The sequence below is a fragment of the Herbaspirillum sp. Sphag64 genome (genome assembly GCF_014192645.1).
Classification (GTDB): domain Bacteria; phylum Pseudomonadota; class Gammaproteobacteria; order Burkholderiales; family Burkholderiaceae_D; genus Herbaspirillum.
The window spans coordinates 1-57,671 of record NZ_JACHYE010000012.1 but is presented as its reverse complement, the minus strand read 5'-3'; the positions used below and the strand labels follow the sequence as shown (position 1 = coordinate 57,671).

At 54.1% G+C, this 57,671-nt stretch carries 49 protein-coding genes (1 of these 49 running past the window's edge); 14 read left to right on the top strand and 35 right to left on the bottom strand.

The window, feature by feature from the left end; translation table 11 throughout:
- The 6 genes from FHW66_RS16795 to FHW66_RS16770 form a co-directional block, all read right to left on the bottom strand.
- Positions 1-818, bottom strand: the 5' portion of a protein-coding gene (locus FHW66_RS16795) for a heavy metal sensor histidine kinase (protein ID WP_183380973.1). 565 nt of this gene lie to the left of the window's left edge; 818 of the gene's 1,383 nt are visible here — the first part of the coding sequence; it begins with the start codon at positions 816-818; the stop codon falls past the left edge of the window.
- 2 nt (positions 819-820) lie between these two features.
- Positions 821-1,525 carry a heavy metal response regulator transcription factor gene (locus tag FHW66_RS16790; protein WP_183380972.1) on the bottom strand — a complete coding sequence of 235 codons (705 nt, stop codon included), beginning with the start codon at positions 1,523-1,525 and terminating at the stop codon, positions 821-823.
- Between the two features lie 58 nt (positions 1,526-1,583).
- Positions 1,584-4,751, bottom strand: coding sequence for an efflux RND transporter permease subunit (locus tag FHW66_RS16785; protein WP_183380971.1), 3,168 nt, complete (start codon positions 4,749-4,751; stop codon positions 1,584-1,586).
- Positions 4,748-5,917 (bottom strand): efflux RND transporter periplasmic adaptor subunit, encoded by a 1,170-nt coding sequence (locus FHW66_RS16780; RefSeq protein WP_183380970.1) that lies wholly within the window; start codon positions 5,915-5,917, stop codon positions 4,748-4,750. The genes FHW66_RS16785 and FHW66_RS16780 overlap by 4 nt, the downstream gene beginning before the upstream one ends.
- A gap of 41 nt (positions 5,918-5,958) precedes the next feature.
- Positions 5,959-7,476: an efflux transporter outer membrane subunit gene (locus tag FHW66_RS16775; RefSeq protein ID WP_304607818.1), complete on the bottom strand. Its 1,518-nt coding sequence runs from the start codon at positions 7,474-7,476 to the stop codon at positions 5,959-5,961.
- A gap of 179 nt (positions 7,477-7,655) precedes the next feature.
- A complete protein-coding gene (locus tag FHW66_RS16770; RefSeq protein ID WP_183380969.1) occupies positions 7,656-9,323 on the bottom strand; it encodes an isovaleryl-CoA dehydrogenase in 1,668 nt (555 codons plus the stop codon).
- Positions 9,324-9,456: 133 nt separating this feature from the next.
- Here FHW66_RS16770 and cysM point away from each other — a divergent pair, with 133 nt between their 5' ends.
- Positions 9,457-10,359 (top strand): cysteine synthase CysM, encoded by a 903-nt coding sequence (cysM, locus tag FHW66_RS16765; protein ID WP_183380968.1) that lies wholly within the window; start codon positions 9,457-9,459, stop codon positions 10,357-10,359.
- Positions 10,360-10,418: 59 nt separating this feature from the next.
- Here the strand turns inward: cysM and FHW66_RS16760 are convergent, their stop codons facing one another.
- The gene (locus tag FHW66_RS16760; RefSeq protein ID WP_183380967.1) at positions 10,419-10,754 is read right to left on the bottom strand and encodes a hypothetical protein; all 336 of its coding nucleotides are present in this window, start codon (positions 10,752-10,754) and stop codon (positions 10,419-10,421) included.
- Positions 10,755-11,069: 315 nt separating this feature from the next.
- Complete coding sequence (locus FHW66_RS16755; protein WP_183380966.1) at positions 11,070-11,666, bottom strand: DUF1415 domain-containing protein; 597 nt, start codon at positions 11,664-11,666, stop codon at positions 11,070-11,072.
- 165 nt (positions 11,667-11,831) lie between these two features.
- Between FHW66_RS16755 and FHW66_RS16750 the strand changes: the two genes are divergently transcribed.
- Positions 11,832-12,374 (top strand): YaeQ family protein, encoded by a 543-nt coding sequence (locus tag FHW66_RS16750; protein ID WP_183380965.1) that lies wholly within the window; start codon positions 11,832-11,834, stop codon positions 12,372-12,374.
- 25 nt (positions 12,375-12,399) lie between these two features.
- Here FHW66_RS16750 and FHW66_RS16745 read toward each other — a convergent pair whose 3' ends face one another.
- From FHW66_RS16745 to mltB, 3 genes are all read right to left on the bottom strand, one after another.
- Complete coding sequence (locus FHW66_RS16745) at positions 12,400-13,593, bottom strand: arginine deiminase (RefSeq protein WP_370543497.1); 1,194 nt, start codon at positions 13,591-13,593, stop codon at positions 12,400-12,402.
- 169 nt (positions 13,594-13,762) lie between these two features.
- Complete coding sequence (locus FHW66_RS16740) at positions 13,763-15,193, bottom strand: basic amino acid/polyamine antiporter (RefSeq protein ID WP_183380963.1); 1,431 nt, start codon at positions 15,191-15,193, stop codon at positions 13,763-13,765.
- A gap of 335 nt (positions 15,194-15,528) precedes the next feature.
- Positions 15,529-16,668: a lytic murein transglycosylase B gene (gene mltB / locus FHW66_RS16735; RefSeq protein WP_255459020.1), complete on the bottom strand. Its 1,140-nt coding sequence runs from the start codon at positions 16,666-16,668 to the stop codon at positions 15,529-15,531.
- A gap of 143 nt (positions 16,669-16,811) precedes the next feature.
- On the opposite strand from mltB, the gene FHW66_RS16730 reads away from it, so the two are divergent.
- On the top strand, positions 16,812-17,753 hold the full coding sequence (locus FHW66_RS16730; protein ID WP_183380962.1) for a histone deacetylase family protein: 942 nt from the start codon (positions 16,812-16,814) through the stop codon (positions 17,751-17,753).
- Positions 17,754-17,769: 16 nt separating this feature from the next.
- Here the strand turns inward: FHW66_RS16730 and FHW66_RS16725 are convergent, their stop codons facing one another.
- A complete protein-coding gene (locus FHW66_RS16725) occupies positions 17,770-18,651 on the bottom strand; it encodes a LysR family transcriptional regulator (RefSeq protein ID WP_183380961.1) in 882 nt (293 codons plus the stop codon).
- 178 nt (positions 18,652-18,829) lie between these two features.
- Between FHW66_RS16725 and FHW66_RS16720 the strand changes: the two genes are divergently transcribed.
- The 3 genes from FHW66_RS16720 (at position 18,830) to FHW66_RS16710 (ending at position 21,970) form a co-directional block, all read left to right on the top strand.
- Entirely contained in the window at positions 18,830-20,275 is a 1,446-nt protein-coding gene (locus tag FHW66_RS16720; protein WP_255459018.1) for an MFS transporter, read from the top strand.
- A 126-nt stretch (positions 20,276-20,401) separates the two neighbouring features.
- Positions 20,402-21,397: a ribosome biogenesis GTPase YlqF gene (gene ylqF, locus FHW66_RS16715; protein ID WP_183380960.1), complete on the top strand. Its 996-nt coding sequence runs from the start codon at positions 20,402-20,404 to the stop codon at positions 21,395-21,397.
- Between the two features lie 207 nt (positions 21,398-21,604).
- A complete protein-coding gene (locus FHW66_RS16710) occupies positions 21,605-21,970 on the top strand; it encodes a hypothetical protein (RefSeq protein ID WP_183380959.1) in 366 nt (121 codons plus the stop codon).
- A 95-nt stretch (positions 21,971-22,065) separates the two neighbouring features.
- On the opposite strand, the gene FHW66_RS16705 is transcribed toward FHW66_RS16710, so the two are convergent.
- The 7 genes from FHW66_RS16705 to FHW66_RS16675 all read right to left on the bottom strand — a co-directional run bounded on the left by FHW66_RS16705 (position 22,066) and on the right by FHW66_RS16675 (position 29,201).
- Entirely contained in the window at positions 22,066-22,866 is an 801-nt protein-coding gene (locus FHW66_RS16705) for a MetQ/NlpA family ABC transporter substrate-binding protein (RefSeq protein ID WP_183380958.1), read from the bottom strand.
- Between the two features lie 91 nt (positions 22,867-22,957).
- Positions 22,958-23,611 (bottom strand): methionine ABC transporter permease, encoded by a 654-nt coding sequence (locus FHW66_RS16700; RefSeq protein WP_183380957.1) that lies wholly within the window; start codon positions 23,609-23,611, stop codon positions 22,958-22,960.
- Positions 23,601-24,650 carry a methionine ABC transporter ATP-binding protein gene (locus tag FHW66_RS16695; protein WP_183380956.1) on the bottom strand — a complete coding sequence of 350 codons (1,050 nt, stop codon included), beginning with the start codon at positions 24,648-24,650 and terminating at the stop codon, positions 23,601-23,603. The genes FHW66_RS16700 and FHW66_RS16695 overlap by 11 nt, the downstream gene beginning before the upstream one ends.
- A gap of 278 nt (positions 24,651-24,928) precedes the next feature.
- Positions 24,929-26,572 carry a chaperonin GroEL gene (gene groL / locus FHW66_RS16690; RefSeq protein WP_183380955.1) on the bottom strand — a complete coding sequence of 548 codons (1,644 nt, stop codon included), beginning with the start codon at positions 26,570-26,572 and terminating at the stop codon, positions 24,929-24,931.
- A 94-nt stretch (positions 26,573-26,666) separates the two neighbouring features.
- Entirely contained in the window at positions 26,667-26,957 is a 291-nt protein-coding gene (gene groES, locus FHW66_RS16685) for a co-chaperone GroES (RefSeq protein WP_183380954.1), read from the bottom strand.
- An 890-nt stretch (positions 26,958-27,847) separates the two neighbouring features.
- Positions 27,848-28,648 carry an anti-sigma factor gene (locus FHW66_RS16680; protein ID WP_183380953.1) on the bottom strand — a complete coding sequence of 267 codons (801 nt, stop codon included), beginning with the start codon at positions 28,646-28,648 and terminating at the stop codon, positions 27,848-27,850.
- On the bottom strand, positions 28,638-29,201 hold the full coding sequence (locus tag FHW66_RS16675; protein WP_183380952.1) for a sigma-70 family RNA polymerase sigma factor: 564 nt from the start codon (positions 29,199-29,201) through the stop codon (positions 28,638-28,640). Before FHW66_RS16675 ends, FHW66_RS16680 begins: the two co-directional genes overlap by 11 nt.
- A gap of 174 nt (positions 29,202-29,375) precedes the next feature.
- On the opposite strand from FHW66_RS16675, the gene FHW66_RS16670 reads away from it, so the two are divergent.
- From FHW66_RS16670 to FHW66_RS16660, 3 genes are read left to right on the top strand one after another with little or no spacing between them, the layout of a single operon-like run.
- Positions 29,376-29,777, top strand: a complete 402-nt coding sequence (locus tag FHW66_RS16670) for a cytochrome c family protein (RefSeq protein ID WP_221197046.1) — start codon at positions 29,376-29,378, stop codon at positions 29,775-29,777.
- A 32-nt stretch (positions 29,778-29,809) separates the two neighbouring features.
- Positions 29,810-30,703, top strand: coding sequence for a metallophosphoesterase (locus FHW66_RS16665; RefSeq protein ID WP_183380951.1), 894 nt, complete (start codon positions 29,810-29,812; stop codon positions 30,701-30,703).
- Positions 30,700-31,092: a cupredoxin domain-containing protein gene (locus FHW66_RS16660; protein ID WP_183380950.1), complete on the top strand. Its 393-nt coding sequence runs from the start codon at positions 30,700-30,702 to the stop codon at positions 31,090-31,092. Before FHW66_RS16665 ends, FHW66_RS16660 begins: the two co-directional genes overlap by 4 nt.
- Before the next feature lie 151 nt (positions 31,093-31,243).
- Here the strand turns inward: FHW66_RS16660 and FHW66_RS16655 are convergent, their stop codons facing one another.
- The 6 genes from FHW66_RS16655 to pruA form a co-directional block, all read right to left on the bottom strand.
- Positions 31,244-31,963: an ABC transporter ATP-binding protein gene (locus tag FHW66_RS16655; protein ID WP_183380949.1), complete on the bottom strand. Its 720-nt coding sequence runs from the start codon at positions 31,961-31,963 to the stop codon at positions 31,244-31,246.
- Positions 31,960-32,760: an ABC transporter ATP-binding protein gene (locus tag FHW66_RS16650; protein WP_183380948.1), complete on the bottom strand. Its 801-nt coding sequence runs from the start codon at positions 32,758-32,760 to the stop codon at positions 31,960-31,962. The genes FHW66_RS16655 and FHW66_RS16650 overlap by 4 nt, the downstream gene beginning before the upstream one ends.
- Positions 32,757-33,644 carry a branched-chain amino acid ABC transporter permease gene (locus FHW66_RS16645; RefSeq protein ID WP_183380947.1) on the bottom strand — a complete coding sequence of 296 codons (888 nt, stop codon included), beginning with the start codon at positions 33,642-33,644 and terminating at the stop codon, positions 32,757-32,759. Before FHW66_RS16645 ends, FHW66_RS16650 begins: the two co-directional genes overlap by 4 nt.
- Positions 33,637-34,530: a branched-chain amino acid ABC transporter permease gene (locus tag FHW66_RS16640; protein WP_183380946.1), complete on the bottom strand. Its 894-nt coding sequence runs from the start codon at positions 34,528-34,530 to the stop codon at positions 33,637-33,639. The genes FHW66_RS16645 and FHW66_RS16640 overlap by 8 nt, the downstream gene beginning before the upstream one ends.
- 148 nt (positions 34,531-34,678) lie before the next feature.
- On the bottom strand, positions 34,679-35,785 hold the full coding sequence (locus FHW66_RS16635; RefSeq protein ID WP_255459016.1) for an ABC transporter substrate-binding protein: 1,107 nt from the start codon (positions 35,783-35,785) through the stop codon (positions 34,679-34,681).
- 153 nt (positions 35,786-35,938) lie between these two features.
- Positions 35,939-37,558: an L-glutamate gamma-semialdehyde dehydrogenase gene (gene pruA, locus FHW66_RS16630; protein WP_183380944.1), complete on the bottom strand. Its 1,620-nt coding sequence runs from the start codon at positions 37,556-37,558 to the stop codon at positions 35,939-35,941.
- Between the two features lie 121 nt (positions 37,559-37,679).
- On the opposite strand from pruA, the gene FHW66_RS16625 reads away from it, so the two are divergent.
- The gene (locus FHW66_RS16625; protein ID WP_183380943.1) at positions 37,680-38,405 is read left to right on the top strand and encodes a GntR family transcriptional regulator; all 726 of its coding nucleotides are present in this window, start codon (positions 37,680-37,682) and stop codon (positions 38,403-38,405) included.
- A gap of 131 nt (positions 38,406-38,536) precedes the next feature.
- Here the strand turns inward: FHW66_RS16625 and FHW66_RS16620 are convergent, their stop codons facing one another.
- From FHW66_RS16620 to FHW66_RS16575, 10 genes are all read right to left on the bottom strand, one after another.
- Entirely contained in the window at positions 38,537-39,667 is a 1,131-nt protein-coding gene (locus FHW66_RS16620; RefSeq protein WP_183380942.1) for a branched-chain amino acid ABC transporter substrate-binding protein, read from the bottom strand.
- Between the two features lie 315 nt (positions 39,668-39,982).
- Positions 39,983-41,656, bottom strand: coding sequence for a methyl-accepting chemotaxis protein (locus FHW66_RS16615; protein WP_183380941.1), 1,674 nt, complete (start codon positions 41,654-41,656; stop codon positions 39,983-39,985).
- Positions 41,657-41,957: 301 nt separating this feature from the next.
- The gene (locus FHW66_RS16610) at positions 41,958-42,152 is read right to left on the bottom strand and encodes a hypothetical protein (RefSeq protein ID WP_183380940.1); all 195 of its coding nucleotides are present in this window, start codon (positions 42,150-42,152) and stop codon (positions 41,958-41,960) included.
- 178 nt (positions 42,153-42,330) lie between these two features.
- Positions 42,331-43,479, bottom strand: coding sequence for a branched-chain amino acid ABC transporter substrate-binding protein (locus tag FHW66_RS16605; protein ID WP_183380939.1), 1,149 nt, complete (start codon positions 43,477-43,479; stop codon positions 42,331-42,333).
- Between the two features lie 449 nt (positions 43,480-43,928).
- Entirely contained in the window at positions 43,929-45,605 is a 1,677-nt protein-coding gene (locus tag FHW66_RS16600; protein ID WP_183380938.1) for a methyl-accepting chemotaxis protein, read from the bottom strand.
- A gap of 429 nt (positions 45,606-46,034) precedes the next feature.
- Entirely contained in the window at positions 46,035-47,744 is a 1,710-nt protein-coding gene (locus FHW66_RS16595; protein ID WP_183380937.1) for a methyl-accepting chemotaxis protein, read from the bottom strand.
- A 178-nt stretch (positions 47,745-47,922) separates the two neighbouring features.
- Positions 47,923-50,133: an ATP-binding protein gene (locus FHW66_RS16590; protein ID WP_183380936.1), complete on the bottom strand. Its 2,211-nt coding sequence runs from the start codon at positions 50,131-50,133 to the stop codon at positions 47,923-47,925.
- Positions 50,134-50,186: 53 nt separating this feature from the next.
- The gene (locus FHW66_RS16585; RefSeq protein WP_183380935.1) at positions 50,187-50,582 is read right to left on the bottom strand and encodes an Hpt domain-containing protein; all 396 of its coding nucleotides are present in this window, start codon (positions 50,580-50,582) and stop codon (positions 50,187-50,189) included.
- A 32-nt stretch (positions 50,583-50,614) separates the two neighbouring features.
- A complete protein-coding gene (locus tag FHW66_RS16580; protein ID WP_255459015.1) occupies positions 50,615-52,360 on the bottom strand; it encodes a hybrid sensor histidine kinase/response regulator in 1,746 nt (581 codons plus the stop codon).
- Positions 52,361-52,372: 12 nt separating this feature from the next.
- Positions 52,373-52,975, bottom strand: coding sequence for a response regulator (locus FHW66_RS16575; protein ID WP_183380934.1), 603 nt, complete (start codon positions 52,973-52,975; stop codon positions 52,373-52,375).
- Positions 52,976-53,157: 182 nt separating this feature from the next.
- Here FHW66_RS16575 and FHW66_RS16570 point away from each other — a divergent pair, with 182 nt between their 5' ends.
- Genes FHW66_RS16570 through FHW66_RS16555 form a run of 4 tightly spaced genes read left to right on the top strand, consistent with a single transcriptional unit; the run spans position 53,158 to position 57,515 of the window.
- A complete protein-coding gene (locus FHW66_RS16570) occupies positions 53,158-53,439 on the top strand; it encodes a hypothetical protein (protein WP_183380933.1) in 282 nt (93 codons plus the stop codon).
- Positions 53,436-55,586 (top strand): ATP-binding protein, encoded by a 2,151-nt coding sequence (locus FHW66_RS16565; RefSeq protein ID WP_183380932.1) that lies wholly within the window; start codon positions 53,436-53,438, stop codon positions 55,584-55,586. The genes FHW66_RS16570 and FHW66_RS16565 overlap by 4 nt, the downstream gene beginning before the upstream one ends.
- Positions 55,583-56,623 carry an HD domain-containing phosphohydrolase gene (locus tag FHW66_RS16560; RefSeq protein WP_183380931.1) on the top strand — a complete coding sequence of 347 codons (1,041 nt, stop codon included), beginning with the start codon at positions 55,583-55,585 and terminating at the stop codon, positions 56,621-56,623. Before FHW66_RS16565 ends, FHW66_RS16560 begins: the two co-directional genes overlap by 4 nt.
- Before the next feature lie 4 nt (positions 56,624-56,627).
- On the top strand, positions 56,628-57,515 hold the full coding sequence (locus tag FHW66_RS16555; RefSeq protein WP_183380930.1) for an HDOD domain-containing protein: 888 nt from the start codon (positions 56,628-56,630) through the stop codon (positions 57,513-57,515).
- Positions 57,516-57,671: the final 156 nt, after the last annotated feature.

The following is a 57,671-nucleotide window of genomic DNA, read 5'->3' as shown; positions in this document are numbered from 1 at the left end:
TTCTGAAACTCAGGTGCGCTGCGCTCGCGCGACAAGGCGACCTGGGTTTCGCCGATCAGGTTAGCCAGTGGCGTACGCAATTCATGGGCGACGTCGGCATTGAAGGCTTCTAGTTGAATATAGGCATTTTCCATACGCTCCAGTGCACCATTGAACGCTTGTGCCAGATCCGAAAGTTCGTCCGGTAACGCCGAAATGCTGAGTCTTTCCGAGAGATTTTTGGGGCTCAGCGTTTGTGCCTTGTCTGAAATCTTCTTCAGTGGCTCCAAACCGGCACGGGCGATCCAGTAGCCAAAAAGGATCACCAACAGTGTTCCTGCTAATGACAAGCCTGTCATTGCGGCGACGAACGTGCGTAAGGTTTCGAAATAAGGTTCAGTATCCACACCGACGGTGAGTTGAATCGGTGGCCGGTCAAGATAAGCGGGTAATTCCCTGGTGAGGGTATGGATCGGAAAGCGTTTGCCTTCGATGAACAGCGTGCCTACTGAATCTAGATCAATATCGAGATTGCTCTGCGGCAAGCGATCCTTGCCATAACGGAACTGCGGATCACTACTGTCAATCCAGAATTTGACCCTGCCATTGGTGGTGGCAAGCGTATCCAGTTTGGCTTGCACACGGACCCACTTCTCGGCGGTGCCGGCATGCTCCAGCATGTACTCCATGTCCTTGAAGGTGGTGACCAGACCATCGCGCTCATGGCGCATGAGCTCACTTTTGACCACCGAATATAGCACCACCCCGATCAGCGAAAAGACGACCAGTGCCGCGCTGGCAAACATGACCACCAGACGGGTGACAATGGAGTGTTTCATTTCTAGTCCTGATCGGTTTCGTCAGCGGTAGCGTCGATGTTGCGTGGTTCCAGCACATAGCCCATACCACGGATGGTATGGAGCAGCTTTTGTTCGAATGGTGCGTCAATCTTGGCACGCAGACGTTTGATGGCGACTTCCACTACATTGGTGTTGCTATCAAAGTTCATGTCCCAGACCAGTTCGGCAATGGCCGTTTTGGAAAGGATTTCTCCCTGCCGGCGCGCCATGACCGCTAACAGGGAAAATTCCTTGGCCGTCAGATCAATACGTACGTTATTACGATATGCCTTACGGCTCAACAAATCAATCTGCAGGTCGCCAATGCGCAACTGCGGCGGTTCCTGGGTCCGGCCACGACGCGTCAGCGCCTGCAGGCGGGCAAGCAGTTCAAGAAACGAAAATGGCTTGATCAGGTAATCGTCTGCGCCATCCTGCAAGCCCTTAATCCGGTCTTCAACCCGGTCGCGTGCAGTCAGCATGATTACCGGCGTCTGTTTGATCGTGCGCAATGAACGTAACAGCGAAAATCCATCCAGTCCTGGGAGCATTACGTCCAGCACAATGACATCGTAATCGTGCTGGAACGCCAGATGCTGACCATCAATGCCGTTGGCTGCCAGATCCACGGTGCATCCCTGCTCGGTCAATCCCTTGCAGAGATACTCCGCCATCTTGTGCTCGTCTTCGACAATGAGAATCTTCATGCCCACTCCGTTACTGCGGCGTTATGTATCATCAACTTATGTGTCGCCATCATGCTGTTCAATGCGAGTCAACGGCTGGTGCGCTGGTACCCTTGCGCGCAGCCTTGCGTGCTGCACGCGCTTCCTTGCGACGCATGTACCAGTAATGTGCGCGATCCAGATAGAGGTAGATCACCGGGGTTGTAAACAGGGTCAATGCCTGTGACAACACCAGACCACCAACCATGGCATAACCCAGCGGACGGCGCAGTTCTGAACCGGCGCCATGACCCAGCATCAGCGGAAGACCAGCTAGCAGTGCGCACATGGTAGTCATCATGATCGGGCGGAAGCGCAGCAGGCAAGCCTGATAGATCGCCTTTTCCGGCGACAATCCATGTTCACGTTCAGCGGTCAGGGCAAAGTCGATCATCATGATGCCGTTTTTCTTGACGATACCAATGAGCAAGATGATGCCGATCAGCGCAATCACGCTCAAATCGTAGCCACCGATCATCAGGATCAGCAACGCGCCAACACCGGCCGACGGCAAGGTCGACAGAATCGTCAGCGGATGGATATAGCTTTCGTACAGCAGACCTAGCACGATGTACACAGCAATCAGCGCTGCCGCAATCAGGTACGGTTGCGACGACAGCGAGTCACCGAAGGCCTTCGCCGTGCCCTGGAAGGCGCCGATCAGGCTATTGGGGATACCCATTTCAGCTTGTGCCTGGTTGATAGCATCGACCGCTTGGCCGAGCGCAACACCTGGTGCCAGGTTGAACGAGATAGTGACCGCCGGGAACTGACTTTGGTGACTGATGGACAGGTAGGCAGTCTTGTTGGTGTCGATCTTGACGAACGTCGACAACGGTACTTGCTGACCAGTCAGCGGAGAGGTCAGATACAGTTTGCTGAACAAGGCCGCATCCTTCTGCAGATCAGGTGTGACTTCCAGCACCACGTGGTAGCTGTTGAGCTGGGTGTAGTACTGCGCAACCTGACGCTGACCGATCGCATCATAAATAGTGGCATCAATAAGCGACGGTGAAATGCCGAAGCTTGATGCCCGTGCGCGGTCAATCGTGATGGTGGCCGTTGCAGCGTTACTTTGCTGGTCAGAGGCAACGTCAGTCAGTTCCTTCATGCTACGCAAACGTTCCAGTATCTTTGGTGCCCAGGTGTTGAGTTCATCCAGGTCGCCATCTGTCAATGTGTACTGATATTGCGTACGCGACAGACGACCGCCGACGTTGATGTCCTGACTGGCCTGCAGGAACAGATTCACACCTTGCAACTTGGCCAGTTGCGGTCGCAGGCGCGCAATTACCTGGCCCGCATCCAGGGTGCGACCTTCAGACTTTGGCTTGAGTGCGATATAGACCACGCCGGTATTGAAGGTGGTCGCACCGGTATTCATCCCGAAGCCGATGACATCCGGATCGCGGCGCACCACGTCGGCCACTTCCAGCAGGTGCTTGCGCATGGCATCAGTCGAAATATCCTGTGCACCTTCCACAAAACCGATCACCACACCGTTGTCTTGCTGCGGGAAAAAGCCTTTGGGGATGAAGATAAACAGTGCTACCGTCACCCCAACAGTGGCGATGAAGGTCAGCAGCGTGATGAACTGGTGACGCATCACGACATCCAGTCCGCGCTTGTACCCATTGAGCAAGGCATCAAAGAAACGCTCAAACAACTGGAACAGCTTGCCATGCGGCTCGCCACTGTGATGTTTCAGAAAGCGTGAACACAACATCGGTGTCAGCGTGAGCGAAATGATTACCGACACGGCAATGGTCAGTGTCACTGTTACCGCAAATTCGCGGAACAGACGGCCAACGATACCCGTCATCAGCAACAGTGGAATGAACACTGCCACCAGGGAGACCGAGATCGAGATGATAGTAAAGCCGATTTCCTTTGAACCCTTATAGGCAGCTTCCAGCGGTGACATGCCTTCTTCGACATAGCGATAGATGTTTTCCAGCATCACAATCGCATCGTCGACCACGAAGCCGACCGCAATCGTCAACGCCATCAGTGACAGATTGTCCAGGCTGTAGCCGATCAGGAACATCATGGCTGCCGTGCCCAGAATGGCCAGTGGCACCGTCACACTTGGGATCAGCGTGGCAGGGACATTGCGCAGGAACACGAAGATCACCATCACCACCAGAGCGATGGTCAATGCCAGCGTGAATTCAACGTCTTCCACCGAGGCCCGGATGGTCTGGGTACGGTCAATCAGGGTATTGATTTCGACGCTGGCAGGGATGGCAGCACGCAGTCGTGGCAAGGCTGCCTTGATACGTTCAACGGTATCGATAACGTTGGCACCAGGTTGCTTGGTAATGGCCAGAACGATGGAGCGGCCATTGTTGATCGGGCTGTCTGGTGCGGCGGCACCGGCATAGGCCCAGGCGGCGATGTTAGTGTTTTCAGGACCATCGACTGCGACACCGATATCGCGGACCCGGATCGGCGCGCCGTTACGGTAAGCCAGCACCATGTCGTTCCAGGGGGCGGCACTGAGCAACTGATCGTTGGTATAGACAGTGAAGCTTTGGCTGGCACCGTTGATGGTGCCTTTAGGCTGGTTTACCGTAGTACTGGCGATGACGCCGCGAATATCTTCCAGGCTCATGCCCATGGAGGATAGTTTGGCAGGATCTACCTGAATACGGACCGCCGGCTTTTGCGCACCATTGACACTGACCAGACCAACGCCGGAAATCTGGGAAATCTGTTGTGCCAGAATATTGTCCGAATAATCGCTAACCTGCGTCAAAGGCAGTGCCTTCGATTGCACCGACAGAATCAGAATCGGCGAATCTGCTGGATTGATCTTGCGAAACGTTGGCGGGTTCGGCAAATTGGCTGGCAATTGACCAGTAGATGCGTCAATGGCTGCCTGAACGTCCAGCGCAGCCGCGTCAATATTGCGACTCAGATCGAACTGCAACGTGATCTGGGTACTGCCCAGCGCACTTTGCGAAGTCATTTGCGACAAACCTGCAATCAGAGAAAATTGTCGCTCCAGCGGTTGGGCGACGTTTGATGCCATGGTTTCAGGACTGCCGCCCGGGAGGTTGGCCGAGACCTGAATGGTTGGGAAGTCGACTTGTGGCAGCGGCGCAACCGGCAGCAAAGGCCAGGCAGCAATGCCGATCAACATGATTGCCAGCGCCAGCAGCGTCGTGCCGATAGGGCGCTTGATGAAGGTGGCGGAAATACTCACTTGGCAGATCCTTTCGCAGCAGCGGCTTTGTTTTCAACCACATGGCTGCCTGGCTTGAGCTTGTACTGACCATCCAGAACCACGCGTTGGCCATCTTGCACGCCATCGCTGATGATGGCGATGCCATCTTGAATACGGGTTACCTTGACTGGTGTAATGGCGACGCTGGTGTCGGCATTGACAATGTAGACATAGGTGCCATCCGGGCCACGCTGAATAGCCGCCGACGGTACCGTTAGCGCCAATGCATGCTCGTCCATCTGTAAATTGACATTCACATACTGGCCGGGCCACAGCTTGTGCTTCTCGTTGGTAAATCGTCCCTTGAGCTGTACGCTGCCGGTGGTCGTGTCGATCTGATTGTTGACCAGAATCAGATCGCCGGTGGCCAATGCTTCGTTGGTGTCACGCTTGTAGGCGATCACTTTCAGTGGCTTGTGGCGATCCAGCAGCACCTTGTTGATGGTGTGGACGGCATCTTCAGGCAATGTGAACAATACTGTGATCGGATCGATCTGATTGATGACCACCAGACCTGTTGCATCGGCAGCATGCACGATGTTGCCCGCGTCCACCAGACGCGCACCGGTACGCCCGCTAATGGGCGCTTTGATGGTGGTGTAGCTGAGCTGGACGGTAGCGTAATCAACCTGGGCCTGATCGGTTTTGACCGTCGCTTCCAGTTGCGCTACCAGTGCCTTCTGGGTATCGAGTTGTTGCTGCGTAGCGGCGTCTTGTGTACGCAGCGTGGTGTAACGTTGCAGGTCGAGCTTGGCGTTGAGCAGTTGTGCCTGATCCTTGGCCTTTTGTGCCTGCACCTGTTCCAGTTGTGCTTGTAGTGCACGTGGATCAATCTGGGCCAGCAACTGGCCTTTCTTGACGTCCTGGCCCTCGGTGAAGGCGATCTTGTCGAGCTGGCCGTCGACGCGTACCTTCACAGTCACGCTGGCATTGGCTGTCACCGTACCGACGCCGGTCAGGTATAAAGGAACGTCACGTTGCTGGACCGTGGTGGTGGTCACGGCAATCGGTGCGCCCTGCGCAGCCTGGGGCGAAGGGGCGGCCATCGCGGCATGGTGGGACATGGTCCAGCCTGCGCCTGCCAGAACGGCAATGGCGGCAGCAATCATCAGGGCAGAGCGTTTTTGAACAAAAGAAGTAGTCATTGTGTACTCACGAAATTATTTTTAGCGGCGTATGTAGCGACTCAATTGGTCGAGGCGGCAGGTTGCGCAGCTGTTGCTGCGGCCGTATTGCTCATCTCACTGGCATGCCAGCCGCCACCGGTGGCCTTGATCAAGGCGACGCTGGCAACCAGCTGACGGCCCAGTAATTGGGCTGCGGTGCGCTCATTGGTCAAGGCCGTTGCCTGGGCGGTGGCGACCGTCACAAAGGTGACGGTACCTGCCGCATACTGGCTCAGTGCCAGCCGCTCAGCCAGACGGGCCGCCTGTACGGCACGTTCCTGGGTCTGACTCTCTTGATCCAGCACCCGCAAGGTCGACAGATTGTCTTCCACTTCCTGCAGTCCACCCAGTACGGTTTGCTTGTAGGTTGCCACGGCGCCATCAAAGGTCGCATTGGCCTGATCCGTACGGGCGCTGCGGGCACCGCCATCGAACAGTGTTGCTGCCAACGATGCACCGAGCGACCAGACACGGCTTGGCACGTCAAACAACTGGCCGTAGGCAAAGCTGCTATAGCCGCCAGTCGCACCTAACGTCAGCGCCGGGAAATACGCCGAGCGCGCTACACCAATATTGGCATTGGCGGCTGCAGCCAGTCGTTCTGCATTGGCAATGTCCGGACGCCGCTCCAGCAGATCCGATGGCAAGCCTGTTGGTATGACGGGCATGCTGGCTTGCAGTGCTGCCGCATCCGGTTTAACTGGTTCCAGCGTAAACGAAGCCGGTGCTTTGCCTACCAGAATTGCAATAGCGTGTTCCAGCTGATTACGGGTGGCATCAAGATCAATCAATTGCGCCTGTGCGGTCAGCAACTGCGTTTCCGCCTGCGCCACATCCGAGCGCAAGGCGACCCCAGCAGCATATTGATGCTGCGTCAGAGCCAGTGAACGTTGGTAGGCTGCTACCGTCCGTACGTACAAATCTTTTTGCAGATCAGTTACTCGCAGTTGCAGGTAATCCTGTGCCAGCGTGGCCTGAATACTCAAGCGCGCCGCTGCCAGCGTCGCTGCGCCCGCCTGTGCCGAGGCATCACCCGATTCAACCGAGCGGCGCACTGCACCCCAGATATCAGGTTCCCACGACGCGCTCAGGCCGATGGTCGGGTTATTGACCAGATGTAAAGAACCATAGCTATCGGTTTGCGCACGGCTAAAGCCTGTCGATACCCCTGCTGTGGGCCATAAACTGGCGCGTGCCAGTGATGCAGCGGCCTGGGATTGCCGATATTGCGCTTCCGCCAGACGCAGGTTCTGGTTCGCCTTGCCGGCTTGCTCAATCAGATCATTGAGTACGCTGTCATGGTAAGCCTCCCACCAGCGATGATTACTATCAATCTGGCCTGGCTCAGCAACTTTCCAGGGGCCTTGCTCCTTGTAAGTAGCGGGCAGATCCATCTTGGGAACCACATAATCAGGACCCACCGCACAGCCACTGATCAGAAGGGCAACAGCAAAAGCGATGGTGCAGGGCAGCAAGTGCCGCTTGCGAAGAGACAAAGGGGGAGGCGACGCCATGGTCGCAGTTGGAATGGCGGACATAGTTGAACAACACGTAGTGAACTGATGGTCAATAGGAAATGCCAACGCCACAAGAACCGGAATGTTGGCATCTTTTCACAGTGATACTGTATATGACATCACTCGACTAGGCACTGACGGTAATATGACATTTCTGTCAGTTTCAATCGACGGAGTATGTTGATATTGGTCGAGTGTGCTTAATCGACTGGCCACGCACGTTGCAAAATCGTTTGCTGCAGCGCGGCGTCTGCCAGCGGCATGGTGCCGTAGACACGGCCATGACCCGGATCCTGGCGGCTCAACGCAAATGCTTCGCCGATAGCTGTGGGAGCATGTTGCAGCATGAGCGCGGTTTGTACGGTCAGCATCAGTTGCTGGACCAGACGCCGAGCCAGCATTTCTCGTTGCTCTGGTGGTTCCGTCAGGAGTTGCTTCAGTGCCTGCAACGTCGGTTGTAACGCTGTGTGTGTATCGGCAATTTGTTGCAATTCATCCAATAATACGACGCAGGCTTGCGGTTCACGTTCCATGGCACGGAGTACGTCGAGACACATGACGTTACCGGAGCCTTCCCAAATCGAGTTGACTGGGGCTTCGCGGTACAGACGTGCCATGGGACCATTTTCGACATAGCCGTTGCCGCCCCAGACTTCCATGCATTCGCCGCTGAATTCGAGGGCGCGTTTGCAAATCCAGAATTTTGCGGCGGGAGTCACAATGCGCCGCCAAGCCCGTTGCAAGGGATCGGTCGGGGCATGTGCCGAGGCATCGAAGGCGCTGGCCAGGCGCAGCATCAACAAGGTCGCCGCCTCACTTTCCAGCGCCAGGTCAGCCAATACACTGCGCATGAGCGGTTGGTCTGCCAGCAGCCGACCAAATGCGCTGCGATGACGTGCATGATGAATCGCCTGCACCAGCGCCTGGCGCATCAGACCGTTGCTGCCGATGATGCAGTCAAGCCGGGTATGGTTGACCATCTCGATGATGGTCGCTACACCACGGCCTTGCGCGCCGACCATGACACCGTAGGCATCATCAAATTCGACTTCGCTGCTGGCATTGGAACGATTGCCGAGCTTGTCTTTGAGGCGCTGGATCAGTACCCCGTTCTTTTCGCCATCTGGCCGCCAGCGCGGCACGAAGAAGCAGGATAGTCCATCATCCGTGTGTGCCAGCACCAGATGTGCATCGCTCATGGGGGCCGAGAAGAACCATTTATGACCCGACAGCGTGTAGGCGGCACCGCGCCCACTGCCATCGAGCGAACGCGCCCGGGTGGTGTTGCTGCGCACATCCGAGCCACCCTGTTTCTCGGTCATGCCCATCCCAATCAGCAGGGAGCGCTTTTGTTCCAGTGGCACATCGCGGGGATCATGCTCGCGGGAGAACAGTTTGTCCCGTAATAACGCAAACAAGGCTTCTTCCTGGCGCAATACCGAGATCGCTGCGAAGGTCATGGTCGTCGGGCAAAGTGACCCGGCTTCCACCTGGGCATGCATGAAATAAGCCGCAGCACGTGCCACATGACAACCATTGGTCTCTTGCAATGCTGGTAACCAGGGCATCGCATGCAGTCCTTCGCGTCGCAGCATGGCCAGTAATGCATGCCAGGCTGGATGAAAATCGACCTGATCGATCCGGTGTCCAAAACGGTCATGGGTTTGTAGCTCAGGACCATGGCGATTAGCCAGCTCGGCCAGATGCATGACTTCGCTGCTGCCTAATTCCGCACCATAGCAGCTCAATGAGGCAGCATGCCAGCCGGCATGCTCGCGCGCGATACCTGCGCGCAAGACATGATCAGTGGTAAAGAGGTTGATGTCGTTAAGTGGCGGGACCTGATTGGTGACTTCATGCGTTTTCATTGAAGCTCCACGTTCATTCGGTTGGTTTAGGTGGATTCGCTATAACTATATGAATATCTTGTCGGTAACGATGCACAGCACATGCTATTGAGTCATATTAAAATGAGGATCCTGAACGTACTTATCCTAGACCATGCCTTATCCGACCATTGAAGACACCATCGGCAATACGCCCTTGATTCAGTTGCATCGCATTGGTGGCGAAGAAGCCGCGCGCCGCAACAACATCATCCTCGGGAAAATGGAAGGGAACAATCCTGCTGGCTCGGTCAAGGATCGTGCGGCATTGTCGATGATTCGACGTGCTGAAGAGCGCGGCCAGATCAAGCCTGGCGATACGTTGATTGAGGCAACCAGCGGCAATACCGGCATTGCGCTGGCCATGGTCGCTGCCATGCGTGGCTATAAGATGGTATTGCTTATGCCCGAGAACCTCAGTGAGGAACGGCGTCAGAGCATGGCAGCCTACGGTGCCAAAATTGTGCTGACGCCCAAGAGCGGCGGCATGGAATATGCCCGCGATCTGGCGGAGCAGATGCAAAAGGAGGGGCAAGGTCTGATTCTTGACCAGTTTGCCAATTCTGATAATCCACTGGCGCATTACGAAACGACAGGGCCTGAATTGTGGCGCGATACGGCGGGGCGCCTGACTCATTTTGTCAGTGCCATGGGAACGACCGGCACCATCATGGGCGTGTCGCGCTATCTGAAAGAGCAAAATCCGGAGATTCAGATCATTGGTGCCCAGCCGGAAGAGGGATCTTCGATTCCTGGTATTCGTAAATGGCCGGAAGCCTATCTGCCAAAAATTTACGAAAAGCCACGTGTCGATCAGCTCGAATATGTCAGTCAGGCAGCGGCCGAAAACATGGCGCGCAAGTTGGCCACGGTGGAAGGACTGTTTTGTGGCATCTCCGCTGCAGGCGCATGTGAAGTTGCATTGCGCGTATCGCAGCAAGTCGAAAACGCTACGATCGTCTTTATCGTCTGCGACCGTGGAGATCGTTACCTGTCCACGGGCGTATTTCCCGCCTGAGCGCAGCATGTTGACTCAAAGTTGAGCACAAAAAAACGGAGCCAAGGCTCCGTTTTTCTTTACTCTGCTGCAATTGCAACCGGTGCGCCTGGCTTTGGTTTGAACTGCTTATCGCTGATGCGGAACTTCTCGCGACGGTCACCCATCAGTTCACGCAGCTCACGGATCGACAATTCGCTGACTTCGTGCATACGAATGAGCAGCGATGCGCCAACCGGCAGACGGCGGTGACGGATCTTGCTGATCACCGGTGGCGCCACTTCCAGCGCACGCGACAATGCAGCGTCGTTTTTCAGATGCAGCTTCTCAATCAGTGCATCCAGCAAATGATTCGGATCGTAGTTGATTTGATCTTGAATCGAGGTGGTGTCGTTGATGCCATTAGGTGTAGTCATGATCGGACGTTCCATTATGCAGATGTTTATGAAGGCCTTGTTTTAGCAAGTGCATTAGTTCTTGGTAAAACTGCAAAACGTAATTAAGAGATTTCCATTTGAAGTGACGCTTTCTCCCACTGCAACTTACACAACGCGAACCAAGGCCACAGGATGAGTCATACAGACTGTTGTCGGCCCCTACTAATCGTTGTCGACCGCTTCTCTACCAGAATTTTTTTTGCCTAAAACAAATATATCGACGATAGGTACGTCGTTGTAGAAAAGTCTATTACAAAATAGTTGCGAAAAATCACCTCGAATTTGTAACAGATATTAACAGGATTTTTTAGAGAGCTGGTGTTGTTTCTTTGATACGACAAAGCCGAGCTGATTCCAGCCCTCCAGCCCCAAACGGCGCATGGTTGCGACGTTTCGGTCAAAAATGGCACTTGCGTCAGGGAAAGATTCGACCGCGCGATCGATGCTGCTTTCACGCAACAGATGCAATATTGGAAACGGAGAACGGTTCGTGTAATTGTCGATATCGGTGACTGCGGTACCTGCAAACTGATAGTCAGGATGGAAACTCGCGATCTGAATTTCACCTTCGAGTTTGTGCTCGACGAGTGTTGCGTCAGCACTATCCAGGAAATTGTTGTAATCCAAAAAATCCTGCAGTATCCGCGGCAGGATCAGCAAGGTGGTGTCGAGTATCTCGGGATCACTGTCGTGCAGATGGAGCAGTTCATTGGTCAGATCTTGCTGCAGATCAGTTTCCTGATCGGCATGGCTGATGACATAGCGTATTTGCTGCTTGACCTGAACAGCCTTGGCGAATGGGCATAGGTTCAGTCCAATCACGGCTTCATCCACCCAGGCACGGGTGAGCGCAATGATGTCGTCGTCAGAAGGGAGGAAAATAGAGTCCATGGCAATATTGTCTCATAGGTATTGTCTTGAATTTGTTAAGCAAGACGGGCAAGCCTGCTTCGTATGTGCGTAGTTTTGTACATAAATTCGGCAAAAATCGGCTATCCTTCAGCTCCTTCGCATGCAAGCGCTTCTTTGATTCGAAGAAGGCACAAGAACATTCTCATGGCTCTCAAAGCAACAATCTTCAAGGCTGATCTACAGATTTCGGATATGGATCGCCATTATTACCAGAATCACGGACTCACTATTGCGCGCCATCCATCGGAAACCGACGAGCGCATGATGATGCGTGTACTGGCTTTTGCACTGAACGCTAGCGATGCGCTCAGCTTTGGTAAAGGGTTGTCCGATGTTGATGAGCCTGACATATGGCAAAAAGATCTCACTGGTGCCATCGATCTGTGGATCGAAGTCGGTCAGCCCGACGACAAGCGTATTCTCAAGGCCTGCGGTCGTGCCGCGCATGTCATCGTCTACAGCTACAGCAGTGTCAGTCATATCTGGTGGAGTCAGACGGGTAGCCGCGTGGAGCGCGCCAAAAATCTGACTGTCATCAATATTGATGCCGATACCAGTGCGGCACTAGCGCGTCTGGCACAGCGTTCGATGCAACTGCAATGCACAATTCAGGACGGTCAGATCTGGCTGGGTAGCAACGAAGATATGGTGCAGATTGATCCTCAGGTGATCAAGGCCCGAGGCTGACCTCGCATTTCTCGCCTGCAGCAGGCTAGAAATCGACCGCATCACGAATCAGTGGGCAGGTCATGCAATGGCCACCGCCGCGACCGCGTCCGAGTTCACTGCCGACAATCGTGATAACTTCGATGCCCTCCTTGCGCAGCAAGGTATTGGTCAGCGTATTACGGTCATAGGCCACGACCACCCCGGGCGACAATGCAACCAGATTGGCACCGCTATCCCATTGCGTACGTTCGCGGTGATAGGCGTTGCCACCGGTTTCAACTACCCGCAATTTTTTCAGACCGAGTGCAGCGGCGACGACCTCGACAAATGGCTTGGTCTCCTTCCTCAGTTCGATACCGGGCGCTTTGTCACTGGGCCAGTATGAGAACGTGCCGACGTGATCCATGATGTCGGGATACAGCAGACAGACATCGCGGTCGGCGAAGGTGAAGACGGTATCAAGATGCATGGCGGCACGTAATTTTGGCATTGCGCACACAATCACCCGACTTGCGGCGCCGGCTGCAAACAGCGAAGCGGCAACCTGACTGATGGCTTGACGCGAGGTTCGCTCACTCATGCCGATCAAGACTACGCCGTTGCCAATCGGCATCACATCACCCCCCTCCAGAGTCGCGGAGCCATAATGGTTGGTCGGGTCGCCCCACCAGACGTTGACTCGCTCCGGACCGAAGCTGGGGTGAAATCGATAGATCGCAGTGGTCAGCAGGGTTTCTTCGTGACGTGCGGGCCAATACAGCGGATTCAGGGTGACGCCACCGTAAATCCAGCACGTTGTGTCTCTTGTGTAGAGCGTGTTCGGTAATGGTGGCAAGAGATATTCAGTGATCCCGGCGGCTTCCTTGACCAGCTTCAAGGCTTCCCCTCCATATGACTCAGGGACTTCCAGCGTGGATAGGCCGCCGATGAGTGTTTCTGCGAGCTCGCGGGCATCCAGGCTGTCCAGAAATGCGCGGATTTCGTCGACCAGTCCGAGGCCAATTTCATTTGGGATAATCTGGTGGTCGAGTATCCAGCTGCGCGCTGCCGGATTGGCAAGCGTCTCCGTGAGCAGATCGTGCATTTCCACCACTTCAACACCGCGTTCGCGCATCTTGTTCACAAAATCAAAATGATCGCGCTTGGCATTTTCTACCCACATCACGTCGTCAAACAGCAGGTCGTCGCAATTGGTTGGTGTGAGTCGGCTATGTGCTCTGCCAGGCGCGCAAACCATGACCTTGCGCAGGGTGCCGACTTCCGAATGCACGCCATAGCGCACAGCAGTTTGGGAAGCAGGGGCAGAAGTAGAATCAGACATGACAGCTCCTTCAATTTCAAAGAATGGGATGGGCGGGGTAGTAAGCTGCGTTAATTGGGCACGATAGAAGCAGACGTGGTCAACCTTAAATCGTCATCTTTCCTGATAGCAGGGCATACACTGCGCCTAGCGCAGCGAGCACGATCACGCTGAATAAAGCCCGTTCCGGCAAGGTAAAGATCTGGGCTTGCTGTTCGCGACGTGCGAGGTAATAGAGGATGGAGCCCGGGACATAAATCAGCGCCGACAGGAGCATATGCTTGGCACCACCGGCGGCCATCATGCCAAGCGCATACAGGGTGCCGACGCTGGCAATGAGAAGGTCGCGGTTGCGGTTATGCACATCGGCCTCATAGCCCTCCCTGGTCCATGCCAGTTTGACAGCGTAGCCAGCAACCAAAAAATACGGGATCAGCGTCAGGGAGCTGGTCAGCTCGAGTGCGATGGTAAAGGCGTCCTGCGAAAAGAGCGTCAAGATCAGGAATACCTGAATCGTGACGGTGGTGAGCCAGATGGCCGCTGATGGTGCCTTGTTTTGATTTTCGGTAGAGAAAATCTTTGGCATCGTATGGGTATGGGCTGATGCCCACAGCACTTCAGCGCACAGCAGCGACCAGGAGAGGTAGGCTCCCAGTACCGAAACGATCAATCCTGCACTGATAAATTTGGCACCCCATGGACCCACAATTGAAGCCAGTACCCCTGCCATGGAAGGGTTGCGCTGTACTGCCAGTTCAGGCCGCAGCATCACCCCGTAGGACAGCATGGTCACCATCATCAACAGGCATAGCACGCCGACAAAACCCAGCACCGTAGCTAGTCCGACGTGTGAGCGCTTTTGCGCGTAGCGCGAATAGACACTGGCACCTTCGATACCGATGAACACAAATACCGTGATCAGCATGGTATTACGTACCTGCCCGAACAGACCGCCTACGGAGGGTGTCACACCACCCCATAGGTTGTAGCTGAACACATCGGCCTTGAAGCCGCAGATGACGACGATCAGAAACAGTCCAATGGGCAGAATCTTGGCGACGGTGGCAATCGTATTCAAGGTGGCCGCTTCTTTGACGCCGCGCAAGATCAGCGTATGGAAGCCCCAGATGCAAAGCGAGGAAAGCAGCACGGCAGGGATGGTGTTGCCATCGCCAAATACCGGGAAGAAAGCGCCCAGCGTCGATTTGATTAACACCCAGTAGGAGACGTTACCCAGGCAACTGCCGATCCAGAATCCAAACGCAGACGCGAAACCCAGATAGTTGCCAAAGCCCGCTTTGGCATAGGCATAGATACCTGTGTCCAGATCTGGTTTGCGTTGTGCCAGACTCTGAAACACGAATGCCAGCATGAGCATGCCGGTGCCCGCGATCAGCCAGGCAATCAAGGCACCAAGGACACCGGTTGCCCGGCCAAATGTGGCCGGCAGAGAAAAGATGCCAGCTCCCACCATGGAGCCGACGACCAGTGAGGTAAGGGCCGCAAGGGAAAGCTTCTGGGTTGTCGAGGATGTCATTGCAGACTCACTGTTGAGGGTTCTGACTGGCTGAGCAAGACAACGCCATCATGCGCTGCATCAAGAGATGCGCACGTTGACGTGCTCCTGGTCAGGCTTCTCGGTCGTGGTCAGGCGAGTACGGATGCGTGCTGAGGTCTACAGATGTGACTAGCAGCGGCATCGGCACGTTCAGCACTGTGGATGATGGCGACCTTGCAAAAAGTCTAATGCAACAACATTGCCAAAAATTAAGGCAGATGTTTTCAGACTGTCACCGGTTTTGAGGGGCGTTAGTGCTAATGCCTGGTGCAGGGCTGCAGCAGGCGGCGCCAGGCAGGTGTGTAAGAAGCAGATTACTGTTCGCGAGCGGCACGTACGGCGCGACCCAGATCAATCACCGACATCGCATAGAAATAGCTGCGGTTGTATTGTGTGATGGCAAAGTAATTATTCGTCGCTAGCCAGTATTCAGTAGGATCATCGCCGTTTTGCAGATCAATCAGTCCCAGCAACTGGCTAGAGGGAATCTCGCCGGGCGTGGAGACACCCTGACGTTTGAGTTGATCCGTATTGAATTTGGCTGCCAGTCCCTGATTGAGCAAATCTGCGACCTTATCGGGATCATTGACAGTGGCAGGGAACACCAGCGGTTCGCCGCGCTGCCAGCCGTGTACCTTGAGGAAATTGGCAACACTGCCGATCGCATCTATTGGTGAGGTACGCAGATCAATCTTGCCGGTGCCATCAAAATCGACTGCATATTCACGCACGCTGCTGGGCATGAATTGTGGCCAGCCAATGGCACCGGCGTAGGAGCCGAGTATCGAAAAAGGATCAATATTTGAATCACGCGCGAACAGCAGTGCGCTCTCCAGTTCACCACGGAAAAACGCCATGCGTGCATCACGATTGGCCGTCTGTGGGTAGGCAAAGGCCAGCGTGGTGAGAGAATCCATGACGCGGAAGTTGCCGGTGTTGCGTCCATAGATGGTTTCTACCCCAAGGATGCCGACAATGATTTCTGCCGGGACACCGTATTGTTCTTCTGCGCGTTGCAGTGCGAGTGCATGCTCGTTCCAGAATGCGACTCCAGCCGCAATGCGCGTAGGTTCTACAAAACGTGCACGATAGGCTTGCCAGTTCTTGGTCTTGCCGGGCGCAGCGGGCTTGATCAGTTTGATGGCCGCATCGAGGTAGTGCGTCTGGCGAAAGACGCCTTCCAGCGTCGCGCGGTCGAAACCGTCACGTGCTACCAGATCATCGATAAATCCATTGACCTCTTTCCATTGCGAAAAATTGACGAACTCGTCATCGCTCGTTTTCTTGCGCTGCTTTGCCTTGCTGGTCTTCTGCTTCTGCTTTTGTTTCTGCTTTTGTTTTTGCTTCGGCTTAGTGCTCGAATCTGCCTGTGCCTGAACCTGAAGAGGCATCAGACCAGCAGCGCAAAAGCTCAGCAAGGTAATCAGGTAGGGCAGGCGGGTACGCAATGTCATTGGGGCAGGTCAGGCAGGTAGGCAAGGGAAGCAGTATACCTGAACAGCAATACATCAATTTATCGATCTGGGTCGCTTGGCGCTGAAAGAGCGGTACTTGGATGTACACTAATGCCAGAGAGACAGCGTTCGACAAGATCATAATGACAACCGCTATTTATACCCATGCAGATTGCCAGCGCCATGAGATGGGAGACTGGCATCCCGAATCGCCGTTACGACTGCAGGCCATTGAAGATCAATTGATCAGCAGCCGCATTGATCAGTTCATCGAGCGCCGCGAAGCGCCGTTGGCAGAGATCGCTGATCTGGAACGGATCCATACCGATGCTGCGGTGGCGCGCATTCGTGATCACGCCGCTGCACTTTCCGGTAGCGATCAGAAATACTACGCCCTGGACGGCGATACCCTGCTCAATGCACACAGTTGGCAAGCCGCACGGCGTGCTGCAGGTGCGGCGCTGGCGGCCACCGATGCGGTGCTGGCAGGTGAACTGGAAAATGCCTTTTGCTCGGTGCGTCCGCCCGGTCACCATGCTACGCCTACGACCTCAATGGGATTCTGCCTGTTCAATAACGTCGCCATTGCTGCGCGTCATGCCATCGAACGACACGGGCTGGAGCGGGTTGCCATCATCGATTTTGATGTACACCATGGCAATGGGACCGAGGCCGCTTTCGAGCAAGATCCACGGGTGCTGATGGTGAGTTTTTTTCAGCATCCATTCTATCCATTCAGCGGCAGCGAAAATCCTCAGCCACATATGCTCAATGAACCGTTGCCCGCGTATACCGCAGGGGATGCCGTGCGCCGGCTGGTCAACGATAAGTGGTTGCCGGCGCTGCATGCCCATGCCCCGCAGATGATCTTTATCTCGGCAGGCTTTGATGCCCATCGCGAGGATGATATGGGACAGATGGCGTTAGTAGAGGCGGACTATGCCTGGATCACCCGTCAGATCATGGCGGTGGCGCGGCAACATGCACAAGGCAGGATTGTGAGCTGCTTGGAAGGTGGCTATCATTTGTCGGCGCTGGGCCGCAGCGTGGTTGCCCATCTCAAGGTGCTGGCCGATCTCGAGTAAAGTCTCGTCCTCAGCATCACATGCCGTGCGACGCGAGCTGCTCATAGGCGGTCACGATGGCGTCGGCCACTGCACGTACCCGTGCGGTGCGGTTCAGGTCGCTGTGCAGCACCAGCCACATATCATACGGCTCGGCACGCTCCGGCCATACTCTGACCAGGCGTGGATCGGCATCGCCCATATGGGTTGGTAATTCGCCGATACCAAGTCCAGCCGCAACTGCTTCCATGAGCATGAGTCCTGAATTGACTTCCATGGTAATGCGGGCATTGGCAATGGATTCGCCACATAAGCTGTCAATCTGCATCGATGAGACCGCACGTTGATACACCGCAACATTATGTCCGGACAGCGCCGTACCTGGTTCTGGTATGCCGTGTTGTCCGAGATAATCGTGCGAAGCGTACAAGCCCACTGCGAGGCGTTTCAGATGGCGCGAAATTAGATCCGGACTGGTTGGGCGCAAGCTGCGTACCGCCAGATCAGCCTCACGCCGGGTCAGATTGGAGACCTGGGTGGAGGTCGTGAGCACGACCCGGATATTGGGATGCGCCTTCGCCAGCTCGCGCATGGCAGGCATGATCACATGCTTGGCCATGGTATCAGTCGCCGCTACGCGCACCACGCCACAAAGACGTTCATCGATGCCTAGCATCTGGCGCTGCAATTGATCTGCGGCCTGTTCCATCTTTTCAATTGCGGTTACTGCTGTCTCCCCGGCGGGCGTGGCGACGTAGCCGTTTGGCGTGCGCAAAAACAGGCGCGCACCCAGTGACTTCTCCATCGCCGTCAGCCGCCGGCCGACGGTAGCCTGATCAATCTGCAGTTGCTCTGCAGCACCACGCAGGGTACCTGCGCGCTGAATGGCAAGAAATATACGGGCGTTGTCCCAATCCATACGGCCTCTTTCCATCCTGTCCTGAGTTGAGGGATACATCCAAATGCATTTTTGCATCAATCTGCCGATCTTATGCATCTTTAATGCATGCTGCAAGATGACTAGAATGTGGTTTTACCTGTTCTCAGTGTGATTTAACACACGGAGATATTCCCCTTTGTTGAAAAGAGATATTCGCATGACAAGCTCTTCCTCCATGCCCGGTACCACCCCCGTGAGCGTCGCCACTGCTGGCAGTCGCGGCGCCACCCGGCTGTCGATATTGCCACTGATCACTCTGGCCATTGGTTTTGTCATGGCCATGCTGGATGTGACGGTGGTCAATGTTGGTCTGTCGTCGATCACGCAGAGTCTGGGAACGCCACTGAGCACGCTGGTCTGGGTGGTCGATGGCTATACGCTGACCTTTGCCGCCATGTTGCTGGTCGGCGGTGCGCTAGCAGATCGCTTTGGTGCACGTAACATCTACCTGCTTGGACTGCTGCTTTTTGTGATCGCCTCGTTATTGTGTGGCGCTGCCGCCAACGGATCGATGTTGGTCGCTGCACGCCTGCTGCAGGGTATTGGTGCGGCGTTTTTCATGCCGAGCTCGCTCAGTCTGCTGACCCACGTTTATGAAGATGCGCGGGTACGCGCACGCATGCTCGGCATCTGGTCTGCGATCGTCGGCGGCGCTGCCGCCGTGGGGCCGTTGGTGGGTGGTGTGTTGATCCATGCTTTTGGCTGGCGCAGTGTGTTCCTGATCAATGTCCCGCTGGGTTTGCTGGGACTGGTAATGGCCTTGCGCTTGCTGCCAGCGGTCGAGCGGCACGCGCGGGATTTGCGTATCAGCAGCCATCTGCTGGGCGTACTAATGCTGGCTTCTCTCAGTTTTGTCTTGATTGAAGGGCCGGTGTTTGGGTGGCTCTCGTGGCCCATTCTCGGGGCACTGGGGACCACGCTCGTCACACTGGTTTGGCTGGTCCAACGTGAGCGTCATGGCAAGACTCCCTTGCTGCCGCGTGCCTTGTTTGCCACGCCGCAGTTTGCGGCAGCCAATGGCATTGGTTTCATGATCAATTTTGGCGTCTACGGTCAGCTGTTCTTCCTGAGCCTGTTTCTGCAGCAGGCTCGTGGTAGCGATGCGTTGCAAACGGGTTTGCAACTGGTGCCGATGATGGTGGTGATCTTTGGTGGCAATTTGCTGTCTGGCCGTATGACAGCACATTGGGGACCGCGTCTGCCATTGCGTCTGGGTTTGACTGTCGGCACCGTTTTTTGTGCTCTGCTGATGGCGCTGACGCCGCAGACACCGTACTGGATGTTGGCGGTTGGTGCAGCGATTGCTAATCTTGGCCTGTCAATTGCTATTCCGGCAATGACGACCGCGGTCATGCAGGTGGCCGGTAAGGCGCATGCCAACAGTGCGGCGGCGGCGCTCAATGCCAACCGTCAGATCGGTGCTTTGGTCGGCGTGGCGGTTGTCGGGGCGGTCATGCACACCTTCAGCGGCTGGACTGCGCGCGTGGCACTGTCCTATGGATTCATTGCCACAGCCTATCTAGTAGGCTTGTTGCTGGTGTTGCGTTATATCTCGGCAGGTAGCACCCATGTTGCCGTGGATCACGTGATTGCCGGAGAATAGTTGGCAAACCAGCACATGCGATGTCTTTGCTGACTGTCGAATGCGACGGCAGCAGCGTTGTTTGTAGGGCAAATGGGCCGCAGGCTTTAAAATAGCGGCTAATTTGCTTTAAAAAGAAGAATTCGCATGTCTATTCAATGGTTTCCTGGTCACATGAACGCCGCCCGCAAGAAAGCGGCGGAGGCAATGGAAAAGGTCGATCTGGTTATCGAGGTGCTCGACGCCCGCTTGCCGCAGGCCAGTTGCAATCCGATGATCGAACAGATCCGGCTGCATCGTCAGCGTCCCTGCCTGAAAATCCTCAACAAAAGTGATCTGGCCGACGCTGGTGCCACCCAGGCCTGGATTGCGCATTACAACAGCCAGAAAAACGTGAATGCAGTCGCCATGAGCTGCAAGAAGCCCAGCGATGTTGCCAAAATTCCCAAGCTAGCACTGGCGCTGGCACCACATCGTGGTACGCCACTCAAGCCCCTGCGTATCATGATCATGGGTATTCCCAATGTCGGTAAATCGACCCTGATGAACGCCTTGCTCAAGAAGCGGGTTGCGGCAGTTGGCGATGAACCGGCCGTCACCAAAACCCAGCAGCGCCTGTATCTGGGCAACAACATGGTGTTGATCGATACCCCAGGTATGCTGTGGCCAAAAATTGCCCATCCCAGTGATGGTTTGATGCTGGCGGCCAGCCATGCGATTGGTAGCAACGCACTGATTGAAGAAGAAGTCGCTACGTTTCTCGGCGACGTGTTGCTACAACGCTATGCGCCCTTGCTCAAGGCGCGCTATGGCTTCAACACCGACGGCATGGACGGCGTCGCCGTGGTCGAAGGCGTGGCGGCGCGACGTGGTTTTCGTCTTAAGGGTGGCGATGCCGATTTTGAAAAGGCTGCGCACACCTTTCTGCAGGATTACCGCACAGGCGCATTAGGGAGAATCTCGCTTGAGACCCCGCAAACGCGTGCCGAACTGATGGCGGCCTACGATGCCGAGCAGGCTGCGCTGGAGGCAGAACGCGCAGCCGAGCTGGCAGCCGAGGAAGATGCCAAGGCAGCCAGAGAGGCAGAAGATGCCAAGTGGATGGCGCGTCGTCAAAGTTCTGATGAGCCTGAAGCGGAATAAAGTCGAAAGCAGGTCCGTGCCTGCTGCATCACCAGGAACACGCCTTGATGGCGTGTTTTTTTATGCAATGTAGTGCACGTACGGCAGCCGTAATCAGTTGTAAAAAACTGGAAAAAGACGCATTGGTTCGTGCAGCATAATGATTGTCGTTGCAGCCGTTGCCGCGTAACTGCACTACGATCATGATCACGTATAGACGAGGAATTGATGGCACAAAGTGTATTTCTGCAACTGGAGTTTTATCTCCTCATCCTGTTTTCACTGATTTTTCCTGCAGCCATTTTTGGCACCATGCTACTCAAGAAGGCCATTTCACGTACGATGGTTTTTCTCTTTGGTGTGAGTCTGCTGCTAATGGCCGGAGCTGACATTATCCTGTTGAGAAAGCTGGCATTGATGGCTTCGAATGCCTTGTCTGGGTCCGAGGACAAGTTTTTCAATTCTGAAATGGCCGTATCGCTTTACCTCTTGCCAGCATTTTTAGCCGGTGTCGGGGTGAATATCATTTCGCATATTCTGATTCGACGTCTGCGCGAAGCAGAGGATCAGTTTGAGCGCGATGCCAAACGTTGAGACCGCGCAGAGCAGACCGTTCTGAGAATGTAAAAAGGCCCGAGGCTGAGTGAGACAGCCTCGGGCCTTTTGATTTGAGGGCGTTGAGTGCCCGCTTACCAGGAAGTGATGACCGAGTTTTTATACTTCTCGGTGACAAACTTCTTGATCTCAGCACTATGATAAGCCTTGACCAGCTTGGCGACCCAAGGCTTGTCCTTGTCTTCAGCGCGCACAGCAATCACGTTCACGTAAGGACCTTTCGAGGCTTCCACTGCGATACCATCCTTGGTCGGCGACAGGCCAGCCGACTCCGCGAAGTTACCGTTAATGGCGGCCGCGTCGAAGTCATCCAGCGAACGTGGCAGCTGGGCAGCATCCAGTTCAACAATCTTGATTTTCTTCGGGTTGTCGATCACGTCCAGTGGCGTTGCCTTCAGACCAGCATCGGCCTTGAGCTTGATCACGCCTTGTGCCTGCAGTAGCAGCAGCGCGCGGCCACCGTTGGTCGGGTCGTTGGGCACGCCAACGCGCGAGCCAGCTTTTAGCTCGCTGAGCGACTTGATCTTCTTTGAGTAAATGCCCATCGGGAAGGTGATGGTGGTACCCACGCTGACCAGCTTGTAACCACGGTCCTTGACCTGTGCATCCAGGTAAGGCTGATGCTGGTAGCTGTTGGCATCCAGATCGCCTGCCGCCAGTGCTGCATTTGGCTGGATATAGTCGCTGAACTCAACGATTTGCAGTTTCAGGCCATCTTTTTCGGCTATCTTCTTGACCTGTTCCATGATCTCGGCGTGTGGACCACCGGTGACGCCGATCTTGATCGGCTTGTCCTGCGCACAGGCAGTACCGGACAACAGTGCTGCGCTGATTCCCAGGCCTGCAAACAACTGGATTAATTGACGACGCTTCATGAGTTTCCTTTCAGTATGAATCTGCAACCGCAGAGGATAGCTGCGTTGGATGATCCCGGTTGGTAGTGCTTGAATTAAATCTGGCCACAGCTCAACGGTGGCTGAGGCGTCTTACCAGTATATCGCCCAGAGTCTGCACCAACTGGACAAAGACGATCAGGATCAGCACCACTGCGAGCATCACTTCCGGCAGGAAGCGTTGATAGCCGTAGCGAATACCCAAGTCACCCAGCCCACCGCCGCCGATGGCACCGGCCATGGCCGAGTAGCCGACCAGGCTGACGAAAGTGATCGTCAAGCCGGCGACGATACCGGCAAACGCTTCCGGCACCAGAACCTTGTAAATGATCTGCCAGGTCGTCGCGCCCATCGCCTGCGCTGCTTCGACCAGACCATGATCTACTTCGCGCAGCGCGGTTTCGACCAGTCGTGCAATAAAAGGTGCGGAGGCAATCGTCAATGGCACGATGGCAGCAGCGGTGCCAATCGAGGTGCCGACGAAGAAACGGGTCAGCGGGATCACTGCCACCAGCAAAATGATGAACGGAGTCGAACGCACCGCGTTGACCAGCAGACCAGCAAACCGATTGAAGATGGTGTTGGGCAGAATCCCATGGCGATCGGTTAGATGCAGGGCAATCCCGAGTGGGATTCCAACGACGGCACCCAGAATGCCGGAGATGCCCACCATCATCAGGGTTTCGCCGAAGGAACCGATAAACAGATCAAGTAATTCAGACGACATGGTTCAGCTCCTCAACAACGACGCCTTGAGCGCGCAGATAATTCATGGCATTAGAAATATTTTCAGGCGTACCGTTGGCCAGAATGGCCAGCGAGCCAAACGCCTGCCCCTGGATTTCATCGATCTGGCCATGCAGGATGTTGAAGTCCAGTTCAAAGCGTCGCACAGCTTCCGACAGATGAGGCTGGTCGACACTGGAGCCGGTGAAGGCAAAGCGGAACAGGTGGTCCGTTCCTTCGCCTGCCTCAGCTTTTGCCAGCCGTTCACGCAGTCGCTCAAGCACGCCCTTGGGCAACTCATGGGCGATCACATCACCGATCAGTGCGCGAGTCACTTCATGCTTCGGCTCGCGGAATACATCAAGGACTTCACCTTGTTCAATCACCTGGCCCGCTTCCATCACCGCCACGCGGTCGCAGATGACCTTGATCACTTCCATTTGATGGGTGATCAGCACAATCGTCAGCCCCAGCTCCTGATTGATCTTGCGCAGCAGCTCCAGGATCGAGCGTGTGGTTTCAGGATCCAGCGCCGAGGTGGCTTCGTCCGACAGTAATACCTTGGGATCATTGGCCAGTGCACGGGCGATACCGACACGTTGTTTTTGACCACCGGAGATTTGCGCCGGATAGCGATCCTTGAGCGCAGTCAGTCCAACCAGCTCCAGCAGCGGCGTGACCTTTTCGGAAATATCGGCCTTCGACCAGCCAGCCAGTTCCAGCGGCAGTGCAATATTGTCGTAGACAGTACGCGAAGAAAGCAGGTTGAAGTGCTGGAAGATCATGCCGATATGACGTCGCGCTTCGCGCAATGCATCGGGCGCCAGCTTGGTCATGTCCTTGCCATCGAGGATGATGCTGCCCGAAGTCGGTCGGTTGAGCATATTGATGGTGCGCACCAGCGTGCTTTTGCCAGCGCCGCTGCGGCCGATGATGCCGAAAATTTCACCCTTGCGAATGGACAGGTTGACGTCGCGTACCGCATCGACGCTACCGCTGCCGCTCTTGAACCTTTGGGTCACGGCTTGAATGTCGATCATGTTGTCGTTGCTCATTTGCAATGAAAGGCAGCCAAATTGCTGCCTCTTGCGACAACTTTCTGCCTTGTTTGATATATAGAGTGCGTGATTTTATGAGTATTTCGTTGGTTGAGAAACTACATTTTGCCTATTCCTTAATGAGGAAAAGGCATAACCACGCTTACTTAGACTTACTCAGACAAATACCGCCTCGTTTTGGTGCCCTGAAAAATGAAAAAGGCCTCGATTGCTCGAGGCCTTCTCTGTGCCGCTCCGGTAATGCCGGAGCTAGCGGCAAATTACATCATGCCTTCCATGCCGCCCATACCACCCATACCGCCTGGCATACCGCCAGCTGGCTTGTCGTCTGGCAATTCAGAAACCAGCGCATCGGTAGTCAGGATCAGTGCGGCAACCGAAGCAGCATTTTGCAATGCCGAACGGGTTACCTTGGCTGGATCCAGCACGCCCATTTCAACCAGATCGCCGTAGGTGCCGTTGGCAGCGTTGTAACCGTAGTTACCAGCGCCACCCAGAACCGCATTGATCACGACCGAAGGTTCGCCGCCTGCGTTGAATACGATTTGACGCAGTGGCTCTTCGACAGCGCGCAGAACGATCTTGATACCAGCTTCTTGATCAGCGTTGTCGCCTTTGAGTTCCTTGACACTGGCGCGAGCACGCAGCAGAGCCACGCCACCGCCTGGCACAACGCCTTCTTCGATCGCTGCGCGGGTAGCATGCAGAGCATCTTCCACACGTGCTTTCTTTTCCTTCATTTCGACTTCGGTAGCAGCGCCAACCTTGATCACTGCAACGCCGCCTGCCAGCTTGGCAACACGTTCTTGCAGCTTTTCACGATCGTAGTCGGAAGTCGCTTCTTCGATTTGCGCGCGGATTTGCTTGACGCGTGCTTCGATACCAACTGCAGCACCAGCGCCGTCGATGATGGTGGTGTTTTCCTTGCCGATTTCGATACGCTTGGCTTGACCCAGTTCAGCCAGAGTTGCCTTTTCCAGTGTCAGGCCAGTTTCTTCCTGGATCACTTGGCCGCCGGTCAGGATAGCGATATCTTCTAGCATTGCCTTGCGACGGTCACCGAAGCCAGGAGCCTTGACAGCTGCAGTCTTCAGGATGCCACGGATGTTGTTGACCACCAGAGTTGCCAGCGCTTCGCCGTCAACATCTTCTGCAATGATCAGCAATGGACGGCCAGCCTTGGCGACTTGTTCCAGGATCGGCAGCAGATCACGGATATTGGAAACCTTCTTGTCGAACAACAACACGAATGGGTTTTCCAGCGCGACGATTTGCTTTTCTTGATTGTTGATGAAGTAGGGCGACAGGTAGCCGCGGTCAAATTGCATACCTTCGACAACATCCAGTTCGATTTCCAGCGACTTGCCGTCTTCCACGGTGATGACGCCTTCTTTACCGACTTTTTGCATTGCTTCGGCGATCTTTTGACCGACTTCGGCATCCGAATTAGCCGAGATCGAACCGATTTGTTCGATTTCCAGCTGAGTAGTCACGGGCTTGGACAGTGTCTTGACTTCGGTAACGATAGCGGAAACGGCTTTGTCGATACCGCGCTTCAGATCAGTCGGGTTGAAACCAGCAGCAACATACTTGAAGCCTTCGCGAACGATCGCTTGTGCCAGTACGGTTGCAGTTGTGGTGCCATCACCTGCGTTATCGGAAGTCTTGGAAGCAACTTCCTTGACCAGTTGCGCACCCATGTTTTCCAGCTTGTCTTTCAGTTCGATTTCCTTAGCGACCGACACACCGTCCTTGGTCACGGTTGGTGCACCGAAGCTGCGGTCCAGAACCACGTTACGGCCCTTAGGACCCAGTGTTACCTTGACGGCATTTGCCAGAATGTTGACGCCGTTGACGATCTTTGCACGTGCTTCATCGCCGAAAATTACTTGTTTTGCTGCCATGTTGGATTCTCCAAAAATTCGTTTGAATACGCCTATTGAGGCTTATCCTGAAAGGGAGTTGCTCGCTGCAAGCGCCTTGCGCTTGCGACGCCGATTACTTTTCGACGACGGCGAACAGATCTTCTTCGCGCATGACCAGCAGTTCCTGGCCATCGATCTTCACGGCTTGACCGGAGTATTTGCCAAACAGTACGCGGTCACCGACCTTGACTGCCAGCGCACGGACTGAGCCATTTTCCAGAATCTTGCCATTGCCGATAGCCAGCACTTCGCCTTGATCAGGCTTTTCAGTAGCGGCTTCAGGCAGAACAATACCGGATGCAGTCTTGGTTTCTTGGTCGAGACGCTTGACGATAACGCGATCGTGCAAAGGACGAAGACTCATACAAACTCCTTAAAAATCAATGGTTTAAAATAATTGTGACAAGCGCTGCAAAACTTACTTAAGCCCTGCAGCGTCACTCCGTGCCACATCGGAAAAGTAGGTAGGCCAGAAGGGTTGTTAGCACTCCTCCCTGACGAGTGCTAAGTATAGGGGCGGGTTGGGGGATTTTCAAGAGCGCATTTTGCGCGTTTGCCATTATTGTTGTCGAAAGTCTTCTATCTCTGAACTCTCAACGAGGTACCAAAACGATAACTAATTGTTATTCCCATGAGGAAATGTTTTTATCGGAGCTTTTGATTTCCGAATTAATCTTTGTCTGCGAGTGTGGGCATGCTGGTGCCCAGTATTTCCCCGAAGAGTCGATTCTAAAATTTTGTGTAGAGAATTGAGGTCGGGAGCACCTAAATGAGGAGGTGAGCCGCCCGAGCCCGCAAATAGCGGCTCTAGCCCTATTCCAGAGACTATGTGGGGTATTAGGTCGAGGCTATACCGCTCAGGGAAAGGATGGACCACAACGTAGTCAAAGTTGTCGTGAATGACTTCTGCGACAATGGCTTTCAGTACACTTGTTCGGCTAAGAAGTTGGAGAGCGGCGTTGTCTTCGAATTTCGTTAAAGCAGTGGAGCTACCGAGGAACTCGCGACAAAAAAGACAGACTGCTAAATGAGCGACTGGCGCTGGAGCGCTAGATCCAGAAAGTATTGTGCGAAGGATCGGTATATGTTTTCCACATTTTTCGCAGCTATTCTTTAAATCGCAATGGTGACTGAAACAATACTCCGTTGTTCTAAATCTCCATTCGATTCTCAAATAAGGGAAGACGTCGCCTGGCATGGTGTCTCAGACTGGTATCGGAAAATCTTACGTGGATTAATTGCAGCGCCAGGGAGTCATTTGGCCATTTCCGTGATCAGCAGATGCTGAAATTGTTGTAACTCAGGACCATTCAAATCCGAGATGGCGGCATAAGCCATCTCGCCATCCGACCAGCGCAACAGTTGAAAGCCATGAGTCGAGCTGAGTTTGCTGCGCTGCGCAGCCTTCTCTGGCCACACAAACAGATTGATCAAATGCTTGTCATGCCGGTACACCATCGCTGCCGCTGCATGCTGATCGAAGTAGTCAAGCCGTCCTCCGATTAGAGGGAAATTTTGTAGTGCCAAGTCAAACACCGGTGGCGAAAAATCCAGCTTTCCACTGAACCATGGCTTGACTGTGTGCTTGTCGGTGGAGACCACATCTGCCAGATGATCAAGCTGCAATGAGCGGAAATGCGTGGCTACAATTTCCTGATCGATTCTGTCTTGCTCGGACGGCATGCCTATATAAAGTGATAAGACCACTGCGAACGCCAGTGAGGCTGTACTGGCAAAGCCAAAGTTGATGCGCGCCCACGGCCAGTTCTGCAGTCGAGTCCATAGTTGTTCCACAAACGTAGCAGGCGTTACTGCTGGCGCAACGGATGCCGTTGCCTGAGTGACGTCGTTCACCACGCGCAAACGCAACGCCGCTGGTGCGCTATGGCGGCTGGCATGCGCCCGGACCATGCGTCGCACCCCGAGCAAGTCGTTTTGCGCGTCCTGGCAAGCTGGGCAGGAGCCGAGATGCTGCGCGTGGAGTTTGCTGGTCGCTGCATCGAGCGCACCATCCAGCGCGGCCTGCATGGTTTGTTGACATTCTTCACAGTTCATTACCGGCTCCAATACCATTTCGTTGCAGATGCTCGCCCAATAATTTGCGTCCGCGTGCCAGGCGCGACATGACGGTGCCGATTGGTACTTCGACTACCTCCGCGATTTCCTTATAAGACAGATCCTCAATGTCCTTGAGGACCACCACTTCCCGAAAAATGCAGGGCAACTTGTCCAGGCCGGCATTGATGATGCGCTGGATATCGCGGCCTGCGACGATGCTCTCCGGATGGCTGCCTGTGGCAAAGCCAGAGGCGCCAATCTGTTCGGTACCGCCACTGTGCACTGACTCATCAAAATCAATGTGCTCCTGTTCCTGACGGTGCTCACGTAGTGAGGTGTAAAAAGTACGCCGCACGATGGTCAGGATCCAGGCACGTGGATTGTCGCCTCGGAACTGATCGAAAAAGCGGAAAGCACGCAGGTAGGCCATCTGCACCACGTCTTCCGCAGCAAAGTCGTCTCGCGTGAGCCAGCGCGCCAAACTGTATGCCGCATCAAGGTGGGGCAACGCCAACTGTACAAAACGATCGTTTTTCTTATCCTGAGTCAAATGCTCACCTTTATGATTCGGCACTTCCTAAACAGACGCGTTTGGAGCAGCGTTTATTCCCGCTGAATTCAGCATTTTTATGAAATAAATCAGGTTTTTCCGGGAATATTCCTGACCTTTGACCAGTTATGCAAGGTGTAGTTACTGAACAGCCTCGACATCAAGGTGATTCTCATGAAGGGCATTGTATTGCGAACCTGTCTTTATTCCTTGTTGCTGTGCACCTTCATGCCAGTGGCTGTATTTGCGGCGCCGCCGGAAGTACATGGTCAGGTTCTTTATCAACAATTGTGCGCAAGTTGTCACTCAATCGCTTACAACGGTGTCGGTCCTGCCCACCAAGGGGTCTTCAACCGCAAGGCAGGCAGCGCCCCAGATTATGAGTATTCACCCGCGCTCAAGGAATCCCAGGTGATTTGGAGCGAAAAAACTTTGGATCAATGGCTGCGCAATCCAGAGCAATTTATTCCGGGTAACAAAATGGGTTTTCTGGTTGCATCGCCGCAAGATCGTGCCGATTTGATCGCCTATCTGAAACACGCAAGCACTACCGCAAGTGATGCAGCAAATAAATAACACCGCAACGATGACCTCTCCAGGGGAATGACATGATCAATCGCAGAGATTTCTTGAAGCTTACGGCTGCCGGTGGTGGTGCCGTATTGATGTCGAGTTTATACACAGGGGCGTTGGCGGTCGATAGTCCTCGTGTAGACGATTTTTATTTTGTACAACTATCTGATTCGCACTGGGGCTTCAGTGGCCCCGCCAATCCGGATGCTGCCAATACCTTGAAAAAAGCGGTCGCCGCTGTCAACGCATTGCCAATGGCACCAGAGTTCATCGTCTTCACTGGCGATCTCACACAAACCACCGATGATCCCAAGGAACGACGTGAACGTATGGCGCAGTTCCGTGACGTCGTTGCAGAACTGAAGGTCGGACCTGTGTATTTCATGCCCGGCGAACACGATGCCGCACTCGACCGTGGTGCGGCATACAAGGAATATTTTGGAAAAACGCATTACCGTTTTACGCACAAGGGCGTGCATTTTCTGGTGCTCGACAATGTCTCCGATCCCGGGGCGAAGATTGGTGAGGAACAACTGGTCTGGCTCAAGAGTGAACTTGCCGCGCTGGAGCAGGATGCGCGCATTGTCGTCTTTACCCATCGCCCCTTGTTCGATCTGGAACCCAAATGGGATTGGGCCACCCGTGATGGCGATCAGGCAATCGCACTCTTGATGCCCTATACCAATGTCACCGTGTTTTATGGGCACATCCACCAGGAGCACCATCACATAACTGGGCATATCGCCCACCATGCCGCTCGCTCACTGATCTTCCCATTACCTGTGCCTGGCTCCCAGGACCGCCGCACTCCATTGCCATGGGATCCTGCAGCACCCGGTAAGGGGCTCGGGTTTCGTGAAGTGCAGTCCGAGGCGCGTCAACTGCAGTATCAGTTGCAAGAATTTCCGGTGCCACAGGGGCAATCATGAGGTCGAGTCGAAGACAATTCCTGCGTCGTATCTTGGGCAGTAGTGGTGCCGTCTTGTGTGGCGGCAGCTTGCTGGCTGAAGCGGCCGGAGAAACCAGTCAGCCACAGCCCGCCCGGGTCATCCGTATCGAGGCGAAAAAATTCACCTATACCCCCAATGAGATCGCCATCCAGCAAGGGGAGTCCGTGATTCTTGATCTGACGGCACTGGACTTTGTACATGGATTCAATATTCCTGACTTGCACGTACGAGCCGATATCGTGCCAGGAAAAGCCACACGGTTACCGCTGCAATTCCCTTCTGCGGGGAAGATCAGTTTTCTGTGTGACAATTTTTGCGGAAGCGGACACGAAGAGATGGGGGGGAATTTCAACGTCATTGCCTCTTAGCACACCGGATCACCGTGATCGAGAATTGTTTTGTGTCGACCGTGAGGCAGTCCTTGTTGCTCTTGCTATGAGAAAGACGGCGCAACTGCCTCTGGCAATACGCACCGTCTCTATCGCATCATGTCAACTTGGCTTGCCGATGATTCAACGGTTAAGCCGCCCGTCCGCCGAGATAAAGTTCACGTACTTGCGGATTGTTTAACAACTCAGCGGCGCTGCCGGTAAGCGCGACTGCGCCCATCGACAGCACGTAGGCCCGATCCGAAATACGCAGGGCTTCCATCGCGTTCTGCTCTACTATCAGGATCGTGACCTGCTCCTTGCTGCGTACCTGCTGGATCGCTTCGAATACTTCCAGCAACACCTTGGGCGACAAGCCGGCCGATGGTTCATCCAGCAACAGCAAGCTTGGGCCTGGCATCAGTGCACGCGCCAGTGCCAGAATCTGCCGTTCTCCACCGGACATCGACGCTGCCGGCGTGTTGAATTTCTTGCGCAGGATCGGATAGAGCGTGCATAACTCGTCGATCCGTGCACGACAATCAACCTCGCTCATGAAGTGACCACCAACCTGCAGGTTTTCCCGAATGGTCAGCGCACTGAACACATTCTCGGTTTGCGGTACAAAGCCGATACGGCAATGGCGGATCTTGTGATGCGCTGGTAATGTCGATATATCCTTGCCTTGCAGCGTTATAGTGCCGCTGCGCGGTTGTAGAAAACCGGCGATGGTTTTCAGTAGCGTCGATTTTCCACAGCCGTTGGGACCAAGCAGAGTGACAATTTCGGCTGGCTGAGCTTGCAGTGTCATGCCTTTGAGAATATCGACTTCCGGCGTATAGCCCGCGACGACGCTATTGATGTCAATCATGCTTGTTCCTCCAATGTTGCCGCAGTTTCAGCGCCATGGCCACCCAGATAGGCTTGCAGTACCCGTTCATTCGATGACAGTTCATCGGGACGACAGCTGGCTACGATGTGGCCGCGATCGAGCACGATGCAGCGGGTGCAGACTTCGCGGATGAAGTGCATGTCATGTTCGACGATCATCAGTGTCATACCTTGCTGGTTCAGGCGTTGTAGGGCCGTCACGATGTCGCGGCGCAGATTGGGATGGACGCCAGCGGTCGGTTCGTCGAGCATGACCATTTGCGGATTGCCCATCAGTGCACAGACGATGCCGAGCAGTTTCTTCTGTCCGCCCGACAAGGCCGAGGCGGGCAGGTTGCGTACAGGGGTCAGGAGTAGTTCATGCAAGAGGACGCTGGCTTTATCACAAGCCTCCTGTTCGGCGGCGCGGGTAGCACCAGTGCCAATCAATGTCCCCCAGAAACCATGATGTGAGGTCGCTGCCGCCATCGCGACCTCCATCACCGACATTTTGGTTGGCATGGATGGCAGCTGGAAAGTACGCGCGATACCAGCGTCGACAATCTGATACGCGCTCATTTTGTCGATTCGTTTGCCACGATAGGCGACGCTGCCATTGTCGATTGCTTCGAAGCCGGTAATCGTATTGAGTAGCGTTGACTTGCCTGAGCCGTTAGGGCCTAGCAGCCCGACGATTTCCCCCGGCTGGATCGAAAATGAAACCTCTTGCAAGACTTGGTTGCCGCCGAAGGCTTTGGCAACCGATTGCACTTCCAATAAAGTGATTGGCGAACTCATGGCATTTTCCTCAGTTTTTCAGGAACCAGTCCCTGACTGCGCCATAACAGGCATACCAGCAAAATCAAACCGATCAGGCCCAGACGCAATGCGCCCGAGACGTCGGAGCCAAAATTGAAATAGTCCTTCGCAAATGGCACAACGGAATACGCTGTCTGCACCAACGCCACACCGACGATCACACCAAGTGTATTGCCCATGCCGCCGATCATTAACATTGTCCAAAGTAGAAAGGTCTCCGATGCCAGTAGGTAATCGGGGCCGACGAAACTCATGTAATGCGCATACAAAGAACCAGCGATTGCAGTGATCGCTGCACCGGCCATGATTGCGCGTGACTTGAGTGAGCGCAGGTTGTAACCCATGCAAGCTGCTAGCTGAGGCTCTTCCCGCATAAGCCGCAGGGCACGGCCAAAGCGACCGTTGCCGAGTCGACGGCAGAGCAGGGCGGCGATCACCAAGGTGATGAGTACCAAGGAAAGAAATGCCAGCGCATTCCAGGGACGCGGCAACGATTCGAACAGTGAGGGAATGGCACTAATGCCTTGTGCGCCACCGGTGAGCCAATCCTCATTGGTCGCCACGGTACGCAGGATTTCCGCAATGGCCAAGGTGGCAATGCCCCAGTAATCGGAGCCGAGCTGACGGCCCAGGCGTGCGATTACCCAGCCTAATAGCATGGCCACACAAACACCCAGCGCAGCACCGATGATCGCAGGATAGCCCGCAGTCATGGCAATGCCGGTAGCGTATGCACCGATTGCAGCAAAGGCAATATGGCCGAAATTGAGCAAGCCAGAATAACCCGCCTGTAGATTCAGACCAAGTGCCATCAGTGCATAAATGCCGGAGATGGTGAACGAAAAAATCAGAAAATCAAACACGGCGTACCTCACGATCAAACAGGCCATATGGTTTGAATAACAGAGCCAGCAACAGGATCAGGAAAGAGGCGGCACTGATGTAGGCAACCGGAAGGAAAGCAACCGAAGTACCGAACATCCAGCCGAAATTGAGATTGGTCACCAATGTTTCGGTGACAGCGATCAACAGCGCACCAGCCACTGCGCCCAGTGGATTGCCCAGGCCACCAAGGATGGCAGCGGCAAACACCGGTAGCAGCAGATCCTGTCCGAGGTTGATATGTGCACCGCTGGTCATGGCCAGCATGCTGCCACCCAGTGCTGCCAGTGCGCCGCTGCTGAAATTGACCAGATGGGTAATGTGTTCGGCATTCAGGCCAGATGCCGCCGCTAGTGCGCGGTTTGACGACAACGCACGCATCGCTCGACCGGTGCGGGTAGTGAATAACAAAGCAGTGAATAGAACGAGCACGACCAGTGTCATGACAAGCGCGTACAACTGTGTCAGTCCGAGGCGGACATTAGCGATCACTAGCGGTGCGGATAACGGCAGCTTGTACATGAGTGGAAATGAACCCGCGACGCCCAGTGTGACTGCGACAATCAGCATCGCCACTGCGAGTGATCCGATCATTGTCATGGCGGGGCCGGAACGCAGCAGACGGCGAAACAGCAACATGTGCAGCATCAGCGCCAGCGCACCGATCAGCATGCCGGCGATCGCAATGGCGACAACCATTGACAAGCCGGTAGCATGCAGTGCATAGGTCAGGTAAGCGCCCAGCATCGCATACTGTACGTGTGCGATATTGGGGAATTTCACTAGCCCGTACACCATGCTCAGACCCAGCGCAATGAGTGCCAGATCGGTGGTGCGGACTAATGTGTCTATCAGAAATTGCAACATCAATAGCTCCGAAAATTATCCCGTGCAAAAATCCGCCGTGAGCGTCGCAGCGGACGACCTCAAGCGGCGGTTTTTGGTGTCTTTCGTTAACAGCAAATCTGCTTGCCGTCTCCCGCAACGACTGTCAGATCGAGAGTGTCAGCAGGTCTTAGCGCGAGACGATTTTCCCGCCGTCGTACTTCAGCTTTGCATACGGTGGATTCTGACGTTGCCGGTCATTGTCGAAAGTGATCGCGCCAGTGACGCCTGGATAGTTTTTGCCGATCTCCTTCAATGCCGCCTGGATATCTGCTGGCTTGGTCGATTTGGCGCGGTTGATCGCAGCAGCGGTCAGCATCACGGCGTCATAGGCATAGCCAGAGTAGGATGTCTTCATGCCTTCCTTGTACCTGGTGCGGAACGCCTCGGCATAAGTCATGCCGGCTACACCATCGACTGATCCCACTTCCATGCCGAGCTGGCCATTGGCGATTTCAGCGGGTGTATCCGAGAGGCACATGCTCAGCAAAATGCCGTACCAGGGCGTCTTGCGCAGACCGAGTTCAAATGCTTCACGGTTGATGATTGCCGACTCCTGGCCGTAGGCGGTGTAGATGTAAGCATCCGGTTTGCTGCGTTCGACTTGTTGTAGTTCGCGACGGTAGGTCGACTGGCCAGCGGTATATAGCAATTCGGTGGAGATCTTTCCGCCAAGCTTTTCGTATTCTTCCCTGAATCCATGTGCGACACCTTGTCCGTAGGCGTTGTTCGGCGCGATCACGGCGATCTTTCGGTAACCCAGCGCCCAGACATCAGCAGCGGAGAATTTATTACCGAAGTTTTCCAGACCTATCACGTTGAAGGAGGTCGCACCAAGATCACGAATCTTCACGCTGGTGCTGGCGATATTGATATGGGTAACACCTTCCTTGACCAGATACTGGCCAAGCGGAATGCTGATACCCGACGAATATTCGCCGATCACTACCGGTACCTTATCAACGCTGACCAGTTTGCGTGCTGCATTCAATGCGGTGGTCGGATTGCCACCAGAATCTTCGACGATCACGCTGAATTTTTTGCCAAGCACACCGCCTTGCGCATTTACCTTCTCTACCGCGAGATCGACTGCCCGGCGTACATCTTCACCAACGGTAGCATTCGCGCCAGTCAGCGACAGCACTGCACCCATTTGTACGCTTTCCTGTGCCAGAACAGCGGAAGACGCCGAAACCAGCGACAACAACAGCGCCGCAGATGTGAATAGAGGTCTCATTTTGAATATCATTTTTATTGCTCCAATGTGGATTGAAAGACGAACGCCTGCCGATACAGGCAAGGTGTGCTGCTAGATGGAAACGTCTGGGGTGAAACGATGCTGGAAATCAAAAAGGCAGGTACAGACCAAGGCCTGCACCTGCCAGATTGCTTATTTCTTCATGTAGGCGTAGCCGTACTCAACCGGAGGTGCCGACGTTTCCTTGACGGTGCGTGGCGATACCCAACGCTGCAGGTTGAGTGAAGAACCCGCTTTGTCATTGGTACCACTGCGGCGTGCACCACCGAAAGGTTGCTGACCAACCACCGCACCAGTGGGCTTGTCGTTGATATAGAAATTGCCGGCCGAGAAGCGTAATTCCTGAGACGCTTGCAAAATGGCGGCCCGGTCGGTGGCGAACACGGCTCCGGTCAATGCGTAGCTACTGGTACCATCGACCAGCTTCAACACATCATTCCACTGTGCGTCCTGGTAGACGTAGACGGTGAGTACGGGGCCAAAAATTTCGTTTTGCATCAAGCTGTGCCGAGGATCCTTCACTTCAATCACGGTCGGTGTGACGAAGTAGCCGACACGGTCGTCGACCTTGCCGCCCGTCAGGATCGTGGCGTCCTTGTCGCTGCGCGCGCGGTCGATATAGCCCGCGATACGATCAAAGGCGCGACGATCAATCACCGCCCCCATGAAATTTTCGAAGTCGCAGACGTCGCCCATCTTGATCGATTCGGTCATGTTGATCAGGCGCTCCTTAACCGATGGCCAGAGTGACGTCGGGATATACGCACGGGAGGCGGCGCTACATTTCTGGCCCTGATATTCAAATGCACCACGCAGCAGCCCGACGGCTAGCGCATCGACTTCTGCCGATGGGTGCGCCAGCACGAAATCCTTGCCACCGGTTTCGCCGACCAGTCGCGGATACGATTTGTATTTGCTGATGTTGCGACCCACTTCGGCCCACATGCCGTCAAACACGGTAGTCGAGCCGGTAAAGTGAATTCCTGCCAGCGCCGGATGATTGAGCGCCTCGTTACTGACATCGATCGGGTCGCCCGGCACAAAGTTGATGACACCCTTGGGCAGCCCAGCGGCTTCCAGCAATTCCATGAACATGAAATTGGATAGCGCTGCTGTCGTTGCTGGTTTCCACAACACCGTGTTGCCCATGAGTGCTGGCGCTACGGCGAGGTTGCCGCCGATGGCCGTGAAGTTGAATGGCGTGACGGCATAGACGAAGCCCTCCAGCGGACGGTATTCCATGGCATTGCGCACGCCAGCAGAAGACATCGGCTGGTTCGCCACAATCTCATTGGCGAACTGCACGTTGAAGCGAAGGAAGTCGATCAACTCACAGGCCGAATCGATTTCCGCCTGCACCACAGTCTTACTTTGACCAAGCATGGTGGCGGCATTCAGGCGTGCGCGCCAGGGACCTGCCAAGAGATCGGCAGCTTTCAAAAATATCGCAGAACGCTCTTGCAGCGACCAGGATGCCCATTCTTGCTGAGCGTCGATGGCGGTGTTGATCGCGGCTTGTACCGTCTCTTTCTCAGCATGATAAATGTTTGCCAGAACGCGGGAATGTTCATGAGGCGCACGTACAGCCGAGTTGATGTGGCCGAAGATGCGCCTGCCACCAACAATGGCGGGAATTTCTCGGCAGATGTTCTTTTGTGCGTCCAGATCGGCGCGCAGCAGATCGCGCTCCACGCTGCCTTGCAAGTAACTGAGTACCGGTTCGTTACTGCTCATTGAATGTGGTGTTGTCATGGTGTTATACGATTATATATAAATTGGATCCAATGTTTAATATTTGGATCCAGTATAGCGAAGGGCAACTTGAGGCACAATAGAAAACTTATTGAGACTAATTTTTCCTTCAGATTTCCTTATGCCAACATCACCGAACCGGGCCAAAACTACCTCGAAGGGATTGCCCCAGATCATCCGGGACCAGCTTCGCTACGAGATTCTGAAAGGCACCATGCCAGCCGGCACCCAGTTGCGTCAGGACGCTCTGGCCGAGCGCTTCAACACCAGCCGCTTGCCGGTACGCGAGGCTTTGCGCCAATTGGAGTCGGAGGGGCTTATTACCTATCAGCGCAACCGTGGTGCAGTGGTGGCAGGAATGGATGTCGATCAGCTCTGCGAGATGATGGATATTCGTATCGCACTGGAGTGCTACGCCGCGCGTATCGCAGTGCCGAACATGGTGCAGCGAGATTTCGATCACTTGAAGGAAATTCTGGATCTCTACAACGCCTCCGAAACGGTTACCGAATGGGCCGAATACAACCGACGCTTTCACCTTGGGATCAGCGCGCCGGCCAATAATCGTCGTCTGCGCCGCCTGATTGAAGAGTTTTGCCTCAATACCGATCGCTATACCCATGAAATGATGTCTTTAGCCACCGGCAAGGATGGTCCGCAGGCGGATCACTACGAGATTCTTGAAGCGTGCAAGCGGCGAGATGGCGATAGAGTGGCGCAACTGTTGGAGCTGCACATTCAGGAAACCAAGAACAACCTGATTGCCACGGATCGACTCAAGCGAGAGAGTAGCGAACGCGATGATAGCGACAATCAGTTTTATTCAGAAGCGACGCTGGATGCCTGATCTTCCGCCGCTATTGTTTTTGTGGCGTGGACAGGTGGAGTAATAGCAGGGTGAGGGCAGGCATAAAAAAGCCGACGTTGCCGCCGGCTATCAAGATCAGGAGAATAACGCAGTACTGGTGCGCGAGGGTTTCAATAGTTTGCCAGTGGTTCAGGACGGCCGTTCTTGAACAGGAAAATGGTGACCGGCGAGCTCTTCAGATCGTGGTTGGCATCAAACTCGTAAGTACCTGCGACGCCTTTGTAAGCTGCCTGTGCCATGATCGGACCATACTTCGCTGGTTCAACCGAGCCTGCTTTACTCATGCTGTCAGCGACCAGCTTCATGGCGTCATAAAACGAGACTGCATAAAACATTGGTTTGGCGTTATTGCGCTTCTCAAAATTGGCGACAAAGGTTTCCGCGCTATTGGTCTTGAGGAGTCCGCCACCTTGAGTGCAATAGACGCTGCCATTGACGGCATCGCCACCCAAGCTGCCCAACTCCGCGTCACAGATCGCGTCCCCACCGAGCAGCGGGATATTCAGACCGAGTGACTTCATCTGGCGTTTCATTGGCGCTGCTTGCGAGAAGTAGCCACCATAGAAGACCGCATCGGGGTTTTTGCTCTTGATGTTGGTCAGGATCGAATTGAAATCAGAAGCTTTGTCATTGGTAAAGTCGCGCGAGACGATTTCAATACCATTGGCTTTGGCCACCTTGGTGAACTCTTCTACCACGCCGACGCCATAGGCGGTGCGATCATCAATCAACGATACGCGTTTGAATTTGAGTTCTTTTGCGGCATACAAAGCCATCTTGCCACCCAGTTGACTATCGCTGGCGGAGACACGGAAGACATTGGAGAAGCCCTGCAAGGTAATTTTTGGATTGGAGCCGACGGTTGCCATCACAATGCCTGCGTCGTTATAGAGCTTGGATGCTGGAATTGCCACACCCGAGTTATAGGGGCCAAATACCGCTTTGACCTTGGCATCTACCAATTTTTGCGCGACGGCAACGCCAGCTTTGGGATCCGCTTGATCATCTTCTACCATCGCTTCGAAGCGCACGGTATCTGCACCCACCTTGATACCGTTTTGGTTCAATTCGTCAATCGCCATGCGCAAACCACGTTCATTGTCCTTGCCAGCAGCTGCTTGTGCCCCGGTCAACGGGCTGCTAAAACCAACCTTGACAACAATGTCTGCCGCCAGTGCCTGGCAGCAGACGCCGACCAGCATAGCAGCGATGGTGAGACGACAGGGAGGAGTGCGCGACATATCAATTCCTTTCAGTGATGATGAGGGTGGGAGGGGTACAGCATTTTCAATGGCATAACGATATTCAATGATTTATGGATCCAAATATATATAATTGGATCCAATATAGCAGGAATTGTGAGTGTTGATATCAAAAACGGAAGAAAATTATAGGTCGCACCGACGTCGCTTGACACGCGAGGGCCTGGGGCCGGAAAGCGGAGGGGCGCGCAGGAGAGGGGGATAGTGAGAGGAAGGCAGTGCAGGCGGTTGGCAAAGCGACTGTGTGTCGGCGAGCATGCTCTGCCAATCCCCTGGTGTCAGGCGGTTTGACCGTTAGGCGTCATCCCGAATCTTGAAGATACGTACAGACTCATGCAGATTGTCTGCCTGATGTTGCAAGGCGCCAGCTGAGGCCGCGGCTTGCTCTACCAAGGCGGCATTTTGCTGAATGACAGCATCCATTTGTGCAATGGAATGATTAATCTGCTCAATGCCGGATGCCTGCTCCTGGCTCGCCGAGGAGATCTCGCCGATGATGTCAGAGACTCGCTGAACGCTATCGACGACCTCTGTCATGGTATCACCTGCATCGTTGACGAGCTTCGAGCCAATGCTTACCTTTTCAACCGAATCGCTGATCAATTCTTTGATTTCTTTGGCGGCACTTGCCGAGCGTTGCGCCAGGCTTCTGACCTCTGAGGCGACGACTGCAAAACCACGGCCCTGTTCACCGGCGCGCGCTGCTTCGACGGCCGCATTGAGCGCAAGAATATTGGTTTGAAATGCTATGCTGTCAATCACACTGATAATGTCGACAATTTTCTTCGCTGATTCATTGATTGCCTCCATAGTTTTCACGACGTGGGAAAAAGCAGCGCCTCCTTTGATGGCGATAGCGGAGGCCGATACCGCCAGTTGGTTGGCTTGACGGGCATTCTCGGCGGTTTGCTTCACAGTTCCCGTCAATTCCTCCATGGAGGCAGCGGTTTCCTCCAGCGAGCTCGCCTGTGCTTCCGTGCGCGATGACAAATCACGATTACCCGAGCTAATCTCGCCTGATGCAACACCGATGGTATCAATACTGCGGCGCACGCCACCGACTACCTGTGACAAGCTCGTGCTGATGCCATTCATGGCCTGCATCAAGCGTCCAATTTCATCGTCACGCTGCACCACCAATTGCGAACGAAGATCGCCGTGTGCGAGTTTTTCCGCGGTGCTGACAGCATGTCCTAAGCCATCCCGGATCAACTGAAAGACACAATAGAGTGCGGAGGAGGAGGCGACAAAGGTAAATATAAGGACGATGATCATCAGCAGCTCCGCACGGCTCCCGCGTGCTTTTGCTTCATTGACCGTCTTCAGAGTCCGTTGGTCGAGCAAAATAAGAAACTCGTTAAGCGGTTTCATGATTTTTGCTTTATTGAGATGATAATTCTTGTCGTGCACCAGTTTGATCGCCATCTCCGGATCTGGTGGCCCTTTCTTGGTGAAGCCGCCTTTTCCATCGTCATATAAGCCCTTGACTGCGTTCATGGCAATCGTTTCTGCCTGAACGAGACCATCCGAATTGGCTTGGGCTTCTTTCAACTTCGCAAATTCCTCGTCGGTGAAGCCGGCATTTTTCATCGACTCCTGCAACGATACCGTGTCACCATCTGGTGTCGGTTGCTCTACACCAGCGGCAACGAAATCCCAATAAATCCGTTCGTAATGTTGTGGCCTTGGCCGTTTGCCGTTGCGGATATCCAGAATGGCAAAGTATTGCTTTTCATACGAGGGATCGCCGGTAATCACGTAAGTACGGGCGAGGCGCGTTAAATCGTCCGAACTCTGGCGTAGCTCCTGAGCCAGTAAAAACGATTGATAGCGTGATGTGTTGGCCGCATTGATATCGGCCTGACTGTTGGCAACCAGATGGAATGCGGCATAAGTCAAGATGGAGAGCAACGCCATGAATGACAGCAGGTAAGCCAGTATCTTCTTCAAGGCAAGGCGACTTTTCATTTTCAACCCCTCGTTTCTAAAAACGTTATCTGGCCCGCTGCGAGCGCGTAGCGACAGAATTGGAATCTAACGACTAAACACGGGAAAACGGACGCAGACTATTAAAAGCCAGTGCCTCGTACTTGCCGAAGCTGACAGACTAGAATGAAAAATTCGTTGAGAGAGAGTGCAATGTGCAGAACAGCACAGCAAGAAAATCGCCCGGACGGTGATTGGCCGGGCTGCTAGCAACGGTTGAAGAGGGGCTGCGAGAACGGCAATGCGAGTGATCTTGATGCTCTCCCGCCAGAGCTAGAAAAGACTATTTCCGGAATCTGGCCAGGACATCATTCGCCAGTTTTTTTAATGCTACCGCCTCGGGCTGATCGGAGTTCATGCAGGCCGCTTCGATGTCATCAACAATGGTTTCCAGTTCCGTGCTGAGTGACTTCATGCTCGCCACAAGGCGGGACAATTCTGCATGCAAGGCGTGTTCGAGGGCTTTTTCTGTCGACATGCTGCTCTCCTGCTGTGATCGTTAGTCATATTGATCACTGTATAAGATACTCGTAAGTATGTTAATCAGGGCTTTCCTTATTCTTATCGCAAATCAACGCCAGGACATTGTATGAATCCCCATAAAAAAAGCGCTCCGGCTATTCACCGGAGCGCTTTTTAGAGTGGCAGGTCGGTAATTACTTGACCACGCTCAGCAGAGTGCGCTTGCCATCTTTGTACGAGTACAGAGTCAATGTACCGTTCAGGATGTCGCCCTTAGGATCGAAAGCGATTTCGCCGGTCACGCCCTTGTGATGGATCTTTGCCAGTTCTGGCAGGTAGACCTTAGGATCGGAGGAACCAGCCTTTTGCATTGCTTCGACCATGGTCATCAGTGCATCGTAGGTGTACGGTGCATAGATCACGACTTCTTGCTTGAATTTCTTTTGGTAAGCAGCCTTGAAATCATCCAGAGCTTTCTTGCCAGCAGGCGTCACGCCACCAGCTTCCGCGCAGACAACTTCGCCATCCTTCAGGCCCGCACCAGCCAGTGCAGGCAATTCGGTGGTGCAGATACCATCGCCGCCCATGAACTTGGCCTTGATGCCCAGTTGGTCCATTTGGCGCAGCATTGGGCCTGCAACAGCGTCCATACCGCCAAAGAAGACCAGATCAGGGCTCTTGGACTTGATCGAAGTCAGAATTGCGTTGAAGTCGATTGCCTTGTCGGTGGTGAACTGGGTTGCAACGATCGTGCCGCCAGCAGCGATAGCGGACTTGCGGAATTCTTCTGCAACACCTTGGCCGTACGCGGTACGGTCATCGATCACAGCAATGTTCTTGCCCTTGAGCTGAGCGATCGCATAACGACCCAGCACGCCACCCAGCTGACCATCGTTGGCCACGACGCGGAAGGCAGTGTTAAAGCCTTGTTGGGTGTACTTTGGATTGGTTGCCGATGGGGAGATTTGCGGGATGCCTGCATCAAAATAGATCTTCGATGCTGGGATAGTAGTACCCGAGTTCATGTGGCCGATCACGCCCTTGACTTGTGCATCAACCAGTTTCTGTGCAACTGCAGTTGCTTGCTTTGGATCCGATGCGTCGTCTTCTGCAACCAGTTGGAATACAACCTTCTTGCCACCGATCATGGTGCCTTTGGCATTGAGTTCGTCAATCGCCATTTGCGCGCCGTTTTCATTGTCTTTACCAATGTGGGCGTTCGGGCCGGTAATCGGTGCGACGTGACCAATCTTGACGATTTCCTGTGCAGAGGCGGAGCCTGCAAAAACGAATGCCAACGTAATAGCGCCAGCCAAGGGAATCATTTTGATTTTGTTCTGCATGAATTACTCCTGATGAATTAAAAAACTACTGTTAGTCGTATTACTTTTAATAATGACCAAAGATGAGTGACAGTTTGTACCGACACTTCTTTTGCACCTTGTTGGTGCGTCTAAGAAATTTCACATGTTCAATTTCTGTGGACGGTGTCTCCTACGCAAAAAGCGGGCCATGTAATTCACGGGCATGAGCCAGCACGACGAAGATAGCAGATTCGCGAGGAAATGGAAGAATATTTTCGAGATCTTCTCTATGTAAACGACGATTTAGGGCACTCGGCGAGACGCCATTACATCATGTAGCGCTTGCACGACATCACTCCAAAAAATCCCCGCAGAAAGCGGGATTTGGTTGTGGGGACTTGTGCTTACGGCGGCAACACACGGCAGCAGCAGGAGATGCGAGTAGTTGTCGCCTCTATCACTCCTTGTCATTGCTATTGTGTTAATTTTTATTTGATTTTGAGTCGGGTTGCCGAAGAATTGCTTATTGACGATGGCGCAGTTGCTGCCGACGGCGTGTTCCTCGCAGGTGCGGTCGCCAATCCTCCTGCTTCGCCTGAGAGCTTGAATACGCTGACAGCCTGCGCCAATCGCACTGACTGTTCTTCCAGGCTGGCTGCCGCGGCGGCGGCCTGCTCGACCAGTGCGGCATTTTGCTGGGTCACTTCGTCCATGGACGTGACTGCCTGATTGACTTGCTGAATCCCGGTATTCTGTTCACCGGAGGCAATCGAAATTTCACTGATGATATTAGTCACACGCTGCACTGACGACACCACACCTTCCATCGTCGTACCAGCTTGCGCAACGAGTTGTACCCCGGTATCGACTTTTTCTACCGAGACATCGATCAGACTCTTGATTTCCTTTGCTGCGGACGATGAACGGTGCGCCAGATTCCGAACTTCGGTCGCCACCACCGCGAAGCCACGTCCTTGTTCACCCGCCCGGGCTGCCTCCACGGCAGCATTGAGCGCCAGGATATTGGTCTGGAAGGCAATGCTGTCGATGATGCCGATAATGTCGACGATGCGACGTGCAGATTCGCTGATTTCGCCCATCGTAGTGGTCACCTTGTTGACCACCTCGCCACCGGCAATGGCGACTTCGGATGCTGAACTGGCGGACTTGTTGGCCTCGGAGGCGTGCTCCGCATTCTGGCGCACGTTGGAAGCCAGCTGCTCCATGCTGGCAGCAGTCTGCTGCAAGCTCGATGCCTGTGCTTCGGTGCGTCCGGACAAGTCCATATTGCCACGGGCGATTTCCTGCGTGGAGACCTTGATCGAATCGACATTGGCTCTCACATCGCCGATGATGGCAATCAGGTTCAGCGTCATCTGCTGTAATGCGCGCAGTAGCTGACCGGTATCATCTTTACGGGTTGATGCGAATTTACTGGTCAGATCGCCACCGGCAATAGCGCGCGCTACCGCCGTCGCCAGCTTCAATGGCTGCATAATTGCCTGATGCAGGGCGTACCAGAAATATCCCACTACCAACACACTCAGTAAAGCGACCCATCCCAGAACATGGGCACTACTACCGCCACCACTTTGGTCTTGCATGCTGGCAATGCCAAAGCCGGTGAGCAATAACATGATGAAGCCCATCATCAGACCAATGCGAACTGCCAGTGACATGTGTGTCAGCGCCGCGATCCGCGCCACGATGCTGGTGCTGACCACTTCTCCCTGATGAATCGCCAATCCTTTTGCCTTGCCTTGCCGGAACAGGCGATAGGCTGCGTCAGCGGCAGCGGTCTGTTCACGTGTTGGTCTGGTGCGCACTGACATGTAGCCGACTTGCTTGCCGTTTTCACGTACCGGCGTCACGTTTGCCATCACCCAGTAGAAATTCCCGTTCTTGCAGCGGTTCTTGACGATGCCATTCCACGGTATGCCGGATTTCAAGGTGCTCCACATATCGGCAAATGCCTCTGCTGGCATGTCCGGGTGACGCACGATATTCTGTGGCGCGCCGATTAATTCCGCCTCTTCGAAGCCGCTAATCTCGATGAAGTAAGGATTGACGTACACAATGTTGCCTTGCAGATCCGTCTTGGAAACGATTGATTCGCCATCCCGCAACGGTTGTTCCATGTTTGTCACTGGCAAGTTCGTGCGCATGTATACCTCTTTCGACAACATTACAGGGACGCCGCCGATCCTTTTGAATCAAGGATGCAGCATGCGCGTTTTCGATGTTGATCAGGGCGAAGAACTGGCAATGTGCACAAGCAGTAGCCCTTTGGTCTGCCTGTTTGCTATTTGCGGATAGCGTACCGGATGGGGCACGCATGACAGCGACCACGGCGAAGCTCTTACTGGTTGTCTATTTGTCTGGCACTGGCGTCATCAGCGAGTGCTAGCTGGCGCTGATGTCTGCGATGAAAGATTGAATCTGATGCTACCGTTACCAAGCGTCAGGGGAAAGGAGTTGAGACATTTTTACGACAAAATAATCAAATAAATTCAATAAAAATGTCTCAACTTAGTTAAGTTGCATTGCCATACTGATTATGGCAATGCCTTTGCTATACCGGCAAAAGCTGATGCTTACCACGCAGTGCGGCTATCTCTGGCCATCGCGGGGAGCTGAGGCTGGCTGTGTTCCATCGCCGATGTAGACGGCATGCGCGACGTTGCCAGTGTGGCGTCATGGCCGGATTGATGTGCCGGTGATGACCGTGACGGGGAGGGCTTTGTCGCCGCGGCAGTGTGCGTCAATTTGAAGGTGCCGACCGAGCGTGACAGTTTGGCAGCCTGTTCCTGCAGTGATTGTGCAGTCGCTGCAGCCTGTTCGACCAGTGCCGCATTCTGCTGGGTCACTTCATCCATGTTGACAATGGCACGATTGACCTCTTCCAGTCCCGAGCTTTGCTCCAGGGTGGCAGCAGAAATTTCACTGACGATATCCGTGACGCGCCTGACGCTGGAGACGACTTCATTCATCGTCGCCCCGGCTTCGGCAACCAGTTTGCTACCTTCATCGACCTTATCGACAGAATTGTCGATCAAGACCTTGATCTCCCGGGCCGCGCTCGACGAACGCTGTGCCAGCGAGCGTACCTCTGAGGCCACGACAGCGAAACCGCGCCCCTGTTCGCCGGCACGTGCCGCTTCAACAGCGGCGTTAAGTGCCAGAATATTGGTCTGGAATGCGATGCCGTCGATCACACTGATGATGTCGACAATCTTGCGCGAGGCATTGTTGATCTCGTCCATTGTGCTGACCACTTTGCCCACGACATTGCCACCAGCGATGGCAATGCTGGAGGCTGATACCGCCAGTTCATTGGCCTGCCGTGCATTGTCTGCGTTTTGCTTCACGGTTGAGGTCAACTCTTCCATGGCGGAAGCGGTTTCCTCCAGGGAACCTGCCTGATGTTCCGTGCGTGTGGAGAGATCAAGGTTGCCACTGGCGATTTCGGCCGACGCGGTATAGATGGTATCGGTGCCGTCTCTGACCTCGCCAACGATACTGGAGAGGTTGTCGTTCATGGCCTTCAAGGCATTCATGAGCTCGCCGGTCTCATCGCTGCTGCCGGGCGTGATGTCGCCGGTAAGATCGCCAGCGGCGACACGTCTGGCAATCGTCAGGGCCTCTGTGAGCGGACGTGAAACGATGCGTGCGACCCACATTGCCAGGGCCAGAGATGCCACAATCGTGATACCGACAAATGTGCCGATCAATAGTTTGGCATTGGCATAAGTGTGTGCCGCGAGATCGTTCGAGCTTGCTGCGCCCGTCTCATTGATCTCCGCCAGCTTGTCCAGCTGCTTGAGTGCCTCACGATAGGCAGTAGTGGATTTGCCGTTGAGTAATATCACTGCATCTTCCTTGTTACCTGTCGCCACCATTGCCATGATATTGCGATGCTCGGCAAGGAAGATATTGATGTTTTTCTCCACCTCGGGATAGACAGCCTTTTCTTCTGGCTCGGATAAAAGTGTGCCGTATTTTTTCTGGTTGATTTCCAGCTCCTTGAGCTGCGTCTCCGCACCTTTGGAGGCTAGTTCCGCCCGGTCAGGTGTTGCAGCAAGGATGTACTGCAACTCGAAGCTGCGCGAACGTGCCAGCGTCAGCTTGATTTGTGAAAGCGTGCGGATACTAGGTAGCCAGTCAGTGACGATTTTGCTCGAGGCGGCATTGACCTGCTGTAACTGAAGTAAAGCAAAGCCGCCTAGTCCAGCAACCACAACCAGGATGATCGAAAACGACAGGAACAGTTTTCTGGCAATTTTCAGGTTATAGAACCAGCGCATGATTGTCTCCCGGGGTGTAATCGCTAGGTAGCTTGTATGCCAGGCTACATAAACTTTGTGTTATCGGTACATCGGTATGTCTCAGTATAGTTCTGTGAATACTAAACAAGAGAGTAACGCAAAGCGCTGTGTAAATCCCCCAGAGATTTCCTTAGTATCCTGCAGTCGAAAATTGCTCTCAGACTTGCTCTACCAGCCAGTGATCTACCATTTTGTTGAATGCAACTGCCGTGAATGGCTTGGCCAGATAATCATCCATGCCAGCACTCAGACAGCGGTCCCGGTCGCCCTCAATGGCGCTCGCCGTCAAGGCAATCACCGGCGTGCGTGGCTGGCCGGTGCTGGCTTCGTGTTCACGCCATAGCCGGGTTGCTTCAAAGCCATCCAGGACCGGCATCATGCAATCCATGAGCACCAGATCAAAGTGTGTCGATCGGAGCGCCTGCAGTGCCAGTTCGCCGTTTTCAGCCGTACTTACCTGAAAACCTTTCTTATTCAACAACATGCGCGCCAGGTGCAGATTGATTTCAGTATCCTCGGCGACGAGCACATGCCGTGACGATGAAGGCCCGCTCACGCTGGTTGCGGGTGTGGGAGCATTGTTTGGTGTATTCGATGTGGTTGGCATAATGTTTTCCACTGAGGAGGAAATGGCGCACGGAATATCGAAGCGGAACGTGGTGCCGACACCGACGCTACTTTCGCAGGAAATACTACCCCGCATCAGTTCTACCAGTCGTTTGCAGATCGACAGGCCCAGCCCGGTACCGCCGTATTTGCCGCTGATAGTATTGTCCGCCTGGATGAAGGGTTCGAACAAGCGTTCCTGTTGTGCCTTGCTCATGCCGATGCCGTCATCCGTGACCGCAAAGGCAAGCCTTACGTGCACAGGGCCGACAACGGGCATCGCCGTCGTCGCCATCGCCGTTGGCGCAGCTGTCTCGGGTGTGATCTGCAACGTGATGGTAACCACACCGCGGTTGGTAAACTTGATCGCATTGCTGAGCAGATTGCTTAGTACCTGACGGATATGCATGACGTCGCCGCTGACGACTGGTAGTGGTATCGGTTCGGTCAGAAGTTCGGTACGGATATCCAGCTCCTTTTTCAAGGCGTTGGCGCGATGCAGTTCAACCACTTCCTGCAACAGCAGCGCCGGCGAAAAATCCTGGATGTCGCTTTCCATTTTCCCAGCCTCGATTTTTGAGAAATCAAGAATTTCATTAATGATACGCATCAGATCCTGTGTCCCACGATGAATCTGTGTAGCAAAATGATGCTGGGTTTTTTCCAGTTCCGTTTCCAGCAATAGCTCGCTCATGCCTAGAATGCCGTTCATGGGCGTACGAATTTCATGACTCATGATCGCCAGAAAATGTGACTTTGCAGTATTGGCTGCAACCGCTTCTTCCTTGAGCAAGGCGGCCTGTATCGCATCATTTTCGCGCCGCTTGAGTATGGATGCCATGATGTAAAACGCCACTACCAATGCCCCCATGCTGAGCGCTGCCAGCCCGCCCAGCAAACGCATGGCGCGTAACCAGTCGTCCTTGAAGCCCCGATTACTGACGCTGATCTCGAGGTTCAACGGTGTATTGCGCACCCCACGCGAGACGATGATCTTGGGAGTATCGTCGCGATTGAGTACTCTGGACTTGGAATTGGCATCATTTCGCATCGCAGCACCATGTCTGGTGGCACCAGGTTCATGATCACCGCTTGGCCACTCAGCAAGTAATTCATCATTGCCATTGGTCAGGATGATGGACACGTGCTTCTCCGTACTCACACGTTTAAAAAAAATGACGAAGAAATCACAGGAGATGGCGACAAGTGCGATACCGCGAAACTCCCCGTGGTGGTCATTGAGCCTTCTGCTGAGGTAGATCGTCCAGGAGTGGCTGACACGGTTGCGAATCGGCTTGCTGAAGTAGGTCTGATTGTTATTGTGGGTCAGATGATAGTGATAGTAGTCCCGATCTGAGACATTGATACCGTTGGCCGGCATTGTCCTTGTGAGTATCATTACATCGCCGCGGGCCGATACTAACGACGTCGCTGAGATCTGCGGCAGGCCGGCAATCTTGTCGCGCAACATCTGTGTTGCGACCTGCGTCTGGCTGGATGAGATCTTGCCATTGAGGGCCATATTGGCGCCAATTTCGCTCACGCCATCGAGCACCAGTTCAGCAGATGCAATTGATTGCGCTACATTTTCTTCCAGCACTAACGAGAGGTTGCTGATGTCGTCGTTCCAGTCCTGTAATGCCCAATGGTAGAGGATGCTGCCGGACAGCAGCGTCGCGCCGCCAAGCAGGAAGATCAGGGTGACACCGATGACGATGGTGGTACGGCGGCTATTTTGTGCAATCCATTCGAACGGCACCATCAGCCCTCTCAGAGAGCGGATAGCGGATTGATGTGTCGTGGATATGGTCGGCACTATCGTGCACGACCGGTGGCGTCGCGTTCAAGTTGGGCGGTGAAATAAGCCAGGCAATCTCTGACATCGGCATCGGTTGCTGTGTAGAGCGTGTTGAGCTCGGCTTTCATCGATCTGATCCTGTCGAGCTCTGCATGGCGTGAAAGTGATTCAATCTGCTCCAGTAGGGACGCCACCAGGTGCGCGCCGATCAGGGCAACGGTACCTTTGAGTGAATGACTCTCCAATGTGATCACGCGCAGGTTGCCGGCTTCGATTGCCTTGGCAAGACGTTCAAACATGGGCGGGGCAATCTCAAGAAATGTCCGTGTCAATTCGACGAATACTTGCGTATCCTGCCCTGCTGCATCCAATAGCACGGCAGGATTGATGTATTGATATTGTGGCTGCGTCATCGTCGACTTTCCCTCACGGTATCCGAAAGACCTCAGGTATTTCTTGGAGTGACCAGACGTGGTGCATCCACTGACGACAGCGGCGTCAACGGAAGCGAGAATGAAAATGTACTGCCAACATTTGGGGCCGAGCGGATCCAGATTTCACCGTCCATCAGTTTGACCAGCAATGCCGCGATAGTCAGCCCCAAACCAACGCCACCGTGTGTTCTGGTGCTGGTATCGTCGACCTGAGCAAATTTCTCAAAAATCTTTTCCTGAAAGGCAAGCGGGATACCGCAACCGGTATCGATAATGCTGAAGTGATAGTTGGATGTGTCTTTGATGACATTGAGCTGAATGCTGCCGGAGTCGGTAAACCGTATCGCGTTGTCCAGTAATTTATCCAGAACTTGCAATAGCTTGGTGCGATCGCAGACGATCCGCGATGGTACGTCGTTGGCGATTGTTTCGGACAGGCGTATGCCTTTCTTTTGCGCTGCTTCCTCATGCCGGCTGACAGCGTTACGTACAATGTCAGCCAGGTTTTCTTCACCAAGTACCAGGCTGATTTTGCCAGAGCGCAATGCACTTAATTCCAGAACCGAATCCACCAGTCCGAGCAAACGTACGCCGCTATCGTGGATGGTGCATGCGAAATCACCGTGGCGAGTCCCGGCAAAGTCTTCCATGAGCGTTTCGGAATAGCCCAGGATGCCGTTGAGGGGCGTACGAAATTCGTGTGACATGTTGGACAGAAAATGCAGCTTTGCCTGGGCAGCCAGAACAGCTTCGCGTCGGCTTTCGATCAGGTTGCCGATCAGAATCACCAGCGCAACCGTAGCCAGTACGATCAGCAGCGAGGAAATGCTGGTCATGATCAGGGCCTCTGTCCGGCTGGCGTGGAAAGACGCCAAGCGTTCTTCGATGTCCAGGCCAACGGTAACGTAGAGTGGATAATGATCGAGCTTCTCATAGGCAAAAAAACGTTCCCTGTGGTCGCTGCTGCTGGTGGCCAACATTGTCCCAGAGTCATTGGCGCGCATCGTCTTGAAGAAAGTCGTGTTGGAGGCATCTTTTCCCAGCGTATCGTCGGCACCCACATGCCGGACCCGGACTATGCCATCGGTGCCGATCATGGCAATCGCTCCGAGACGCCCGACATCAACATCCTTATACAAGGTAGTGAAATAGGACGGATCCATCGAGGCCACCACGACACCTTTGAACGAACCATCCGGATTGTTGATGCGCCGGGTCATTTGCAGCGACCATTTTCCCGACACCCTTCCAAGGGTAGGTGCGCTGATGTACAAACCGACATCCGGAGACTGCATGTGGACCCGGATATGTGCACGGTCACTCAAATTGAGCGGATTGAACGGCTGTGTTGAGAGCACCACATCGGCTTTACTGTCGACGATCGAGAACAGATTGTAGATATCTACAGGGACTAATCCGTCTTGCAGTTCCTGTGCAATATTGAAACTTTTACCTTCGATGTTGTACCGCTGACGCAAATAGATAATGGTTTGATCTGTGGCTTCAATGGTACGACTTGCATGGGCTTTGAACAGCCTGGTCAGACTGATGACATCGCGCTGCATATTGGCCATTTCTGCGCGCTCCGTCTTGTGCAACTGCCATAACGTCAATCCCCACAGGATAATAATGAGGAGCGCCGAGCAGATGCACAGGATCACACGCAGATCAATCTCTGTCGCAGCAAGATGATGGCGCTTGCGTGAACTGGGAAGCTCAGCCAGGTAGTCGGTCGGCAACATATCGTCGGTGAACATATCCGGAGGTGATCAACTACGTGCCAGTCGTACTTTCTGCGCGCAGCAGGCACGCAGATAGCCGGACAGTTCGTCATAATTGACCGGCTTGCGGAAAAAGACCACGCCTTCCGGAATGCCGCCGCGTGATTGCAACTCCTCTTCCGACAGACTCGACAGAATCGCAATATTGATATCTGCCAGTGACGGGTAGCTCAAGATCGTCGAAATGACTTCATAGCCATCGATGCCATCCATGACGATATCGGCCAGTACGATGTCGGGCTTCTTGCTGGCAATCTCGACCAGGGCCTGATAGCCGTTCTCGCAAAACGTGGTGGTCGCAGGCAGATTCCAGGACGCGATTTTCTTGGCGTAGATGTCACGTTGCAGCTTGTTGTCTTCCACTACCAGAATCGCGGTCTGCTTGCTGATCGGCGCCTTTTCATGGTGTTCATGTCCTCCATTTGGGGCAGATTTATAAGCCTGTACTGCCGCCATCGGAATGCGCCGGTGTCCGCCTTTTGTCTTCCAGGCTTCGATCACACCTGCTTCTACCAATTGCTGAACCGATGTCACTGAAATGCCCAGGATCTGAGCAGCTTCTTGTGTCGTGCATACCTCGGTCGTCGTCATAGTTGTCTCTCATACTGTTGATGGGTGAATTCTAACCGAATTAAATAAATTAGCAATTTTTATGTTTAATTCGTTATAATTAAATTATTCGTTTTATTTGTTCGTTTGTAGTTTGTCGCAGGGCAGCAACAGAAACATATTATGTAATGAAACAAGAAAGCCCGAAAGGGGCGGGAGGAAATATGAAAAACGCCGAAATCATTGTGCCGAAGGCTGTTGATGTCCTTTCGTGTTTCTCCCGGTCGGCACGCCTTACGGAGCTTTGCACCTTGTTGCCGCAATTCTCGACCTCGCGCACGCGCATCAACAATAACACTGGCCACGATTTGTTCAGGGAGGAGGTGGAGCGGTTGCTGCAAACGCCAAATGCTCTTTCCTGTAATTCAGCGCTCTCTGGTAACGCAGCGCATTACCTTGCCACGATGATTGGACAGGACCAGCTTGCTCTGGGGAGGATGTTGTGAAACAACGACGCAGCCTCAAACACGTGTATCTGCCTGTTGGCCTCTGCCTGTGCGCTGTTGGCGCTGCTGCTGCGCTCTTGCTGGATGGGCCGGCAGCATTGAAATGGAGTGCATTGCTGACAACGCTGGCGATGTCGGTCTATGTGATTCTGCTCAGCCGGCACTTGGCATCGTCCGACAACCCTGAGGTACCGTTATCCACTGCCCAGGATCCAGAAGAGCAGTTGCGTGTCGCGCATAGTCAATTCCTGTCAACCATCAGTCACGAAATTCGCACACCCATGCACGCCATTATTGGCATGACCGATCTGTTGCGGGTTACGCCACTGGATGCCCAGCAGGAGGGCTATACCAAAGCGATTGATGATGCCTCGCGCACGCTCATGGACATGATTGATGACATGCTGGATTTCTCCAAAATCGAGGCCGGCGATCTGACGCTGGAGTGGCGTGACGCACAGTTGCTTGCCGTCGTGGAAGAGAGTGCCGAACTGGTTGCCTCGCGGGCCCGCAGCAAAGGTCTGCGATTAGCTAGCTACGTCGATCCGAGGCTACCCGCGCAGTTACGCTGCGTGCCCGACCGGGTACGTCAAATCCTGCTGCATTTATTGGACAATGCCATCAAATTTACTGAATCCGGTGCGATATCTGTCAATGCCCGCATGACCGAATGGCATACCGATCATTGCCTGGTCCGTTTCGAGGTCAGAGACACCGGCATCGGTATCGATAGCGAGGCACAATCCAAGATCTTCAAACCATTCAGTCAAGTCGATGGATCGGCTGTGCGCAATTACGGTGGCGTCGGACTGGGACTGACAATCTGCAAGCAACTGGTCGAATTGATGGGCGGCACGATTGGCGTTGGCAGCCGCAAGCAGGTCGGTTCTGTATTCTGGTTCGAACTGCCGATGTCCGTTGGAGCAGCGCATGCAACGGCGGTGCGATCCACATTCCCGCGTAGCGAAGAACTCGCACTCAGCGGCGAATTGACACTGATTGCACCGGTTGATGATGTGGCTCGAAGTTTGAGTGACTATGCGCAAGCCTTCGGCCTGAATGTGCGCCGCGCGACGACACTGTCGGCCGGTCTGGAGATGCTGCATTGGCATATGAGCAACAATATTCTGGTGATCGACACAGCAGTCAGCGATTTCTCCGTACAACTGTTGCGAGATGCCCACATACAGAACCGATTCTCCGCCTGCCTGGTCCTGGTGGCCAATGAGGACGAGCACGATGATCTGCCAACGCTGCCAGGCTTGCCGGTACTGGTGCAGCCGCTGACGAGATCGACTTGGTATGGCGCGCTGGTATCTGCCATCAGTGCCCAGGCTGAAGCCACCTCCGCCATCATACCTGCCGCTGCCCGATCATCGTCACAGGGGGCGCTGGTGTTGCTGGTTGAGGATAACCTGTTGAATCAGAAAGTCGCTGTACATCAATTGCATCAGCTTGGCTATGCCGTGGATGTTGCGATGAATGGCCGGGAGGCATTAAACGCGCTGGAGTCAAATCATTACGCTGCGGTTCTGATGGATTGTCAGATGCCTGTGATGGATGGGCTCGAAACCACGCGTCTGATCCGCCTCAAAGAGCAGGATGGTGGCGGTCATATCCCGATTATTGCCATGACTGCCAACGCGATGGCAGGTGATCGCGAGCGGTGTCTGTCGGCAGGGATGGACGATTACCTGAGCAAGCCGATTCAGCGGAATCAGCTTGGCGTTGCCCTGTCATACCATCTCGGTGCCACTACAGATACACTTACTACCAAGCCATCGTCATCATCGACGCCTGCCGAAGATGACATTCTGGATATGCAGAGATTGTCTGATTTGTTCGATGACGATAAGCAGAGCATGATGGCTATGCTGGATTTGTTTATTGTGCATACTGAACCAATGCTCAAGGAGTTACAGCAGGCGGTTTTACAGGAGGATAAGGAGCAAATTGCCGCGCAGTTGCATCGCCTTTACGGTGCCTGCAGCAACCTGGGGGCGGGGCAGATGACCAGCCTGGTGCAGCAGGCAAGTACCGCTGTCAATCACAATGCACTGGTTTCGCTACAACATTTATGTCAGGACTTATCTGTGGCATTCACCCGTTTGCGTGAGCAAACCGAAAAAATAAGGGAAGCGACATGAACGTCTTGATCGTAGATGATGATCGAACCAATCTGGCGTTATTCGCCCATATGCTCAGGGGTATTCCTGAGATGGAATCGATCGAGTTTTCTGACCCGGTGCAGGCTTTGACCTGGTGCAGCAGTCACCAGACCGATTTACTGCTGCTGGACTACATGATGCCGAAGATGAACGGCTTTGCCTTTCTGGAGGAATTCCGCACGCTCACTGGCCCGGACCATGTCCCCGTGATCATGATTACGGCGGATGCAAAAAACCAGGTCAAGCACGAGGCACTGGAGCTCAGTGCCAATGACTTCCTCACCAAGCCAGTCAACAAGGCCGAATTGCGCGCACGTGTCAGTAACATGCTCAGCTTGCGTCAATCGCAGTTGCGTCAGGCTGAGCGAGCCCGCAACTTGTCTGATGAGGTCGACATCATCAATGCCCAGCTCAAGGCCAACGAGCAAAGTGTTGCCGCGTTATTAACCACCGCTGCCTCGTTTCGCGATGTCGAAACTGGAGCACATCTACAGCGCATGTCTCGCTATGCTCGCTTGCTGGCAGAAAATCTGCATCTCTCCGTCAAAGAGCAAAACGACATTTTTGAAGCAGCCCCCTTGCACGATATCGGCAAGATCGGTATCCCGGATCACATTTTGCTCAAGCCCGGGCGTCTCACCGACGAGGAAATGGTGATCATGCGCACCCACCCCATCATCGGTGCAAAGATTCTTGGTGGCGGGACTTCGCAACTCATGCGCAACGCTGCAGTTGTGGCAATGTCTCACCATGAACGGTTCGACGGCACAGGGTACCCGCAAGGTCTGGTCGGAAAGAATATCCCGCTATATGCACGTATTGTCACGGTCGCCGATGTCTTTGATGCGCTCACATCAGGACGTCCCTACAAGACTGCCTGGAGTTTCGAACAAGCGTCGGAATGGTTACTGGAAAACGCAGGAACCCATTTCGATCCAGACTGCGTGAACGCATTCCTGCAGGATAAGGATAAAATCATGAAGATATTCAACGCCTATCAAGAGAAAATCAATTGACATCATGGTAGATCTGATCGACTTCGAAAAGATCCAACAAGCGCGCGGCTTGCCATCACCCACCGGGCTGGCATTGAACATCATGCGCATGTGTCGTAACGACAATGTGTCACTCTCTGATTTGGCGCGCCAGATCCAGACCGATCCCGTATTGGCCGGGCGTCTGATCAAGCTGGCCAATGCGGGCAGAGCGCCGTCGCTGCGGCCGATCGTAGCGGTGACATCGGAAGCCTTGCTCCTGGTCGGGCTGCAATCGATACGCCAGGTCGCACTTAGCCTGTCGCTGATTCATTCCTACAATGGTGGTACCTGCAGTGGTTTCGACTACAACGGCTTCTGGTCACGTTCGTTGACCACGGCTTGTCTGGCACAGGCGCTGGGGAAACGCGTGACAATTGCGCCGGTTGCAGAGTTGTTCACCTGCGGTTTGCTGGCCGGCATTGGTCAGTTGGGATTGGCAGTGATACGACCGCAACCTTACTCGGAGCTCCTGGAGCAGCATCGTACCTCGACACGACAGGAATTGCGCCAAGCCGAGCGAGCGAGGTTTGGATGCGACCAGTTGGATCTAAGCGTGATGATGCTGCGTGACTGGCAAATACCCAGCCTGTTCGTGGATGCCGTACGTTTCCATGCTGAACCGGATTCGTCAGGCAATGATGAGCAAGGCAGGCAACAGCGGCTGGCCAGACTGCTGCACCTGGCCGTTATCTCCGTAGACGTCATTTGTGCCGATACCATTGATGAAGATACTGTGCCTTTGCCCCTACTGGAGCAGGCTGCCTTGCTTGATCTGTCCCCCGAGCTGATGCTGGAAGTATTGCAGGATGCCGCGCAGGAGCGCGCCGACTGGATCACGATACAGCGCCCGTCCGGCCGCATCAGCGCCTGAGTTGATGCAAATTCGAAGTAAATTCAGCGGCACGGCCAGAAATTGAAAATGCCGCAGTCATCTGAACTGACCCCATAAAGTTGGACGGTTTAATTGCTAGGCAGCCAAAGGCTGAGTTCTGTATTGCACAGGACTCAGCCCTTTTAATTTGGTCTT

Coding starts and splice junctions, on each gene's coding strand:
- FHW66_RS16640 (WP_183380946.1), bottom strand. CDS start 34,530: ATGTTGCAATTTCTGATAGACACATTAGTCCGCACCACCGATCTGGCA.
- FHW66_RS16585 (WP_183380935.1), bottom strand. CDS start 50,582: ATGACGCAGCCACAATATCAATACATCAATCCTGCCGTGCTATTGGAT.
- FHW66_RS16710 (WP_183380959.1), top strand. CDS start 21,605: ATGGCACAAAGTGTATTTCTGCAACTGGAGTTTTATCTCCTCATCCTG.
- FHW66_RS16720 (WP_255459018.1), top strand. CDS start 18,830: ATGACAAGCTCTTCCTCCATGCCCGGTACCACCCCCGTGAGCGTCGCC.
- FHW66_RS16755 (WP_183380966.1), bottom strand. CDS start 11,666: ATGGACTCTATTTTCCTCCCTTCTGACGACGACATCATTGCGCTCACC.
- FHW66_RS16790 (WP_183380972.1), bottom strand. CDS start 1,525: ATGAAGATTCTCATTGTCGAAGACGAGCACAAGATGGCGGAGTATCTC.
- FHW66_RS16750 (WP_183380965.1), top strand. CDS start 11,832: ATGGCTCTCAAAGCAACAATCTTCAAGGCTGATCTACAGATTTCGGAT.
- FHW66_RS16595 (WP_183380937.1), bottom strand. CDS start 47,744: ATGCGCTGGTTCTATAACCTGAAAATTGCCAGAAAACTGTTCCTGTCG.
- FHW66_RS16615 (WP_183380941.1), bottom strand. CDS start 41,656: ATGAAAAGTCGCCTTGCCTTGAAGAAGATACTGGCTTACCTGCTGTCA.
- FHW66_RS16580 (WP_255459015.1), bottom strand. CDS start 52,360: ATGTTCACCGACGATATGTTGCCGACCGACTACCTGGCTGAGCTTCCC.
- FHW66_RS16705 (WP_183380958.1), bottom strand. CDS start 22,866: ATGAAGCGTCGTCAATTAATCCAGTTGTTTGCAGGCCTGGGAATCAGC.
- mltB (WP_255459020.1), bottom strand. CDS start 16,668: ATGACATTGCGTACCCGCCTGCCCTACCTGATTACCTTGCTGAGCTTT.
- FHW66_RS16770 (WP_183380969.1), bottom strand. CDS start 9,323: ATGAAAACGCATGAAGTCACCAATCAGGTCCCGCCACTTAACGACATC.
- FHW66_RS16560 (WP_183380931.1), top strand. CDS start 55,583: ATGAACGTCTTGATCGTAGATGATGATCGAACCAATCTGGCGTTATTC.
- FHW66_RS16760 (WP_183380967.1), bottom strand. CDS start 10,754: ATGACTACACCTAATGGCATCAACGACACCACCTCGATTCAAGATCAA.
- FHW66_RS16660 (WP_183380950.1), top strand. CDS start 30,700: ATGAGGTCGAGTCGAAGACAATTCCTGCGTCGTATCTTGGGCAGTAGT.
- FHW66_RS16730 (WP_183380962.1), top strand. CDS start 16,812: ATGACAACCGCTATTTATACCCATGCAGATTGCCAGCGCCATGAGATG.
- FHW66_RS16635 (WP_255459016.1), bottom strand. CDS start 35,785: ATGAGACCTCTATTCACATCTGCGGCGCTGTTGTTGTCGCTGGTTTCG.
- FHW66_RS16575 (WP_183380934.1), bottom strand. CDS start 52,975: ATGACGACGACCGAGGTATGCACGACACAAGAAGCTGCTCAGATCCTG.
- groES (WP_183380954.1), bottom strand. CDS start 26,957: ATGAGTCTTCGTCCTTTGCACGATCGCGTTATCGTCAAGCGTCTCGAC.
- FHW66_RS16695 (WP_183380956.1), bottom strand. CDS start 24,650: ATGATCGACATTCAAGCCGTGACCCAAAGGTTCAAGAGCGGCAGCGGT.
- FHW66_RS16655 (WP_183380949.1), bottom strand. CDS start 31,963: ATGATTGACATCAATAGCGTCGTCGCGGGCTATACGCCGGAAGTCGAT.
- FHW66_RS16725 (WP_183380961.1), bottom strand. CDS start 18,651: ATGGATTGGGACAACGCCCGTATATTTCTTGCCATTCAGCGCGCAGGT.
- groL (WP_183380955.1), bottom strand. CDS start 26,572: ATGGCAGCAAAACAAGTAATTTTCGGCGATGAAGCACGTGCAAAGATC.
- FHW66_RS16610 (WP_183380940.1), bottom strand. CDS start 42,152: ATGTCGACAGAAAAAGCCCTCGAACACGCCTTGCATGCAGAATTGTCC.
- FHW66_RS16665 (WP_183380951.1), top strand. CDS start 29,810: ATGATCAATCGCAGAGATTTCTTGAAGCTTACGGCTGCCGGTGGTGGT.
- FHW66_RS16745 (WP_370543497.1), bottom strand. CDS start 13,593: ATGGTTTGCGCGCCTGGCAGAGCACATAGCCGACTCACACCAACCAAT.
- FHW66_RS16740 (WP_183380963.1), bottom strand. CDS start 15,193: ATGACATCCTCGACAACCCAGAAGCTTTCCCTTGCGGCCCTTACCTCA.
- FHW66_RS16600 (WP_183380938.1), bottom strand. CDS start 45,605: ATGCGCACGAACTTGCCAGTGACAAACATGGAACAACCGTTGCGGGAT.
- pruA (WP_183380944.1), bottom strand. CDS start 37,558: ATGACAACACCACATTCAATGAGCAGTAACGAACCGGTACTCAGTTAC.
- FHW66_RS16780 (WP_183380970.1), bottom strand. CDS start 5,917: ATGACTACTTCTTTTGTTCAAAAACGCTCTGCCCTGATGATTGCTGCC.
- cysM (WP_183380968.1), top strand. CDS start 9,457: ATGCCTTATCCGACCATTGAAGACACCATCGGCAATACGCCCTTGATT.
- FHW66_RS16590 (WP_183380936.1), bottom strand. CDS start 50,133: ATGGTGCCGTTCGAATGGATTGCACAAAATAGCCGCCGTACCACCATC.
- FHW66_RS16620 (WP_183380942.1), bottom strand. CDS start 39,667: ATGTCGCGCACTCCTCCCTGTCGTCTCACCATCGCTGCTATGCTGGTC.
- FHW66_RS16670 (WP_221197046.1), top strand. CDS start 29,376: ATGAAGGGCATTGTATTGCGAACCTGTCTTTATTCCTTGTTGCTGTGC.
- FHW66_RS16605 (WP_183380939.1), bottom strand. CDS start 43,479: ATGCAGAACAAAATCAAAATGATTCCCTTGGCTGGCGCTATTACGTTG.
- FHW66_RS16650 (WP_183380948.1), bottom strand. CDS start 32,760: ATGAGTTCGCCAATCACTTTATTGGAAGTGCAATCGGTTGCCAAAGCC.
- FHW66_RS16700 (WP_183380957.1), bottom strand. CDS start 23,611: ATGTCGTCTGAATTACTTGATCTGTTTATCGGTTCCTTCGGCGAAACC.
- FHW66_RS16570 (WP_183380933.1), top strand. CDS start 53,158: ATGAAAAACGCCGAAATCATTGTGCCGAAGGCTGTTGATGTCCTTTCG.
- FHW66_RS16775 (WP_304607818.1), bottom strand. CDS start 7,476: ATGTCCGCCATTCCAACTGCGACCATGGCGTCGCCTCCCCCTTTGTCT.
- ylqF (WP_183380960.1), top strand. CDS start 20,402: ATGTCTATTCAATGGTTTCCTGGTCACATGAACGCCGCCCGCAAGAAA.
- FHW66_RS16555 (WP_183380930.1), top strand. CDS start 56,628: ATGGTAGATCTGATCGACTTCGAAAAGATCCAACAAGCGCGCGGCTTG.
- FHW66_RS16680 (WP_183380953.1), bottom strand. CDS start 28,648: ATGAACTGTGAAGAATGTCAACAAACCATGCAGGCCGCGCTGGATGGT.
- FHW66_RS16625 (WP_183380943.1), top strand. CDS start 37,680: ATGCCAACATCACCGAACCGGGCCAAAACTACCTCGAAGGGATTGCCC.